The sequence below is a fragment of the Flavobacterium phragmitis genome, assembly GCF_900112575.1.
Classification (GTDB): Bacteria; Bacteroidota; Bacteroidia; order Flavobacteriales; family Flavobacteriaceae; genus Flavobacterium; species Flavobacterium phragmitis.
The window spans coordinates 307714-365384 of the sequence record NZ_FOMH01000007.1; the positions used below are offsets into that span (position 1 = coordinate 307714).

General features: G+C 33.2%; 55 protein-coding genes (2 of these 55 only partly in view). 37 read left to right on the forward strand and 18 right to left on the reverse strand.

Features of this window, described 5'->3' with window-relative positions; all coding sequences use genetic code 11:
* The 3 genes in view from BM289_RS14570 to BM289_RS14580 are tightly spaced (each overlapping or abutting the next) and all read right to left on the reverse strand, a layout consistent with a single transcriptional unit that may run on beyond the window.
* A protein-coding gene (locus BM289_RS14570) for a sporulation-delaying protein SdpB family protein (protein ID WP_091494770.1) crosses the window boundary here: on the reverse strand, nucleotides 1-21 show its start. The gene continues 885 nt to the left of window position 1, outside the view; 21 of the gene's 906 nt are visible here — the first part of the coding sequence; the start codon lies at nucleotides 19-21; the stop codon falls past the left edge of the window.
* Nucleotides 2-583: an SdpA family antimicrobial peptide system protein gene (locus tag BM289_RS14575; RefSeq protein WP_167365433.1), complete on the reverse strand. Its 582-nt coding sequence runs from the start codon at nucleotides 581-583 to the stop codon at nucleotides 2-4. Before BM289_RS14575 ends, BM289_RS14570 begins: the two co-directional genes overlap by 20 nt.
* Nucleotides 570-1445, reverse strand: a complete 876-nt coding sequence (locus tag BM289_RS14580) for a sporulation delaying protein family toxin (protein WP_091494774.1) — start codon at nucleotides 1443-1445, stop codon at nucleotides 570-572. Before BM289_RS14580 ends, BM289_RS14575 begins: the two co-directional genes overlap by 14 nt.
* Before the next feature lie 426 nt (nucleotides 1446-1871).
* Here BM289_RS14580 and BM289_RS14585 point away from each other — a divergent pair, with 426 nt between their 5' ends.
* Together BM289_RS14585 and BM289_RS14590 are read left to right on the forward strand one after the other, a co-directional pair.
* A complete protein-coding gene (locus tag BM289_RS14585; RefSeq protein ID WP_091494776.1) occupies nucleotides 1872-2204 on the forward strand; it encodes a helix-turn-helix domain-containing protein in 333 nt (110 codons plus the stop codon).
* A 257-nt stretch (nucleotides 2205-2461) separates the two neighbouring features.
* Nucleotides 2462-2821, forward strand: a complete 360-nt coding sequence (locus BM289_RS14590; RefSeq protein WP_091494778.1) for a helix-turn-helix transcriptional regulator — start codon at nucleotides 2462-2464, stop codon at nucleotides 2819-2821.
* 73 nt (nucleotides 2822-2894) lie between these two features.
* On the opposite strand, the gene BM289_RS14595 is transcribed toward BM289_RS14590, so the two are convergent.
* Both BM289_RS14595 and BM289_RS14600 read right to left on the reverse strand, forming a co-directional pair.
* Nucleotides 2895-4154: an aspartate kinase gene (locus BM289_RS14595; RefSeq protein ID WP_091494780.1), complete on the reverse strand. Its 1260-nt coding sequence runs from the start codon at nucleotides 4152-4154 to the stop codon at nucleotides 2895-2897.
* A gap of 181 nt (nucleotides 4155-4335) precedes the next feature.
* Nucleotides 4336-4824: a GNAT family N-acetyltransferase gene (locus BM289_RS14600; protein WP_091494782.1), complete on the reverse strand. Its 489-nt coding sequence runs from the start codon at nucleotides 4822-4824 to the stop codon at nucleotides 4336-4338.
* A gap of 262 nt (nucleotides 4825-5086) precedes the next feature.
* Here BM289_RS14600 and fbp point away from each other — a divergent pair, with 262 nt between their 5' ends.
* The gene (fbp, locus tag BM289_RS14605) at nucleotides 5087-6091 is read left to right on the forward strand and encodes a class 1 fructose-bisphosphatase (protein WP_091494784.1); all 1005 of its coding nucleotides are present in this window, start codon (nucleotides 5087-5089) and stop codon (nucleotides 6089-6091) included.
* Between the two features lie 205 nt (nucleotides 6092-6296).
* Here fbp and BM289_RS14610 read toward each other — a convergent pair whose 3' ends face one another.
* Nucleotides 6297-6728, reverse strand: coding sequence for a tellurite resistance TerB family protein (locus tag BM289_RS14610; protein WP_091494786.1), 432 nt, complete (start codon nucleotides 6726-6728; stop codon nucleotides 6297-6299).
* 171 nt (nucleotides 6729-6899) lie between these two features.
* Between BM289_RS14610 and BM289_RS14615 the strand changes: the two genes are divergently transcribed.
* The 5 genes from BM289_RS14615 to BM289_RS14635 all read left to right on the forward strand — a co-directional run bounded on the left by BM289_RS14615 (nucleotide 6900) and on the right by BM289_RS14635 (nucleotide 10296).
* Complete coding sequence (locus tag BM289_RS14615; RefSeq protein WP_091494788.1) at nucleotides 6900-7493, forward strand: HupE/UreJ family protein; 594 nt, start codon at nucleotides 6900-6902, stop codon at nucleotides 7491-7493.
* Nucleotides 7494-7498: 5 nt separating this feature from the next.
* Nucleotides 7499-7930 carry a deoxycytidylate deaminase gene (locus BM289_RS14620; protein ID WP_091494790.1) on the forward strand — a complete coding sequence of 144 codons (432 nt, stop codon included), beginning with the start codon at nucleotides 7499-7501 and terminating at the stop codon, nucleotides 7928-7930.
* Nucleotides 7930-9507: a S41 family peptidase gene (locus tag BM289_RS14625; RefSeq protein ID WP_091494792.1), complete on the forward strand. Its 1578-nt coding sequence runs from the start codon at nucleotides 7930-7932 to the stop codon at nucleotides 9505-9507. The genes BM289_RS14620 and BM289_RS14625 overlap by 1 nt, the downstream gene beginning before the upstream one ends.
* 16 nt (nucleotides 9508-9523) lie before the next feature.
* Entirely contained in the window at nucleotides 9524-9889 is a 366-nt protein-coding gene (locus BM289_RS14630) for a nuclear transport factor 2 family protein (protein WP_091494794.1), read from the forward strand.
* An 89-nt stretch (nucleotides 9890-9978) separates the two neighbouring features.
* On the forward strand, nucleotides 9979-10296 hold the full coding sequence (locus tag BM289_RS14635) for a hypothetical protein (protein WP_091494796.1): 318 nt from the start codon (nucleotides 9979-9981) through the stop codon (nucleotides 10294-10296).
* Nucleotides 10297-10397: 101 nt separating this feature from the next.
* Here the strand turns inward: BM289_RS14635 and BM289_RS14640 are convergent, their stop codons facing one another.
* From BM289_RS14640 to BM289_RS14650, 3 genes are all read right to left on the reverse strand, one after another.
* Entirely contained in the window at nucleotides 10398-11003 is a 606-nt protein-coding gene (locus tag BM289_RS14640) for an FAD-dependent oxidoreductase (protein WP_091494798.1), read from the reverse strand.
* A gap of 3 nt (nucleotides 11004-11006) precedes the next feature.
* A complete protein-coding gene (locus tag BM289_RS14645; protein ID WP_008465053.1) occupies nucleotides 11007-11210 on the reverse strand; it encodes a hypothetical protein in 204 nt (67 codons plus the stop codon).
* Between the two features lie 107 nt (nucleotides 11211-11317).
* The gene (locus tag BM289_RS14650; protein WP_091494800.1) at nucleotides 11318-11896 is read right to left on the reverse strand and encodes a MarC family protein; all 579 of its coding nucleotides are present in this window, start codon (nucleotides 11894-11896) and stop codon (nucleotides 11318-11320) included.
* Between the two features lie 316 nt (nucleotides 11897-12212).
* On the opposite strand from BM289_RS14650, the gene BM289_RS14655 reads away from it, so the two are divergent.
* The 23 genes from BM289_RS14655 to BM289_RS14765 all read left to right on the forward strand — a co-directional run bounded on the left by BM289_RS14655 (nucleotide 12213) and on the right by BM289_RS14765 (nucleotide 38948).
* Nucleotides 12213-12782, forward strand: a complete 570-nt coding sequence (locus BM289_RS14655; RefSeq protein ID WP_091494802.1) for a DUF3109 family protein — start codon at nucleotides 12213-12215, stop codon at nucleotides 12780-12782.
* Between the two features lie 336 nt (nucleotides 12783-13118).
* Nucleotides 13119-14096, forward strand: coding sequence for a ribonucleotide-diphosphate reductase subunit beta (locus tag BM289_RS14660; protein WP_091494805.1), 978 nt, complete (start codon nucleotides 13119-13121; stop codon nucleotides 14094-14096).
* 264 nt (nucleotides 14097-14360) lie between these two features.
* A complete protein-coding gene (locus tag BM289_RS14665) occupies nucleotides 14361-16751 on the forward strand; it encodes a ribonucleoside-diphosphate reductase subunit alpha (protein ID WP_091494807.1) in 2391 nt (796 codons plus the stop codon).
* 118 nt (nucleotides 16752-16869) lie between these two features.
* Nucleotides 16870-17244 carry a hypothetical protein gene (locus BM289_RS14670; RefSeq protein WP_091494809.1) on the forward strand — a complete coding sequence of 125 codons (375 nt, stop codon included), beginning with the start codon at nucleotides 16870-16872 and terminating at the stop codon, nucleotides 17242-17244.
* Nucleotides 17245-17251: 7 nt separating this feature from the next.
* Nucleotides 17252-17506, forward strand: a complete 255-nt coding sequence (locus tag BM289_RS14675) for a hypothetical protein (protein ID WP_091494811.1) — start codon at nucleotides 17252-17254, stop codon at nucleotides 17504-17506.
* 255 nt (nucleotides 17507-17761) lie between these two features.
* Complete coding sequence (locus BM289_RS14680) at nucleotides 17762-19159, forward strand: DUF1800 domain-containing protein (RefSeq protein WP_091494813.1); 1398 nt, start codon at nucleotides 17762-17764, stop codon at nucleotides 19157-19159.
* A gap of 12 nt (nucleotides 19160-19171) precedes the next feature.
* Entirely contained in the window at nucleotides 19172-20335 is a 1164-nt protein-coding gene (locus tag BM289_RS14685) for a DUF1501 domain-containing protein (RefSeq protein WP_091494815.1), read from the forward strand.
* A 57-nt stretch (nucleotides 20336-20392) separates the two neighbouring features.
* Nucleotides 20393-20599 (forward strand): addiction module protein, encoded by a 207-nt coding sequence (locus BM289_RS14690; protein ID WP_091494817.1) that lies wholly within the window; start codon nucleotides 20393-20395, stop codon nucleotides 20597-20599.
* Nucleotide 20600: 1 nt separating this feature from the next.
* A complete protein-coding gene (locus tag BM289_RS14695) occupies nucleotides 20601-20900 on the forward strand; it encodes a type II toxin-antitoxin system RelE/ParE family toxin (protein ID WP_091494819.1) in 300 nt (99 codons plus the stop codon).
* Nucleotides 20901-21385: 485 nt separating this feature from the next.
* Nucleotides 21386-22213: a prephenate dehydratase gene (locus tag BM289_RS14700; RefSeq protein WP_091494821.1), complete on the forward strand. Its 828-nt coding sequence runs from the start codon at nucleotides 21386-21388 to the stop codon at nucleotides 22211-22213.
* 171 nt (nucleotides 22214-22384) lie between these two features.
* Complete coding sequence (locus BM289_RS14705) at nucleotides 22385-23530, forward strand: pyridoxal phosphate-dependent aminotransferase (RefSeq protein ID WP_091494823.1); 1146 nt, start codon at nucleotides 22385-22387, stop codon at nucleotides 23528-23530.
* Between the two features lie 116 nt (nucleotides 23531-23646).
* Complete coding sequence (locus BM289_RS14710; RefSeq protein ID WP_091494825.1) at nucleotides 23647-24504, forward strand: prephenate dehydrogenase; 858 nt, start codon at nucleotides 23647-23649, stop codon at nucleotides 24502-24504.
* A gap of 13 nt (nucleotides 24505-24517) precedes the next feature.
* Nucleotides 24518-25600, forward strand: a complete 1083-nt coding sequence (locus BM289_RS14715) for a bifunctional 3-deoxy-7-phosphoheptulonate synthase/chorismate mutase type II (RefSeq protein WP_091494827.1) — start codon at nucleotides 24518-24520, stop codon at nucleotides 25598-25600.
* Between the two features lie 270 nt (nucleotides 25601-25870).
* The gene (rsgA, locus tag BM289_RS14720) at nucleotides 25871-26848 is read left to right on the forward strand and encodes a ribosome small subunit-dependent GTPase A (RefSeq protein WP_091494829.1); all 978 of its coding nucleotides are present in this window, start codon (nucleotides 25871-25873) and stop codon (nucleotides 26846-26848) included.
* A 158-nt stretch (nucleotides 26849-27006) separates the two neighbouring features.
* Nucleotides 27007-27459, forward strand: coding sequence for a D-aminoacyl-tRNA deacylase (dtd, locus tag BM289_RS14725; RefSeq protein WP_091494831.1), 453 nt, complete (start codon nucleotides 27007-27009; stop codon nucleotides 27457-27459).
* A gap of 64 nt (nucleotides 27460-27523) precedes the next feature.
* Complete coding sequence (locus BM289_RS14730) at nucleotides 27524-29431, forward strand: DUF3857 domain-containing protein (protein WP_091494833.1); 1908 nt, start codon at nucleotides 27524-27526, stop codon at nucleotides 29429-29431.
* Between the two features lie 25 nt (nucleotides 29432-29456).
* Nucleotides 29457-31466, forward strand: coding sequence for a DUF3857 domain-containing protein (locus BM289_RS14735; RefSeq protein WP_091494836.1), 2010 nt, complete (start codon nucleotides 29457-29459; stop codon nucleotides 31464-31466).
* 1 nt (nucleotide 31467) lies between these two features.
* A complete protein-coding gene (locus BM289_RS14740; protein WP_091494838.1) occupies nucleotides 31468-33459 on the forward strand; it encodes a DUF3857 domain-containing protein in 1992 nt (663 codons plus the stop codon).
* 2 nt (nucleotides 33460-33461) lie between these two features.
* Complete coding sequence (locus tag BM289_RS14745; RefSeq protein ID WP_012022600.1) at nucleotides 33462-33788, forward strand: nucleotide pyrophosphohydrolase; 327 nt, start codon at nucleotides 33462-33464, stop codon at nucleotides 33786-33788.
* 98 nt (nucleotides 33789-33886) lie between these two features.
* Complete coding sequence (aroA, locus tag BM289_RS14750) at nucleotides 33887-35116, forward strand: 3-phosphoshikimate 1-carboxyvinyltransferase (RefSeq protein ID WP_091494840.1); 1230 nt, start codon at nucleotides 33887-33889, stop codon at nucleotides 35114-35116.
* A 409-nt stretch (nucleotides 35117-35525) separates the two neighbouring features.
* Nucleotides 35526-36575 (forward strand): tRNA preQ1(34) S-adenosylmethionine ribosyltransferase-isomerase QueA, encoded by a 1050-nt coding sequence (gene queA, locus BM289_RS14755; protein WP_073415911.1) that lies wholly within the window; start codon nucleotides 35526-35528, stop codon nucleotides 36573-36575.
* A gap of 324 nt (nucleotides 36576-36899) precedes the next feature.
* On the forward strand, nucleotides 36900-38177 hold the full coding sequence (kynU, locus tag BM289_RS14760) for a kynureninase (RefSeq protein ID WP_091494842.1): 1278 nt from the start codon (nucleotides 36900-36902) through the stop codon (nucleotides 38175-38177).
* Between the two features lie 330 nt (nucleotides 38178-38507).
* A complete protein-coding gene (locus tag BM289_RS14765) occupies nucleotides 38508-38948 on the forward strand; it encodes a YMGG-like glycine zipper-containing protein (protein WP_091494844.1) in 441 nt (146 codons plus the stop codon).
* Between the two features lie 57 nt (nucleotides 38949-39005).
* On the opposite strand, the gene BM289_RS14770 is transcribed toward BM289_RS14765, so the two are convergent.
* Together BM289_RS14770 and BM289_RS14775 are read right to left on the reverse strand one after the other, a co-directional pair.
* A complete protein-coding gene (locus BM289_RS14770) occupies nucleotides 39006-40814 on the reverse strand; it encodes a hypothetical protein (protein ID WP_091494846.1) in 1809 nt (602 codons plus the stop codon).
* A gap of 335 nt (nucleotides 40815-41149) precedes the next feature.
* Nucleotides 41150-42706: a hypothetical protein gene (locus tag BM289_RS14775; RefSeq protein WP_091494848.1), complete on the reverse strand. Its 1557-nt coding sequence runs from the start codon at nucleotides 42704-42706 to the stop codon at nucleotides 41150-41152.
* 119 nt (nucleotides 42707-42825) lie between these two features.
* Between BM289_RS14775 and BM289_RS14780 the strand changes: the two genes are divergently transcribed.
* Nucleotides 42826-45216, forward strand: coding sequence for a penicillin acylase family protein (locus BM289_RS14780; protein WP_091494850.1), 2391 nt, complete (start codon nucleotides 42826-42828; stop codon nucleotides 45214-45216).
* A 127-nt stretch (nucleotides 45217-45343) separates the two neighbouring features.
* Here BM289_RS14780 and BM289_RS14785 read toward each other — a convergent pair whose 3' ends face one another.
* The 6 genes from BM289_RS14785 to BM289_RS14810 all read right to left on the reverse strand — a co-directional run bounded on the left by BM289_RS14785 (nucleotide 45344) and on the right by BM289_RS14810 (nucleotide 51365).
* Nucleotides 45344-45793: a hypothetical protein gene (locus BM289_RS14785; protein WP_091494852.1), complete on the reverse strand. Its 450-nt coding sequence runs from the start codon at nucleotides 45791-45793 to the stop codon at nucleotides 45344-45346.
* Between the two features lie 351 nt (nucleotides 45794-46144).
* Nucleotides 46145-47596 carry a serine hydrolase domain-containing protein gene (locus BM289_RS14790; protein WP_091494854.1) on the reverse strand — a complete coding sequence of 484 codons (1452 nt, stop codon included), beginning with the start codon at nucleotides 47594-47596 and terminating at the stop codon, nucleotides 46145-46147.
* A 206-nt stretch (nucleotides 47597-47802) separates the two neighbouring features.
* Nucleotides 47803-48279: a nuclear transport factor 2 family protein gene (locus tag BM289_RS14795; protein WP_244165380.1), complete on the reverse strand. Its 477-nt coding sequence runs from the start codon at nucleotides 48277-48279 to the stop codon at nucleotides 47803-47805.
* A 26-nt stretch (nucleotides 48280-48305) separates the two neighbouring features.
* Nucleotides 48306-49835, reverse strand: a complete 1530-nt coding sequence (locus BM289_RS14800) for a serine hydrolase domain-containing protein (protein ID WP_091494858.1) — start codon at nucleotides 49833-49835, stop codon at nucleotides 48306-48308.
* Between the two features lie 70 nt (nucleotides 49836-49905).
* Nucleotides 49906-50697, reverse strand: a complete 792-nt coding sequence (locus tag BM289_RS14805) for a helix-turn-helix domain-containing protein (protein ID WP_091494861.1) — start codon at nucleotides 50695-50697, stop codon at nucleotides 49906-49908.
* A 74-nt stretch (nucleotides 50698-50771) separates the two neighbouring features.
* Nucleotides 50772-51365, reverse strand: coding sequence for a GNAT family N-acetyltransferase (locus tag BM289_RS14810; protein ID WP_091494863.1), 594 nt, complete (start codon nucleotides 51363-51365; stop codon nucleotides 50772-50774).
* 300 nt (nucleotides 51366-51665) lie between these two features.
* On the opposite strand from BM289_RS14810, the gene BM289_RS14815 reads away from it, so the two are divergent.
* Nucleotides 51666-53009: an FAD-dependent oxidoreductase gene (locus BM289_RS14815; RefSeq protein WP_091494865.1), complete on the forward strand. Its 1344-nt coding sequence runs from the start codon at nucleotides 51666-51668 to the stop codon at nucleotides 53007-53009.
* A 162-nt stretch (nucleotides 53010-53171) separates the two neighbouring features.
* Here BM289_RS14815 and BM289_RS14820 read toward each other — a convergent pair whose 3' ends face one another.
* Nucleotides 53172-54689: a helicase HerA-like domain-containing protein gene (locus tag BM289_RS14820; protein ID WP_091494867.1), complete on the reverse strand. Its 1518-nt coding sequence runs from the start codon at nucleotides 54687-54689 to the stop codon at nucleotides 53172-53174.
* Between the two features lie 380 nt (nucleotides 54690-55069).
* On the opposite strand from BM289_RS14820, the gene BM289_RS14825 reads away from it, so the two are divergent.
* The 4 genes in view from BM289_RS14825 to BM289_RS14840 are tightly spaced (at most 44 nt apart) and all read left to right on the forward strand, a layout consistent with a single transcriptional unit that may run on beyond the window.
* Nucleotides 55070-55894 (forward strand): MotA/TolQ/ExbB proton channel family protein, encoded by an 825-nt coding sequence (locus BM289_RS14825; protein WP_008464979.1) that lies wholly within the window; start codon nucleotides 55070-55072, stop codon nucleotides 55892-55894.
* A 44-nt stretch (nucleotides 55895-55938) separates the two neighbouring features.
* Nucleotides 55939-56550 carry an ExbD/TolR family protein gene (locus tag BM289_RS14830; protein WP_091494869.1) on the forward strand — a complete coding sequence of 204 codons (612 nt, stop codon included), beginning with the start codon at nucleotides 55939-55941 and terminating at the stop codon, nucleotides 56548-56550.
* A gap of 17 nt (nucleotides 56551-56567) precedes the next feature.
* Nucleotides 56568-57131, forward strand: a complete 564-nt coding sequence (locus BM289_RS14835; RefSeq protein WP_091494871.1) for an ExbD/TolR family protein — start codon at nucleotides 56568-56570, stop codon at nucleotides 57129-57131.
* Between the two features lie 30 nt (nucleotides 57132-57161).
* Nucleotides 57162-57671: the 5' portion of an energy transducer TonB gene (locus BM289_RS14840; protein ID WP_091494873.1), read on the forward strand. 294 nt of this gene lie beyond the right edge of the window; only the first 510 of its 804 coding nucleotides appear in the window; it begins with the start codon at nucleotides 57162-57164; the stop codon falls past the right edge of the window.

Below are 57671 nucleotides of genomic sequence, written 5' to 3' on the forward strand. Positions count from 1 at the left end.
CTCATTTATTTTCTCTATCATTACATTTTATATTTAAACGGATTATTTTTGCAGGCATTTTTATTCTATCTAATGATCTGCTCCAAGCCCAAGGCACAGCCTTTTGATAAACTACTATATATTCACCACATAGTATAGGGTCTTTTATCTGATTTTGAACTGTAATTGATTTTAAAGACACTTTAGAGTATAATTCTCTTTGATAGCTCCACATCGTATTCTGATATAGGCTGTCATTTATTTTCCTTTTTACAAACTGTAGTTCGGACATTACTTTTGATGCTGTTCTTTTAAGTCCAAATATGTTATGATAGGATGAATGCCTTTGTGAAATTTCTTCAAATCTATTATCGCTTTTTTTTTGATAAATTACAATTTGAGCCTCTCTTGGGTTTCTTGTAAAAAAAGCCCAACCCTGAGGAACAAAAGTGAAAAGTTTATTTTCTAAATTAATATTTAATTTTATTGGATTCTCGCGCACAGTATACAGAAACACCCCTGAAATAAATGCGAACGTAAAAATGGAGCAGAAGGCAAAGGTTAAAAAATAACTTTTGCCCTGAAATAATTTATTTGTCCACATAATACTCAGCAATTTCATTAACTAATGTTTCCGTCCTTAAATTAGCTTCCTCAGGATCTATGAAAATTGGTCCAGGTGTTATATCGTCTGGCCCTATATAATCCATCCCAGTATAATCTAAACCATAATCTATTGTGCCATCATATGAAACCTGACTGGCATTATCAATGTAAGGGCCATAAAATGCAGCCTTAAAATAAATCAAGGCTGTAATTGCGATCGTATTATGTGCTGCTAATGCAAAATAAATTACGCAAGCCACTGCCCATGTACAAGGAACGATATACTCATCACCATCATCCGTAATCATGTTTTTTCTGAGTAAACTGTTATATTCTCCCTTTTCAAGTTCATTCTGAAATGTTTCCATGTAGGTTTTGAAATCGTCTTTTTGGCTTATTTTAAGTTTACCAGTATGAATATCCGATTTGACCTTTTGAAATACCTGCTTTAGATCAGGAAATATTACCTCAAAATTTTCTTTAATCATTGTAGAGCCAGCTTCAATCGCAATTTGCACTTTTCTCTGATCTCCACTTGTAATTAGTTCTTTAAATTCTGGTAAGAAACTTGGGTTTTTTGTATTGATTTCCTTTATAAGAATGTCCAGCTTATTTAGCATTTCTGTTCTTTGATCATTTTTAAGATTATCTATTAATTGCACATTAGTTTTTAGCTGGTCAATTTTGGATGCAAACTCTCCAATCCCAAAGAAAATAGATTTAAAAAGTTCTACATCGCTATATTTAACAACATTTTCTTTGCCAGATTCATTTATTTCATATTGGCTACAGCTTACAAACAAAAAATTAAGGGACAAAACGAAAGCTATTTTAGATAAGTTTTTTTTTATTAATTTCATGGTTAATTATGTTAAGTTATGTTATTGATTTTATAGACTTCAAGCTCTAATTTTGTATAGCAGACATTCATGAGTATAAAATTTACTCAACACTAAATTTTGTGGATTTTTTTCTTATTTAATTTTAACTTAAAGTGAAAGTATAAACAGACCGTTACTAAAATCCAAAAATTTACCTTCCTTACATTTTGTGGAAAGATGTTAAAAAAGATATCACAAAGAAGACTCATAGTGCTTGCCAATAAAAAGAGCCTGAATATTTTTTTCATAATGATTTAAATTTTATTGATTAATATTTTGAATTAATTTTACTTACAAACTTACAAGGGATTAAAAAAAAGTCTCAACCGAAAATCGGTTATTTAAAAAATAATTTCAAATTATTGCAAAATATTTCTTACGTTTATTGCGGTTAAAATTGCATACATGAATAGAATTGTAGGAAATAAACTAAGAATATTACGTAAGGCTAAAAATTTATCTCAGGAAGAAGTAGCAGATTATTTAAATGTTTCTCCATCAGCATATGCCAGAATGGAACGAGGTGAAAGTACTTCTTGGGCCAATCATTTTAATAAAATTTGTGAAGTTTTTGAAATAGCTCCGGAAGAATTAGTGAGGAAAGAAATAGGGGACTCTGCTTACGAAAACATAATCAATACAGAACAGGCAACATATAGCGATTACAGAAAAATAATTAAACACTATAAACTTAAAATTAAAGACTTAAAAATTATAATGAAAAGTCTTGGAAAATAAGTGAGAAAACTAAATAAAAACAGCTTTATCAATTAACAGAATCTTTTTTGATCATTTTAGTTTTGATTGTCTTTTAAAATTCCATGCCAAAACGAATAATTAAAAAAAATAAGAATTGAAATTGATGATACTAAATGTAATCACAATCTTCAAACAAATCAATTTAAATCCATTACCCTATAAAAGGGTAATAAAAACCTAAAATCGAATAATTATAAGATATTTCCTGTGTTTATATTTGTAAAAACATATAAAATATGAATAAAATAGTAGGAAATAATTTAAAAATGTTGCGTAAGTCTAAAAACATGTCACAGGAACAGGTTGCTGATCATTTAAATATTTCACAATCTGCTTACGCCAGAATGGAGCGTGGTGACAGTGCTTCCTGGGCCAATCATTTTAGGAATATTTGTGAACTATTTGACAGAGCTCCGGAGGAATTGGTAAAAAAAGAATTAGGTCTTAATTCAAACGAGAGTTTGTTTGATACGGAACGCCAGACCGAGCGTGCACTGATCAATGTTTACAGAAAAATAATAAAACAATATGAGTCACAAATAAAAGACTTGAAGAAGATTATTAAGTATCTGAATAAAGATAAAAAACAAAACTAAAAAGGCCTCACAAATTAAGTGAAGCCCTTTTGATAAATATATTTGAATTGAAATAATTACCTTTTTATAAATATTAATTAAGTTCTTTAGTCACAATCTGCATTGTTTCACGGCTAACTTGTTTCAATAAAACCTCTTTGTTAGCTTCAACAGTTTGTGCGGCTTCTTCTGTAAAGTGACGAATCGTGTATAATGTTACATTCTCACTGTATTCCACTTTGAATTTTTTAGAAAGAATAGCATTCAGTTCCGAGAAATTTCCAAATTTATCTTCCACACAAACAGAGAAACTAATGGCAGAGTTCTGAATCAAGTTTACTTTGATTTTAAACTCGTGGAATAAACCAAAAATCTCACTGATGTTTTCTTCCATAATGAAAGAGAAATCAATTGATGAAAGCGAGATCAAAAGCTGTTCCCTTTTTACAATAAAACATGGATATTGTGGTTCCAAATCAACTCCTTTAGAAACGCAGGTTCCTTTTAATAAAGGATTCACAAACGATTTTACGTACAAAGGAATTTCTTTTTTCTGTAAAGGCTGTAATGTTTTTGGGTGAATTACCGTTGCTCCGTAAAATGCTAATTCGATAGCTTCACGATACGAAATCTGGTTTAACAAACTTGCATTTTCAAAATAACGCGGATCTGCATTCATAACACCAGGAACATCTTTCCAGATCGTTACACTTTCGGCATTTAGGCAGTAAGCAAAAATTCCAGCTGTATAATCAGAACCTTCACGACCTAGAGTTGTAGTGAAATTATTGTCATCGGCACCTAAAAAACCTTGTGTAATGTTTAATTGTTTTCTTGGCACATTTTTGCTGATATTTTGTTGCGTTGTTTCCCAATCTACTTCTGCGTCTCTGTAATTTGCATTGGTTTTGATAAAATTACGAACATCAAGCCATTGTGTCTGAATTCCTCTGAAATTCATATAATGACTTAAAATATTGGTTGAAATCAATTCACCAAAACTCACAACCTGATCGTAAACGAAATTGTAGTTTGGAGATTTATTATGAGCTAAAAAGTACTCCAGTTCATCAAACTGTGCATTTACAGCTGCAAAAACGTCATGATTTTCATCTTCGAATAAATCCAATAAGATCTGATTGTGGTATTTTTTAATTTCTTGTACAGAAGAATTTAGCTCTGTTGATTTTTCGAAGTAATTCTTAATTACAACTTCAAGAGCATTTGTTGTTTTTCCCATAGCAGAAACAACCAATATTACATCTTCATACCCCACTTTTTGTAAAACGTCGTATACGTTTTTAATTCCATCTGCATCTTTCACCGACGCACCACCAAATTTAAATACTCTCATTTTTAATTTTAGATTTTTTAGATTTTAGATTTTAGATTTGAGGAAATCTAGTATTTTGTTTGTTGCCACAGATTATAAGAATTAAAATGATTTTATAATCTGTGTCGATTTGCCACCAATTTCACGAATTAGCACGAATATTAATTAGTGGAAATTGGTGGAATTAGTGGCAAAATAAATTTTATAATTTTTCTAAGAACGCATTAACTCCCGCTTCATCCATTTGAACGACCTGCCAATCGTCAAGGATTTTGGCACCAGAATTTTTGTAAAAATTAACGGCTGGCGTATTCCAAGCAAGAACGTTCCATTCTACTCTTCGAACTCCGTCTTTTTTGCCTTGTTTCATGATTTCAGCATAAAGTGCCGATCCTAAACCAGTACCGCGCATTTTTTCTTTTACAATCAGATCTTCAAGATGGATTGTTTTTCCTTTCCAAGTAGAATAACGGTAGTAGTATAAAGCAATTCCAACAATCTCTTTTTGTTTTTCTTCGTTTTCAACCTCCGCCACAAAAACCTGAAAAAGCGGTTTTTCTCCAAATCCGTCACGAACTAAATCTTCTTCTGTAATCACTACAGCTTCAGGTTCTTTTTCGAATATTGCCAGCTCCTGAATTAATCCTAAAACCGATTTCATGTCCTCAGGATTTCCTTTTCTAATATTCATAATTGGTAAACTTTATTTTTTTGTCCTTTATAGTATTGCTTTTTCCTAATGTAGAATTTGTTTTCACAAACATTTGAAAGAAGCAATTTTATGTATTCGTATTTTTATTTAATTATTATCAAATAAAAATCATTTTAAAAGTTGCTTTTCGCAAAATATTAGCAAATATACAATAAGGGCAAACTAACAAAATAATTTTTAAATCATTCTCACAAAATAAGCGATATTTGTGACTTAAAAATAAAACTATAACGATTTAGCAATGGAAGAACGCAATAAAACACTGGGAGAGTTTATTATTGAGAACCAAAAAGCATTTCAGTATTCGTCGGGAGAGCTCTCGCGAATTATCAACTCTATTAGATTGGCGGCCAAGGTGGTCAATCATAAAGTAAACCAAGCGGGTTTGGTGGATATTATTGGCGCCGCGGGCGAACAGAATATTCAGGGAGAAGACCAGCAAAAATTAGATGTCTATGCCAACGAAGTATTTATCCAGACGTTAATAAACCGTGAGATTGTCTGTGGTATTGCTTCAGAAGAAAACGACGATTATATTACAGTTCAGGGGAGCGACAACTGTCATAATAATAAGTACGTGATCTTAATGGATCCGCTTGACGGATCTTCAAATATTGATGTTAATGTTTCGGTAGGAACTATCTTTTCTGTTTTTAGAAGAGTAACGCCAATTGGAACTCCGGTAACTAGCGAGGATTTTTTACAACCGGGAATCAATCAAGTGGCAGCAGGCTATGTAATTTATGGAACTTCGACTATGTTGGTTTATACCACAGGACATGGCGTAAACGGATTTACACTAAATCCAGCAATTGGCACATTTTATCTTTCACACCCAAATATGAGATTTCCTGAAAATGGAAATATCTACTCGGTAAACGAAGGAAATTATGTTCACTTTCCGCAGGGAGTAAAAAATTACATCAAGTATTGTCAGCGTGAAGAAGGGGATAGACCTTATACCTCAAGATATATAGGAAGTTTGGTTGCAGATTTTCATCGTAATATGATTAAGGGAGGTGTTTATATTTATCCAACAAGTTCAAAAGCGCCAAAAGGGAAATTACGTTTATTATACGAATGTAATCCAATGGCATTTCTTGCAGAACAAGCAGGAGGAAAAGCAACAGACGGATTTAAAAGAATCATGGAAATACAGCCTACAGAACTGCACCAAAGAGTTCCATTTTTCTGCGGAAGCTATAATATGGTAGAAAAAGCGGAAGAATTTATGGCGGCTGAATAAGTTTTCAGTCTCGGTCTCAGTTTTCAGTCTTAGATAACCTAACAGATTTTTAAAATCTGTTAGGTTTTTTTTGTTTCAGATTTCTAGTTACTCTGGATTAACAACAACAAACCCGACAGGTTCAAACCTGTCGGGTTTATAATTGAGTTTAGCTTCAATTTTAGAATCAGTAAAAAACTGAATACTAAAAACTGATTACTGAATACTATTTATTCATATTCTCCATTTCAAACAAGAAAGTATCTAAATCTACTTTTTTGTCCACTAGAGATAATGCTTTTGAAACAATATAGTTTACGTTTCCTGGCGTAAAACCTAAAGCTAGTCCCATACGAACTAACATTACTTCTTGTTTGTCTCCTAAGTGATGGTCTACGTGGACCATTCTTGCTAAATCATACAAACGCTCTAAACGCTGTGTATATAAATAAGGAGGATTTATAGGATGTTTCCAAGGATCGGCAAGGATTTCTTTGTACTCGTCTTCTGAAATTTCTAATCTTGAAGCAAGCTTGTCCAAAAACTCTTGCTCTTCGGGAGTTATTTTCCCGTCAGCAAAAGCGACACGCACAATTGCAGAGAAATGACCTCTGTTTCTTTGTTTGAATTCGTTATCAAATAATTCTGAAAATGCCATAATTAGTTAAGGTTTTTATCGAGCAAATATAAATCTTATTTTAATTTGACAAATTTAAATTTCTCATAAAATTTAACTTATTTTTCTTGAAGGATTTGATAGCCTAAATCTTTAATTCTGAAAATTAATCGTAAGTTTACAGCCCCTAATTATTTAAATTATAGATTACCTATGTCACAATTTTGGATTTACTTTCAAATAGGATTAAAACACGTTTTAGATATTCATGCTTACGATCATGTTCTTTTTTTAATCGCCCTAACAGTTCCGTATTTGTTTAAAGATTGGAAAAGAATTTTTCTGTTGGTTTCATTATTTACTATTGGACATACATTGGCTTTAATTCTTTCGGTTTATGGGATAATCACAATAAAAGTAGATCTTGTAGAATTCCTGATACCGATTACGATTTTAATAACAGCTTTATATCATTTATTTACAGCAGGAAAGACTTCAAAAAATGATAGTGTAAATCTGGTATTTTTCATAACTTTATTCTTTGGTATTATTCACGGTTTAGGATTCTCCAATTATTTCAAAACCATATTAGGAGGATCTGCAACGTCAAAATTATTACCTTTGGGAGAGTTTGCTTTAGGTATAGAAGCGGCACAGTTAATAGTAGTTTTTGTGGTCTTGGTAATATCATATATAGTGCAGACAGTTTTCCGTTTTTCAAAACGCGACTGGGCACTGGTAATGTCGGCTTTTGTTATTGGAGTTGTAATTCCAATGATTATTGAAAGTCCGATTTGGCACAGATAAAATAAATGGAAGTAAAAAAATTGAATAAATACGATAAAGCGTATCTGCGAATTGCAAAAGAGTGGAGTCAGCTTTCATATTGTAAAAGAAAACAAGTTGGCGCTATTATCGTAAAAGACCGAATGATAATTTCTGACGGCTACAATGGTACGCCATCCGGATTTGAAAATTGCTGTGAAGACGAAGAAGGTTTAACGCGTTGGGATGTTTTACATGCCGAAGCAAACGCAATCTTGAAAGTTGCAAGATCAACACAGTCTTGCGAAGGTGCAACGTTATATATTACGCTTTCGCCTTGTAAGGAATGCAGTAAATTAATACATCAGTCTGGAATAAAAAGAGTGGTGTATAAAGATGGATATCGTGATGATTCCGGAATTCAATTTTTAATAAAAGCAGGTGTTGAAGTACAACATATTCCTGACTTAGAAGAGTAATGAAATTTAATTCGAAATATTTACCCATAATAATCGGAGCGACTTTTGCTCTGGGAACGGTTGTCGGAAGCCTTATGAACGCTCCCGCCGATGATCAGTTTTTGGCTAAAAATTACTCTAAAACCAAACTCAACAAACTGATTGATTTTATCAATAATGAATATGTTGATAGCATCAATACAGATTCTATCGTTAATCTTACAGTAGACAATATACTTTCCAAATTAGATCCGCATTCGGTTTATATTCCGCCAAGCGAACAAGCTGAGGTTGCTGAAAGTATGAAAGGGGATTTCGTTGGAATCGGAATCAATTTTTATATGTATAAAGATTCGGTTGCGATTATAAAACCAATCGAAAACGGTCCTTCAGCGAAAGCGGGACTAAAATCGGGTGATCGAATTTTATATGCCGGAAAAACTAAATTATACGGTCGAAAATTGCCTTCAGATAGTTTGTTTTCGAAATTAAAAGGATTGCAGGGCTCTGAAATTGAATTGACTGTTTTTAGAAAATCAGAACAGAAAAAATTAAAATTTAAAGTAAAAAGAGATGTTATTCCAATTAAGAGTGTTGATGCTTCTTTACTGATTGGAAATAATATCGGTTACATCAAAATAAATCGTTTTGCCGAAACTACTTTCAACGAATTTAAAACAGGTTTAACCAGACTGAAACAGAAAGGAATTCAATCTTTAGTAATTGATCTTCGTGATAATGGCGGAGGTTACATGGAAGAAGCAATCGCCATTGCGGATGAATTTTTGAAAGACAAACAATTAATCGTTTTTACAAAAAGCAAAAATGGTTCGATTGATAAAACATTTGCGACAAAAGCCGGAAGTTTTGAAACTGGAAAAGTATATGTTTTAATTAATGAAAACAGTGCGTCTGCAAGCGAAATTTTAGCTGGAGCGATTCAGGATAATGACCGCGGAACAATTGTTGGACGTCGTTCTTTCGGGAAAGGTTTGGTACAACGCGAAATGGATTTTAATGACGGATCTGCAGTAAGACTGACAGTAGCCCGTTATTATACGCCAACCGGAAGATCAATTCAAAAACCTTATAAAAAAGGAAACGAAGAATATTTTAAAGAATCTGAGTCTAGAATTGCAACAGGAGAATTGTATGCAAAAGACAGTATTAAAGTAGCAGATTCTTTAAAATTCAAAACGCCAAAAGGAAAAATCGTTTATGGCGGAGGAGGAATCGTTCCTGATGTTTTTGTTCCGATGGAAGCTGAGCACGGAAATGAAAACGTGGGTTATTTATTGCAGACCGGAATTGTAGGTCATTTTGTTTTTGAAGAATTAGACAAAGACAGAAATGCTTTTGCAGGAGATAATTTCAATACGTTTTTAGCAAAAATGAAGAATTCCGATGTGTACTTCAAGAAGTTTAAAAATTATATTTTGTTGACTGGTTTAGATTTAAAACTGGACAAAACCAAAGCTCTTGTAAATCGATATATTACAGCTGAATTTGCGCGACAACTGTTTGGAGAATTATACTATTATGACGTAATCTTAAAAGATGATGCCATGATTAAAACAATTCTCAATCCAAAGAAATAACTTCAATTTTTATATAATGAAAATAGAAACCGTAATTGATGCAGAAATAGAACTTCTGACTGCAATTAAAAATTCGGATGTTTTGGTTTTGGAGAAAATGCTTCATGATGATTTATTATTCAATTTACCGGATGGGCAAACCATAACTAAAGCGTTCGATTTAGAAACGTATCGGTCAGGTAAAATGAAAATCGATTTTTTAGAGGCTTCAGATCAAATTATTAATGTGATTGACGATTCTGCTGTGGTTGCTGTTACCATTTCGTTAAAAGGACTTTACGAAACAACTCCAATAAACGGCGTCTTCAAATATATTAGAGTCTGGAAACAATTTGAAAATAATCTAAAGGTTATTGCGGGAAGCTGTATTCAGCTGGCATGAATCTTGGAAAAGAAAATAATATAAACTTAAAATAAAACTTTGCGAACCTAGCGTAAACCCTTGCGAACTTCGCGGTTAAACTAAAATATATGAAAAATCTAAAAAGAATAACTTTACTAGCAGTTATAATGGCTTTCGTAATCTCTTGCACTACTATGAAAAATGATTCCAATGCTACAATTTCAGGAAAAGTAGAATCTATAGAAGGAGGAAAAGACGGTTACACAGCAAAAATTACAACAGATGCTAAAGAAGTATATTTCGCCACAATCAGTATTGTAAATGTTGGCGGGCCTCAAAACTATAAACAATTAAAAATTGGAGATGTAGTTGCTGTAAAAGGAGAAAAATGGAAAACCGATGACGAAAACCATATTAAAGTAACAGAAATTGTTTCGGTAAAATAGTCAAAGATTAAAAAATAAACCATATAAGTGATATAAGTTCATATATGCTTCGTGCATAGATTAAATGAACTTATATCACTTATATGGTTTTTAAATATAATTTATCGAATACTATCGTGTGCGTGAGTTTGTACACCATTGTTCCATAAAGTAAGAATATCTGTTGCGACTGCAGCGCCACTTCCGGCGGCAATTGCCAATTGACTTCTCCAGCCTGCTAAAGTGCCGATAACGTAAATTCCGTCAGCCACTTTATGATCTTCATTTTTAAGCTGAATACGCTGTTTTTCAGGAAGTGCTTTTTTATGAGGTTCAATATATTGCATTAAACCTTCAATGTCAAAAGTGTTGGCAGAACCAATTCCGATTACAACATTTTTTGTTTGGTAAGAGTTTTTGTTGGTAGTAACAGTAAATTCAGGATATGTTCCTTCTACTTTAATTACCTTTTCATTTGGAATCTGTTGAATATGAGGATAAGTCGAGGCTAGATCCTGAGTGCTTTCTGTAAGTAATTCAGAACCCAATTTACCTGGTGAAATTCCGTAAGCATTATAAAAAATTGCTTCTTGCAGAGAAGAAGTTTTTTGATGCGTAAAAATTCCGATTTTTTTATCGGTAACAAAAGCTTTGTTTTTTGCCGATCCTAAGACAAGAGCGCAGGAGATTCCTGATACGCCACCTCCGATAATTAAAACATCAAACATATATTATCTGTTGTCATTCATTTTTTCTTCAATTCTTTTTGATATCCTAAAAATCAAAAGAATTAAAACGGCGCAAAATGAAGCGGCGATTCCAATAAAAGCTACCATGCTGTCTCCTTGAAAAGGATTTTTAAAATCTAATAGCGTAATATTAAAAACAATTAAAGCTAATGCTAAAAGCACTAAGATTGAAGTAAAAATTTTCATAAGATTGGTTTGTTTGCCTAAAATAATAAAGTAGAACTTTAAAGTGCGAAATATGCCTTAAAGTTGTATTTTAGAAATTTTATGGGGTAAAAGTATAAAAATAAATTTTAGACGAACAAACCTTTAACATTAGCGGCGAATAATTTAACAGCAATTGCTAAAAGTATCACTCCAAATGTCTTGCGAACCACTCCAAGTCCATTTTCTCCCAGTAGGTTTTCGATTTTCTTAGAAGACTTCAAAACAATGTAAACCAATATGATATTGAGTAAAATGGCAATGATAATATTAATAGTATGAAACTGCGAGCGAAGGGACAATAAGGTAGTCATAGTTCCCGCTCCTGCAATTAATGGGAAAGCCAATGGTACAATAGAAGCAGAGCCTGGTTCTTCGTCTCTATATATTCGAATTCCTAAAATCATTTCCAAAGCCAGAAAAAACAATACAAAAGACCCCGCAACGGCAAATGAATGAACATCAATACCGATGAGGTTCAGTAAGCCTTCCCCAACAAAAAGAAAAACAATCATAATAGCTCCAGCAACAATAGAAGCTTTTTCAGATTCTATATGTCCCACTTTTGCTCTTAAGTTGACAATAATTGGAATAGAACCTACAATATCAATTACGGCAAAAAGTACCATGCTGACGGTAATGATTTCTTTGAAGTCGATTTCTAGCATATCGTTTTGATTTTAAGCGTTTAAAACTGCTGCAAAAGTAAATAATAAAATTAGGTGTTTTTTTGATAGAATGTATTTTTGTTATAAAAACATGTTTTAAGTGTTAAAAAAGTGATATTTGTAACAATTATGATTTTTGCCGCAGAGTTTCGCAAAGATTTTCCGCAAAGATTCGCGAAGTTTAAATTATAAAAGAGTAGAAATAGAATTATTCTCTGTGAATCTTTACGAGAAACCTTTGCGAATCTTTGTGGTACATTTTTTATCTGCTTTCTTTGACTATCTTTGCACTTTATAAATTACAGTATTTTATATCATGTTTCAGTTAGGTAAAACTATTATTTCAGAGGATATTCTGGAAAAAGAATTTGTGTGCAATTTGTCTGCTTGTAAAGGAGCTTGTTGTGTTGATGGAGATGCGGGTGCGCCTTTGAACGAGGCTGAAACTAAAATCTTAGAAGAAATCTACCCAAAAGTAAAACCTTTTTTAAGAAAAGAAGGAATCGAAGCGATCGAAGCACAGGGAACGTGGGTTAAAGGAACCGATGGAGATCTTGAAACACCACTTATCGATAATAAAGATTGCGCCTATGTAATTTTTGATGGAAAAACGGCACTTTGCGGTATTGAGCAGGCTTATAACCAAGGAATCGTAAGTTGGAAAAAGCCAGTTTCTTGTCATTTATACCCAATTCGTGTAAAGGACTTCACAGAATTTGCAGCGGTTAATTATGACAAATGGGATATTTGTGATGATGCCTGTTCTTTAGGAAAAGAATTGGAAGTTCCTGTTTATAAATTTGTCAAAGAAGCATTAATAAGACGTTTTGGTGAGGATTGGTATATGGAACTGGAAAAAGTAGCCGAGGAGCTTAAAAATTCATAAAAATACCTATCCGTTATATAGTCTTTTTGACTATCTATTTTTAACTCAAAAAAATAAAGTTTTGACTCAAAAAATCTTTTTTGAAAACTATTAAAAATTACTTGCATTTTATATTTAAAAGTCTATATTTTACGGCTGTTTTCGAGTGTTTGTTGTGTTTAAATATCTCATTTACAAATAATTGATTATTGTCTGAAAAATATCTCAATTTTTGGTCGTTGTTAAAAACTACGCCCGATTGTGAATAAGTTTGACTTTTATTTTTGGCGTTAATTGACAATCTTTGTACTGCTTGTTTAAGCGCAAAATTCAATACAAAAATTAACAAGATCTGTCATGTCTCAAATCGAACCAATATTACAAGAAAATAAAAACCGCTTCGTTATTTTTCCGATTAAACATCATGATATTTGGGAATGGTATAAGAAGATGGAAGCAAGTTTTTGGACTGCTGAGGAAATTGACTTACACCAAGATTTGACAGACTGGAATAATAAGCTGAATGACGATGAAAGATATTTCATTAAACATATTTTAGCTTTTTTTGCTGCTTCTGACGGAATCGTAAATGAAAATCTGGCTGAGAACTTTGTAAATGAAGTTCAATATGCTGAAGCGAAGTTTTTCTATGGATTTCAAATCATGATGGAGAATATTCACAGTGAGACGTATTCTTTATTGATTGATACTTACGTTAAAGATGAAGCTGAAAAAACAGAATTGTTTAATGCTTTGGAAGTTTTTCCTGCGATTGCTAAAAAAGGAGAATGGGCTTTAAAATGGATTGAATCAGATTCATTTGCTGAAAGACTTATTGCTTTTGCTGCAGTTGAAGGAATCTTTTTCTCAGGAGCTTTCTGTTCAATTTATTGGTTAAAAAAACGTGGTTTAATGCCAGGTTTGACTTTCTCAAATGAATTGATTTCTCGTGACGAAGGCGTACACTGTGATTTTGCTGTTCACTTGCACAATCACCATTTGGTAAACAAAGTGCCAAAAGAAAGAATTAAAGAAATTATTGTTGATGCATTGGATATCGAAAGACAGTTTGTCACGGAATCTCTTCCAGTAAGTTTAATTGGTATGAACGCGACTTTAATGACGCAGTACTTAGAGTTTGTTGCCGATAGACTTTTAGTAGAGTTAGGTTGTGAGCGTGTTTACGGATCTGCGAACCCATTCGATTTCATGGACATGATTTCTCTTCAAGGAAAAACTAATTTCTTTGAAAAACGTGTTGCAGAGTATCAAAAGTCAGGTGTGATGAACAACGACAGCGATGCTCAAAAAATTTCATTCGATGCAGATTTTTAGACAACAAAAATACTTTTAGTGTCTATCTTCTAGAGATACTAAAAAAAGATTACAGATTATTTTTTTAAGGTTGAGCCTCTTTCCCCAAGTCGCAGGTTCAATAGCAATTTTTGACGTATTTAAATTCGATTTTCGAATTTGAAACAAGTAACTATTGAGAATTTGGTAATTCTCTAAAATTAATTTAAAAACACGCAATGTTTAAGTGCTGGAATTCGTTTTCTAGTTACTTTAATTTTTTCAATAACCATAAAAGGTAAGCTTATGTATGTAGTAAAAAGAGATGGCCACAGAGAGCCCGTAATGTTTGATAAGATTACAGAAAGAATCAAAAAATTGTGTTACGGCTTAAACGAGCTTGTAGATCCAGTTAAGGTAGCCATGAGAGTTATCGAGGGATTGTATGATGGGGTTTCGACTTCTGAATTGGATAATCTTGCAGCAGAAACGGCGGCTTCTATGACAATTGCGCATCCTGATTATGCTCAATTAGCAGCTCGTGTAGCAATTTCTAACCTGCATTCAAATACCAAAAAATCTTTCTCAGAAACGATGAAAGATATGTATCACTACGTTAATCCAAGAAATGGTCAAGATGCGCCATTAATTGCTGATGATGTTTACAAAGTGATTCAAGAAAACGCTGCTTTTTTAGATTCTCACATCATTTATACAAGAGATTTTAATTACGATTATTTTGGTTTTAAAACCTTAGAGCGTTCTTATCTTCTTAAAATAAACGGAAAAATCGTTGAGCGTCCGCAGCATATGTTAATGCGTGTTTCTGTTGGGATTCACTTAGACGATTTAAAATCAGTTATTGAAACTTACGATTTAATGTCTAAAAAGTTCTTTACGCACGCAACGCCAACGTTGTTCAATGCGGGAACTCCAAAACCGCAAATGTCATCTTGTTTCCTTTTGGCAATGCAGGAAGACAGTATCGACGGTATTTATGATACATTAAAACAAACAGCTAAAATTTCGCAATCAGCGGGAGGAATCGGGCTTTCTATTCATAACGTTCGTGCAACTGGATCTTACATTCGCGGTACAAACGGAACTTCAAACGGAATTGTTCCGATGTTGAGAGTGTTCAACGATACAGCTCGTTATGTAGATCAAGGTGGTGGAAAGCGTAAAGGAAGTTTTGCGATTTATATTGAAACTTGGCATGCTGATATTTTTGAATTCTTGGATTTAAAGAAAAATACAGGAAAAGAAGAAATGCGTGCAAGAGATTTATTCTTCGCAATGTGGACTTCAGATTTATTCATGAAACGTGTTCAAGAAGATTCAACTTGGACTTTAATGTGTCCAAACGAATGTCCAGGTTTATATGATGTTTACGGAGAAGAATTCGAAGCTTTGTATACGGATTATGAATTTAGAGGAAAAGGAAGAAAAACAATCCGTGCTCGTGAATTATGGGAGAAAATCCTTGAGTCACAAATTGAGACCGGAACGCCATATATGTTGTACAAAGATGCAGCAAACCGTAAATCGAACCACAAGAATTTAGGAACAATCCGTTCTTCTAACTTGTGTACAGAGATTATGGAGTTTACTTCTAAAGATGAAATCGCAGTTTGTAATTTGGCATCAATCTCATTGCCAATGTTTATTGAAAATGGAGAATTCAACCACGAATCACTTTACAATGTTACAAAACGTGTAACTCGTAACTTGAACAAAGTAATCGACAGAAATTACTATCCAGTACAAGAAGCTGAAAACTCAAACATGCGCCACCGTCCAGTTGGATTGGGAGTGCAAGGTTTGGCAGATGCTTTTATTATGTTACGTATGCCGTTTACAAGTGATGAGGCTAAAAAATTAAACCAAGAAATTTTCGAAACTTTATACTTCGCTGCTGTAACCGCTTCTATGGAAATGGCAAAAGAAGAAGGGCCGTATTCAACTTTCGAAGGATCGCCAATGTCTCAAGGAGAATTCCAATACAACATGTGGGGATTAAAAGATGAAGAATTATCTGGTCGTTGGGACTGGGCTTCATTAAGAAAAGAAGTTGTAAAATATGGAGTTCGTAACTCATTATTAGTTGCACCAATGCCAACTGCATCGACTTCTCAAATCTTAGGAAACAACGAAGCTTTCGAACCTTATACTTCAAACATTTATACACGTCGTGTATTGTCTGGAGAGTTTATCGTAGTAAACAAACATTTACTTGAAGATTTAGTAAAATTAGGTTTATGGAACGAAGATTTGAAACAAGAGATTATGCGTCATAACGGATCTGTTCAAAACATCGATAAGATTCCGCAAGACTTGAAAGATCTTTATAAAACAGTTTGGGAAATGTCGATGAAAGATATTATCGATATGTCTCGTCAAAGAGGATATTTCATTGACCAGTCTCAGTCGTTAAACTTGTTCATGCAGGATGCCAACTATTCTAAATTGACTTCAATGCACTTCTATGCTTGGCAGTCTGGTTTAAAAACAGGAATGTATTACCTAAGAACAAAAGCGGCTGTAGATGCAATTAAATTCACATTAAACAATGATAAAAAAGAAGAAACTCCATCTTTAGTTCAAGAAACGGAAGCAATCAGCGTTGAGGATTACAAAGCGATGCTTTTAAAAGCACAAGCGGCAGATCCTGAGGATTGTGAAATGTGTGGGTCTTAAATGATTTTAGAATTTAGATCTGAGATTTTAGATTTTTAATTTGATATATGAAAAGCAGTTGTCGTTTTGATAGCTGCTTTTTTTGTTTATTTGTTGTTAAACGTATTAGGTAATTGGTATGAATAAAATTTTTGTCTTAGTTTTCTTTTTGGTTAACTCTGTCTTTGCTCAAAAGAGAGATATTATTTATAGAATTGCTTACGATTCTTATCCTGCAAATGGGTATTTTTATGGAGTTAGTGTATTGTATCTGAAGGATGATTATAGTTATAGACTGTCAGACCAAAAGTATAATTCCAGAAAGATGGCTAGAAAAAATGCTATAAAAAGTGTAAAAGAGGAACATGGGAAATGGAAAATGCTTGGTGATACTTTATTGCTTTACGATAATAGACAACTAATGAGGTTTATCAAAGTCAATGATAAAAAAATAGCTTTTTTAATTGACGATATTGAAAAATTTGATCATTGCTGGAAAAAAGTGAAATATTAATATTCGAATGGATTTAAATATTGTTCAATATAAAAACGAATATTATGGGTTGGCTCAAGAATATTTGAAGAAAATTGATTTTGTAGAATCGGATATTGTCGAAATTATTCCAAAATCCATTTCGATTTTAATCGACCATGATTTTATTCCAACTCCATGTATTGAAATCAAATTAGAGCTTCATAAGAATCAGAAAAAGAAAGCTAATTATTTTCTATATCTAAATGAAAATAAAGAATTCGTTGATGAATTTTTATATTAAAAAGGTTGACTTTTTTTTGTAAAACATAGCCCGTGGTTTCAACCACGGGAACACAACGCGTTACCCCAATTCGTTTCCCGTGGTTGAAACCACGGGCTATGCCGATTATCATTGCGCAATGTTAAACAGACAATATCCCAAAAAATTCCCCGTTCTAATTAATACCAAAGACTTTTTCAAAACTTAGCACCTCAGAATCTTTTAAAATTAAACCTTTAAAAGAAAGTTGAGTCTTATTGTAATAATTTCTGAACCATGAAAAAAAGCAATCTTTGGTCCTTACGATTAGGTTTTTCAGGAAAACAAACTTCAAAAATTGAAAAACTCGGCTTAGAAAAATTTCTAAAGCAATCTTATAATTCGAAATTTGATACAACACTTCCAGACTTTCTGCAAGATCAACCTAAAACCACTTTAGAGTTGAAACAAGTTCGGGAAATAATCAAAACTTCAGATCCCGAAACCAAAAAGGAAATTCAGAAAAAAGAAAATCAAGTAACTGCCGAATTCAAAAAATGGTGGATTGCTAAAATGCGTAATGATGAATTTCCATTGCACGAAAACATGGTTTGTTTTTGGCACAATCATTTCGTTTCGACTTCTCAAAAAGTGAAAATCAATTACTGGATTTATCAGCACAATATGATTTTGCGTGAAAATGCTTTTGGCAATTTTAAAGAATTAACCAAACAGATTCTGAAATCAAATGCTATGGTTCGGTATCTGGATAATGGCGATAATAAAAAGGGGAAAGTCAACGAAAATTTAAGCCGTGAATTGCTTGAATTGTTCACAATCGGAATTGGGAATTATACCGAAGACGATATTAAAAACGGTGCAAAAGCTTTGGCCGGATTGAATATTGGCGATGAAGGTGCTGTTTACAGAAAAAATATTGAAGATAACAGCGATAAAATTTACTTCGGTAAAACAGGAAACTGGAAAGCCGACGATTTGGTCGATATTATTTTCGAACAGAAAAACATTCCGTATCTCATTACCCGAAAAATTCTGAAATGGTTTATTTATGATAATCCGTCTGAAGAGTTGGTAGTTTATTATGGAGATTATTTTAGAAAAGAAAAATTCGAAATTCAGCCTTTGTTGACCAAAATCTTTACGGAAGAATTTAAAAAAGAGAATTCGGGAAATAAAATCAAAAATCCCCTAGTTTATATTTTACAGCTTTGTGATGAATTGCAGATGGAGAATGTAAATGATGCCGCAATTATGGCATTTATAAAACAGCAGGGAATGGATTTGTACAATCAGGTGAATGTAAAAGGCTGGGATGGTGGAAATTCCTGGCTGACTTCGCAGATTTATCTTCAAAGAAACAATACAGCCGATTTATTATGCAGTGGAAAAAGTCTCAATCGAAGAGTTTTGAAAACGATGATGAACGGAGTTGAAAAAGAAAAATCAGAATATGAAAAAGTTGCCGTAAAAGTAGCTTTTGATTCGGATGGAAACAACAAAACCATCATTTCTGAATTATCAGACCGATTATTATTTAATGTCAGCGATTCGGCTCAAAAAGATATGGAAAATCTTCTGAAATACGATTTTGATCCTAAAGATCCGCACGCCGATTTTGCTGTGGTCAGACTTTTTAATTACATCGCAAAACTTCCTGAATATCAATTAATCTAAAAAGCAGTAATCATGAACAGAAGAAATTTTCTAACATTGACAGGAACTTTTACAGGCGGATTGCTTGTGCTTCCCGATTTTTTACACGCTTTTGGTTCTCAGAACAATTTGATTGTGGGAGAACAATGTGTCGTTTTTGTACAGCTGAATGGCGGAAATGACGGTTTAAATACCTTTATTCCATATGATGATCCGTTGTATTATGATTTACGAACGAAAATTGCTTTAAATAAAGATTTGGTGATCAGTAAAAATAAAGGAATGGCATTTCATCCTTCCTTAAAAGATTTTGCCCAAATGCAACAAAACGGAGATTTGACTGTAATTCATAATGTGGGTTATCCAGAACCAATTCGTTCCCATTTCAGAAGCCAGGAAATTTGGCAAACAGCAACCGATTCTAATAAATATATAAACGAAGGCTGGCTCGGAAGATTTCTCGATTTGCAATGCAACGGACATCAAGCGACAGCCGGAATAAATTTAGATTCGATCGATAATTTGGCTTTAAAAGGTGTTGAACCGAATTTTATAACTGTAAAAGATCCAGATCGATTTAAGGTAAAACCAAAAGAAGAAAATGTGACTTTGTCTAGAAATCCGCATTTAGATTTTGTTCGGAAAATTGCTAATTCCGTTACCGAAGGTTCTGATGAAATTCAGAAAGCTTTGGCAAAATCTAAAACTGAAATCAGTTATCCAAAAACCGAATTATCTAAAAACTTAGAATGGATTGCAAGACTTATAAAAGGAAATCTAAATTCAAAAGTATATTACACATCGCTTGGCGGATTTGATACACACGATAATCAACTCGCGATTCACGAAAAAAAATTAACGGATTTAAACGATTCATTATATAGTTTTTATTCCGATTTAAAACAGTCACAATTATTGCAGAATGTCACAATAGTAGTTTTCTCAGAATTTGGACGAAGAGTAAAAGACAACGGCAACGGAACGGATCATGGAACTGCAGCGCCCATGTTTATCATTGGAGGGAATAACAAAGGAACAATTTTAGGAAACAATCCAAATTTAGCGGATTTGGATAATGGCGATTTAAAATACCAGATTGATTTCAGAAGTGTATATGCTTCTTTATTAAAAGAAAAAATGAATTTTGATTATAATAAAATTGGGATTTCGAATAATCCTGTTTCTGGACTGTTTTGAATTAAATAATTAGTGACTAAATTTGCTTAAATTTGTATTCAACTTAATAATAAAAATATGCAAATCAAAAATTTATCTAAATATAGCAATGCTGAAAAAATTGTTTTAGCAGAGCAGTTATGGGACAGTGTTTCTAAAAATGATTTAGAAATTTCTGATGAAGTAAAAAAAGAATTAGATATTCGCATACAGAATTTGGAAGAAGGAAAAACTGAATTATATACGTGGGAAGAAGTTAAAGCTCATTTGAAATCTCTAAGATAAAGTGTATAAACTTCGTTTTGTAAAAGAAGCATTATTTGATATTGAAGATATTGTTCTGTGGTATGAAGAACAACGGATTGGTCTTTCATATGATTTTGAACTTTGTTTAGAGGCTGGAATAGATGCAATATCGCGAAATCCAAATGCTTTTCAAAAGAAATATAAGAATGTCAAAATTCTATTCATTTCAAGATTTCCTTATGGGATCCATTATAGATTTGAAAAAGAGGAAATAATAGTTCTTGGGATTTTTCACACTTCTCGTTCTCCTAAAAATTGGACTAAGAGATTAGGTTTATAATTAAGGTTTAAAGTAATTATGAATTTAGAGATAATCAATTCACAAATTGCTTGAGTGTATGATTTTTTGTGTAATTCGAATTAAATAACCATAAAGATTTACATTAATTCGTGAATTCTTAGCAAAAAAAACTTAGCATCTTAGGAGCTTAGTATCTCAGCATCTCTGAAAAAGCCATTGTAAATATCTCATTTTAAGCCGATATTTTTATATTATCATACAAAACGGGCTAAATTTGTTAAGAAATCCTTTTTTGTTTCATAAAATGCAATCTTTTTTTTGGTGCACTAAAAATAATTTATACATTCGCAGAGAATTTACAAAATAACACAAACAAAATGGCAACTAACCGTTTTTATTTTAGCAACAACTTTTATTTCTTCTTTAGTAGAAGTGAGGATTGTGCTATGGTTATTTGAAAAATATAAAAGACAAATAAAACTAATATACAATCCTGATGCAAATCAGGATTTTTTTTTGACTATATGACAACGAAAATTGCAATACAAGGTATTAAAGGATCATTTCATCATCAGGTTGTGAAAGAGTATTTCTCTGAAAATGTGGATATTGATGAATGTTTGTCTTTTGAAGAATTGATCGACAGCCTTATTGCCGGAAAATCTGATCAGGCCGTTATGGCGATTGAAAACTCGATTGCAGGGCCGATTATTCCAAATTATGCTTTGATCGACAAGAATAATTTACACATAATTGGAGAGCATTATTTAAATATTCAGCAGAATTTAATGGCTTTAAAAGGTCAGAAAATTGATGACATAAAAGAAGTTCATTCGCACCCAATGGCACTTTTGCAGTGTATGGATTTCCTGAAACAATATCCAAACATCAAATTGATTGAGGATAAAGATACAGCCGAAACAGCAAGAAGAATTCAGGAAAAACAGTTAACCGGAATTGCAGCAATTGCTAGTGTAACAGCTTCTGAAATGTACGATCTGGATATTATTGCATCATCGATTCAAACGATCAAAAACAATATGACTCGTTTCGTAATCATCAAAAAGCAAAATTCATTTTTGCCGGAAAACGAAATTAACAGAGCGTCAATCAAATTTGAATTAGATCACAAAAGAGGAAGCTTGGCGGCAGTTTTAAATGTAATGAGCGACTGCAAACTGAATTTGACAAAAATCCAGTCGCTTCCAAAAATCGAAACACCTTGGAAATATTCATTTTTCGTAGATGTAACATTTGAGAAATACGAAGATTTTGCAAAAGCCAAAACGTTATTAAACATTATGGCTGAGTATTTTAAAGTGTTGGGAGAATATAAGAATACTAGACCTTAAGAAGGTTAAAAGTTATAGGTTAGAAGTTAAAAGTTTTGTCAGGCTGAGCGAAGTCGAAGCTCGCGTTCCAATTGGAAAGCCCTTCGACTTCGCTCAGGGTGACAAGTCAAGAAGAGAAAAAGCATATAGCTTACGGCATAAAGCCTAAAGCATTTTTTAATAAAAATAGAAATGATTACAACAGCAAAACGATTAGACACAGTTGAAGAATACTACTTCTCATCAAAACTAAGAGAAGTTCGTCAGTTGATGTCTGAAGGAAAACCGATCATCAACATGGGAATTGGAAGCCCTGATTTGAGTCCGTCAAAAGCAGTAATTGAAGCAGTCGCTGCAGCAATTCAAGATGAAAACGGACATGGCTATCAAAGCTATCAGGGATTACCAGAAATGAGGCAGGCGATGGCGGATTTCTATCGTGATCAGTTTGGTGTTGAAGTGAATCCGAATAATGAGATTTTGCCTCTTATGGGTTCAAAAGAAGGAATAATGCACATTTCGTTAGCATTTTTAAATGAAGGCGATCACGTTTTGATTCCGAATCCAGGTTATCCAACTTATACTTCAGTAACCAATTTAGTTCAGGCAGTTCCGGTTTATTATGATTTGAAAGAAGAAAATGGATGGGAACCGGATTTTGAAGCTTTAGATAAATTAGATCTTTCGAAAGTAAAAATTATGTGGTTGGGTTATCCGCACATGCCGACAGGAGCTAGAGGAAGTTTTGCGTTATTTGAAAAATTGGTTGCTTTTGCTAAAAAACATAACATATTATTGATCAACGACAATCCCTATAGTTTTGTTTTGAATGATAATCCGATGAGTTTATTGCAGGTTGAAGGCGCGAAGGATGTGGCTTTAGAATTGAATTCCCTAAGTAAAACATTCAACATGGCAGGCTGGAGAGTCGGAATGGTTTTAGGAAATCCTGAAATTATCGATGCGGTTCTAAAAGTAAAAAGCAACATGGACAGCGGAATGTATTACGGAATTCAAAAAGGAGCTATCGCAGCGTTAAAATGTGATAAATCTTGGTTCGAAGATCAAAACAAAATTTACAGACGCCGTAGAGAATTGACGGAAAAATTAGCTGAAAAGTTAAACTGTAAAGTATATAAAGAAGGAGTTGGGCTTTTTGTCTGGGCAAAACTTCCAGAAGGAATTCAGTCATCAGAAAAGTTCATTGACGAAATATTATACGAGAAACACATTTTCATTACACCGGGAACGATTTTCGGAAGCAACGGCGAAGGATATATTAGATTCTCTCTTTGTGTAAAAGAAGAAAAAGTACAAGAAGCGATAGATCGATTTTAGAGTATTAAGATTTTAGAAGCAAGAATCAAGACTTTTATCCAGATTGTCAGGCTGAGCGAAGTCGAAGCCATTTAATTGGAATTTGGAATTTTAAGACTTGGAATTTTTAAAAAGATATGAAAGTATACGTAATAGGAATAGGATTAATAGGCGGTTCGATGGTGCTGGACATCAAAGAAAAACATCCTGATTCGAAGATTTTTGGAATCGACAGCAACGAAAAACATTTGCAGGAAGCAATTGATCTTGGAGTTATTGATGAAGCTGGAAGTTTTGAGGATCTGCAAAAAGCCGATTTTGTAATTGTTTCGGTTCCGGTAGATGTGGCCCTGACGGTTTTGCCAAAAGTTCTGGATTCGGTTGGAGATAAAACGATTGTTTTTGAAGTAGGTTCGACTAAAAAACCAATATGTGATGCAGTAGCCAATCACCCAAAAAGAAGAAATTTTATCGCTACACATCCAATTGCAGGAACAGAGTTTTCGGGACCATCGGCAGCAATAAGAGGTTTGTTTCAAGGAAAAACAAATATTATCTGCGAAGTCGAAAAGACTGCTTTTAAATTACAAGAAAAAGCATTGAATCTTTTTACTTCAATCGGAATGAGAATTCGATATATGGATCCTGTTTCGCACGACAAACACATTGCTTACGTTTCGCATTTATCGCACATTAGTTCGTTTATGCTTGGGAAAACAGTAATGAATAAAGAAAAAGACGAACAGGATATTTTTGATATGGCGGGTAGTGGATTTGAAAGTACCGTTCGTTTAGCCAAAAGTTCACCAGCGATGTGGACACCGATTTTTAAGCAGAATAAAGAACATGTTCTGGAAACTTTAGAAGCTTATATTTCAAATCTCAGTCGGTTTAGGGATTTGCTGAAAGAAGAAGATTATAACGCCATTTTTGAAGAAATGGAAAGCACAAATAAAATAAAAGAGATATTAAACGGATTAACAATTAAAAAGTAAAAACTATAATAAAATGGAAAATAAGAAAGAAATGAGAAAGTGGTTAGAAGATTTCAATTTAAATCACCCACTTGTGATAGCTGGACCTTGTAGTGCAGAAACTGAAGATCAGGTTTTGAAAATCGCTCACGAATTAAAAGATTCTAAAGTAAGTGTTTTCAGAGCTGGAATCTGGAAACCAAGAACTCGTCCAGGAGGATTTGAGGGTATTGGAGAAATTGGATTAAAATGGTTACAAAAAGCAAAAGCTGAAACTGGTTTATTAATGGGAACTGAAGTTGCGACTGCAGCTCACTGTAAATTAGCTTTAGAATACGATATCGACGTTTTATGGGTTGGAGCACGTACAACTGCAAACCCTTTCGCAGTTCAAGAAATTGCAGATACTTTAAAAGGAACAGATAAAATTGTTTTGGTTAAAAACCCAGTAAACCCAGATTTAGCTTTATGGTTAGGTGGTGTTGAGCGTTTACACATGGCTGGAATCGAGAAATTAGGAGTTATCCACAGAGGTTTCTCTACTTACGAAAAAACAAAATACAGAAACATTCCAGAGTGGCAGATTGCTATCGAATTACAAAATAAATTCCCTGATTTGCCATTAATCATCGATCCATCTCACATTACTGGAGATCGCAAAATGATTTTCGAAGTAACTCAAGAGGCTTTAGACTTGAACTACGATGGTATGATCATCGAAACGCACATCGATCCAGACAACGCTTGGTCTGATGCGGCGCAGCAAGTAACTCCAGATGCTTTGAAACAAATCATAAAAGATTTGACGATCAGAAAAACGGATGATACTACAGATGAGTACAGCCAAAAAATGAAAAAATTAAGAGCTAACATCGACGTATTGGATGCTAACTTATTAGAATTGTTAGGGAAACGTATGAAAGTAGCTGATGAAATTGGTCAGGTGAAAAAAGATGCAAACGTTGCGATTCTTCAAAACAACCGTTGGAACGAAATCTTAGGAAAAATGATTTTAGAAGGGGAGAAAAAAGGTCTTACTGAAGAATTCGTTTTAAGAATGTTCAAAGCAATTCACCAAGAAAGTATTGGGCACCAAGAGAAAATTTTCAACGCATAATTTTCTTTAAACCAGATAAGTGATATAAGATAAATTAAGTTTCATTTGAAATTTGTTATTGAGTTTAATTATATCACACATTTGAAATTAGATTGTTTTTTAAAAAATCCCTATTACTTTGAAAGAAGTGATGGGGATTTTTGCTTATAAAAAGCAACTATTTATATTCGCTTATATAACTTATATGGTTTAAATTATTCATTTATCTTTGCAAAGAATTTAGGTTTAAGAGCAATCTAAAATCTAAAATCATAAATCTAAAGTACAAGAATGACAGGAACCGTTTATAAATCTACAGGAAGCTGGTATACCGTAAAATCTGAAAATGGGGATTTTGTGGAATGCCGTATGAAAGGGAAATTCAGAATAAAAGGAATTAAAAGTACCAATCCTATTGCTGTAGGCGATATTGTGGATTATGAATTGGAGGAAACATCTGATGCTGTTACCGGAATGATTCATACTATTCACGAAAGAAAAAATTATATTGTTCGTAAATCGGTTAACTTGTCTAAGCAGATTCATATTATTGCTTCTAATATTGATCAAGTTTTTTTATTGGTTACAATCGATAATCCGCCGACAACTACAAGTTTTATTGATCGTTTTTTGGTTACTGCAGAAGCATACGGAATTGAAGCTATTCTTATTTTTAATAAAATTGATACACTAAACGATCAAACTTTAGACGATCAGTTGTATTTACAGCATATTTATTCGGAAATCGGATATAAATGTCTTCGCATTTCATCCACAGAAAACAAAGGTGTCGACAAGCTGAAAGAAATGATGATTGGAAAAGTAAGCATGTTTTCTGGGCATTCGGGAGTTGGAAAATCGACTTTAGTAAATGCTATGGAACCAAGTCTTCATTTGAAAACTTCTGTCATTTCAGAACAAAGCAAGCAAGGACAACACACCACAACTTTTGCAGAAATGTATGATTTGTCTTTTGATGCCAGAATTATTGATACGCCAGGAATCAAAGGTTTTGGAATTGTGGATATGGAACCATCAGAAATCAGCGGTTATTTTCCAGAGTTTTTCAGATTAAAAGATCAATGCAAGTTTAACAATTGTTTGCATAAAGAAGAACCGCATTGTGCGATTAAGGCTGCTTTAGAAAAAGATGAAATCGCTTGGTCGCGCTATAATAGTTATCTTAAAATTCTCGAAGGTGATGAAGAGCATTATCGAACGGATACTTATGGTGAAGATCGTGCCGCGAGTGATGAAACAAGAAAGTAATCTTTTAAAATTCCAATTCAAAAAAAATCCAAATTCCAATTTAAAGAATTGACGACAATATTTTTTGTAGAGATGCACCGCAGTGCATCTAACGTAAAGAATTTAAATATGTTTAATATGCGGCTGATTAATTATGCTGCATTTAGATCAAAATAAAAATGAAAGTAGTTATCCAAAGAGTTTCAGAAGCATCAGTAACAGTTGAAGGCCAAAAAACAGCCGATATTAAAAAAGGTTTGTTGGTTTTAGTTGGAATAGAAGAAGCCGATACTCAAGAAGATATTGATTGGCTTAGTGGAAAAATCATTAAGATGAGAATCTTTGGAGACGAAAATGATGTCATGAACTGTTCGGTTCAGGATATTGACGGAGAAATTATTGTTGTTAGTCAATTTACACTTCATGCTTCAACAAAAAAAGGAAACCGGCCATCTTATATAAAAGCGGCAAAACCAGAATTCGCAATTCCAATGTATGAGAACTTTGTTAAAACATTGGAAAAAGAATTTGGTAAAAAAATTCAAACCGGAATTTTTGGTGCTGATATGAAAGTAAACCTCCTAAATGATGGTCCTGTCACGATTTTAATAGACAGTAAAAACAAGGAGTAAAATATTATTAAACATTTGTTAAGGATTTCTGAAAAAAATATATATTTGACGAAAATCCCTACTAATGAAAAACCTTTGTTGCGCATTATTTTTTTTAATTTTCACCTCTTATTCTTTTGCCCAAAAGAATGATTATTCTATTCTTAAAATTTCAGACAGTCTTAAAGACAATGCAAATGCTGTAGTAAGATTTGATTTAACTGATATCTCCATTTTATCACAAAGGAATATGGTTATTAAAACAGATCGTGCAGTAACAGTTCTAAACGAAAAAGGCGCACGTGCTGTAAATGCTGTCGAAAGTTATAATAAAAGAACTTCCGTTAAAAATATAGAAGCAATAATATATGATGCTTTTGGAAACGAAATCAAAAAAATCAAAAAAAAAGATTTTAAAGATGTAAGTGCTGCAGATGGTGCTACGCTTGCTTCTGACGGCAGATATATTTATCTAGAATATACTCCGATATCATATCCTTATACAATAGTTTATAGTAGCGAAATAGAGACCTCAAATACTGCATTTATTCCTCGTTGGCTTCCTTTGGATAATTATTTTGTAAGTGTGGAGAAAAGCATTATAAATGTCAAGTATCCTAATACACTTGGATTTAGAAAAAAAGAATCTCAGTTTTCGGTTTTTGATATAAAAAAGACTGATGAAACAGATACAAAGCTTTCTTATTCTGCTAAAAATATTTTAGCTCACAAACCTGAAGATTATAGTCCAGCTTTTTCAGAATTATATCCAAAACTAACAATGAGCTTGGAATATTTTAATCTCGAAGGAATTGATGGAAATGCAAAAAATTGGAAAGAATATGGGAAATGGTTTTCAGAAAAAATATTAACAGAAACTATAGTATTGCCCGAAGAAACTAAAAGTAAAATAAAAGCACTTGTAGGAAATGAATCCGATCCTCTAAAAAAGGCAAAAATTATCTATCATTATGTACAAGAAAAATCCAGATATGTAAGTATTCAATTAGGTATTGGCGGATTTAAACCTATGCTGGCTGCAGATGTTGATCGTTTAGGGTATGGTGATTGTAAAGCATTATCAAATTATACAAGAGCACTTCTAGATGTTGTAGGAGTTCCATCATATTATACAGAATTATATGGTGATAGTGATTTAAGAGATATTGATGAAGATTTCTTTACAATAGAAGGAAATCATGTAGTTTTATGTATACCAGATAAAGAAAATTATGTTTTTTTAGAATGTACGAGTCAAAATGATCCTTTTGGATATCAAGCTAATTTTACAGATAATAGAAAAGTCATCGTAATTAAACCTGAAGGAGGAGAAATAATTAGAACAAAAATATATGAGCCAAAGAGTAATGCTCAGATTAGTAAAGGAAATTATTCTTTAGACGAAAATGGAGTTTTTTCTGGTGTAATAAATATTACTTCTGAAGGATCTCAATATGGAAGAAAGGGGCAAATAGAAAGATTTCAGCCTCACGAAAAGGAAAAACATTACAAAGATTATTGGAGTAACATAAACAATTTAAAACTTGGTAGAATAGCTTTTACAAATGACAAGGAGAATATCCGTTTTACAGAAGATGTTCAATTAACAGCATCCAATTATGGAGTAATTTCTGGGAATAAAATGATTTTTACTGTTGATGCTTTTAACCAAAATTCAGAAAACGTAAAACGAATAAGAAACCGTAAAAATCCATTCCAAATTCAGCGTGGCTATTTAGATACGGATGAAATCGAAATCAATCTTCCTGCAGGTTTCAGCATTGAATTTCTACCACAAAATTATGAACTGAAAGGAAAATTTGGCGAGTATAAAACCGAAATCATCAAAAACGATTCTAACAAACTAACCTATAAAAGATCGATGTTTTTAAACAAAGGAAAATATTCAAATAAAGAATATGATGAATATCGATTGTTTATGGAGCAAGTTTCCCGAAATGATAACGCCAAAATAATATTAACCAAGAATTAACCCAAAAACATAAATTACCCAACCAATGAAATTACCCAAACTAATCAATGCAATATTTCTGCTGTTTGTCGTTTCGACTGTTACAGCGCAAGAGTTTAAATTAGGAAAAGTATCTGTTGCAGAGCTTCAACAAAAAGTGCATCCAAAAGATTCGGCTGCTGTTGCCGCTATTTTGTATAAAAAAGGAACTTCTAGATTTATTTATGATAAAGACCAAGGTTTTGTAATTGTTACTGATGTAGAAAATAGAATTAAAATTTATAAAAAAGAAGGTTACGATTGGGCTAACCAGGATGTTTTCTATTATATCTCGGGAGGAGTTGAGGAATCTGTAGTTTTTTCAGATGCAGTAACATACAATTTGGTCGATGGAAAAATAGAAAAAACTAAATTGAAAACAGAAGGTACTTTTAAGGAAAACCGAAGTAAATATAGCGGGCACAAAAAAATTACACTGCCTAATGTCAAAGAAGGTTCTGTTATCGAATACAGATATACAATCAAAAGCCGTCATTTAAGTTTTATGCGCGATTGGGATTTTCAAGAAGAAATTCCAGTTAACTATTCAGAGTATGTAACTTATATTCCAGAATACTTTGTTTATAATGTGAGACAAAAAGGATATATTTTGCCAAAAGTTAAATCTGAATTTATTCAAGGATCTTTTACTGTTTATGAAAAAGAAAGAGATTTAGTTTCCGGTAAACCATCCTATTCTACTTTTAAAAAAGAATACCAAGAAGCAAAAACTACTTATGTTGCAGAAAATTTTCCAGCCATGAAAGATGAAGTTTTTGTGAATAATGTAAATAATTATATGTCAAGCCTACAGTTTGAACTGGCAATGACTAAATTCCCGAATGAATCAATAAAACCATATTCAACAGATTGGAATTCAGTTGTAAAAACAATCTACGAATATGATGACTTTGGACCAGAGTTAAATAAAACGGGATATTTCGAAGAAGACCTAAAATCATTACTTGCAACTGCAAAAAGCAATGAAGAAAGAATCTTGCTGATTTTAAATTTTGTAAAATCAAATGTTGGCTGGAACGGTATCAATGGATATTCTTGTGACAACGGAGTGCGTAAAGCATACAAAGAAAAAACAGGAAATATTGCCGATATCAATTTAATGCTGACAGCTATGCTTCGTCATGCAGGATTAAAAGCAAATCCAGTATTGGTGAGTACACGTTCTAACGGAATTGCTTTTTTTGCAAATAGAACGGCCTTTAATTATGTAATTGCCGCTGTAGAAACCGATCAAGGAAATATATTATTAGATGCTTCTTCTAAATATTCATCACCAAATATTTTACCCTTAAGAGCATTGAACTGGCAGGGACGTTTAATTCGTAAAGATGGGACTTCTGAAGCGGTTGATTTAATGCCGAATACAATCTCTAATGACAATGTTTTTGTAAACTATACAATTGATCCAACTGGTAAAATTGATGGAAAAGTTAGAAGGCAATGTACAGAATACAATGCGATGGTTTTTAGAAATAATTTTGAAAGCGTAAAACAAGATGCTTATCTTGAAAAACTTGAAAATGAAAGTGGAAAGATTGAAATTAGTGATTACAGCAGAACAAATGAAAAAGAACTTTTACTTCCTACCATTGAATCTTTTTCATTTACAGGCTCCAATTTATGCGATCTAATTGGAGATAAGATTTACATTAATCCAATGTTGTTTTTTGCTAAAACAAGTAATCCTTTCAAACAAGAAGTACGAGAGTATCCAGTTGATTTCGGATACCCATTTATGGATAAATTTAATATAACGATTAAAATTCCAGATGGTTTTACGGTTGAGTCATTACCACAATCAGGAGCTTTAACTATGGAGGATAATTTAGGGGCATTTAAATATCACATTGTACAAAATGAGAGTGTATTGCAATTATCCATTTCTCATCAAATAAATGAAGCAATTGTATCTAATGAGCAATATGATATGTTGAAAGAGTACTACAAAGGAATGGTTGCTAAGGAAACAGAAAAAATAGTTTTAAAACGTATCTAAGATGCGAGCTCGTTTTCTTTTAATTTGTTTTGTGTTCTTTTGGAACAATGTTGAGGTCCAAGCCCAAAAATATGAGCTTGGAAAAGTTACTGTTGCAGAACTTCAGGAAAAAGTACATCCAATAGATTCTTCGGCACCAGCAGCAATTTTATTCAAAAAAGGAAAAACTATTTTTACATACAATTATAAAACTGGCTTTTCAGCAATCCATACATATGAATTTAAAATCAAAATATACAAAAAAGAAGGCTTAAAATGGGCCGACCAAAAAGTACAGTATTATGTTGGATACCAAAACTTAAATGAAGAATTGCTGTCTTTTTCGAATGCGGTGACGTACAATTTGGAAAATGGTAAAATTGAAAAAACTAAACTGGAAAATCAGGGAACATTTAAAAGAAAAATCAATGAATATTGGAACGAAAAAGGAATAACATTTCCAAATGTCAAAGTAGGATCTGTTTTGGAATATAAATATGTTTTAAAGTCAGAAAACATTGTTCAGTTTCCGGATTTTGATTTTCAATTTAGTATTCCGGTAAATTATTTTGAATACAAAACGGAGTTTCCAGAATTTTATATATACAAAGCTCTTTTAGTAGGTACCAGCACCATAGAAAACAGTTCTAAAATTGTATCAGGAAGTCAGAGTTATGAAAATGAGTATGGCCAGAGCAGGAATTTTTTATACCAGCAGATAGACTCTTTTTATTCAGGAAAAGATATTCCAGCCTTAAAAGAAGAACCGTATGTCAATAATATCGAAAATTACAGAGGCTCTATCAAACATGAGCTGGAACGGGTCCGAATGCCAGAACAACCTGTAAAGGATTATACGATTACATGGGAAGGTGTGGCTTCAACAATTTTTAAAGATGACCATTTTGGCAAAGAAATTAATAAAAATAGTTTTTTACTCGAAGATGTAAAAAAGATACTTGCGAATGTTCAATCTCCCAAAGAGAGGATGAATGTTATTTTTCAATTCGTCCAGAATAAAATGAACTGGAATGAAAAAAATAGTTATTATACTGATAAAGGTGTTGAAAAAGCCTATACAGATCAAACTGGAAATATAGCAGAAATCAATTTTATCTTGCTTAATATGTTGAAATGGGCAGGGATAGAAGCAAATCCAGTTTTAGTAAGTACGGTCGAAAATGGAGTTCCCGTCTATCCAACAAGAACAGGATTTAATTATGTGATTGTTGCAGCAGAAATAGATGAAAAGCAAGTTTTGTTAGATGCATCTCGAAAATTTACTTCGCCTGATATACTTCCTTTGAATGTTTTAAATTGGAAAGGAAGAATGATAAAGAGCGATGGGACTTCTAAGGAAATTGATTTAGTTCCAATAAAACCATCTAGAGAAAATGCCAGCATCACGATTAAATTAAATGAAGATGGAAAGATTAACGGTAAAGTAAGAATTCAGAGAACAGATTATGAAGCTTATAAATTTAGGGTTCAAAATGGAAACAGAAATCAAGACAGCTATTTAGAAAAACTAGAGCAACAATTAGGTGATTTGAAGATTTCAGATTATTCAATAACAAATAAAATTTCGAATATATCTGATCCAATTGTGGAGACTTTTAGTTTTGAAACCAATAATTTTGTGGAGAGTATTGGCGGTAAACTTTACATAAGTCCTATGTTGTTTTACACACCTTCAAAAAATCCGTTTGTGCAGGAAAATAGACAGATGGGAATTTATTTTGGATATCCTAAGCAAGAAAAGCTTTTTGTAAATGTAGATATTCCAGAAGGCTATGTAGTAGAAACACTTCCAGCACCTGCCAGATTTTCTTTGGAAGAAAATGCGATACATTTATCACTAAATGTTTCAAGTGAAGGAAACAAAATTCAATTTAACTTTTCAAAAGACATCAACAATAGTATTTTTGCAGCTGAACACTACAATGCATTAAAAACACTGTTTCAAAAAATGCTTGCTAGTCAAAATGAAAAAATCGTCCTTAAAAAAATATAGCAATGGATTTGAAAAATGCGCAACTAGATGTTGATACTTGGATAAAAGAACATGGAGTTCGTTACTTTAACGAATTAACCAATATGGCACAGCTTACAGAAGAAGTGGGAGAAGTGGCCAGAATTATTGCCCGTCGCTACGGAGAACAATCTGAAAAAGAAAGCGATAAAAATAAAGATTTAGGAGAAGAATTAGCCGATGTTGTTTTCGTCGTTTTGTGTTTGGCGAATCAAACAGGAATCGATTTACAAGCTGCTTTTGATAAAAAAATGGACTTAAAATCGGTTAGAGATAAAGATCGTCACAAAAACAATGATAAATTGAAATAATTGTGAAATTTCAGCGTGAATTTTGATTTACGGGCGAGGAGTGGTAAATTGCGCGCTTGGATTATGTTACTCATAATTCGCAACTCATAACTAATATCATGAATTTAAAATTAACGACGAATTCACCATTCACCATTGATGATTCGCAACTCAATATCACAGGTTCTAAAAGCGAAACAAACCGTTTGTTATTACTAAAAGCGTTATTTCCAAACATCACTTTAGCCAATACTTCAAACTCTGACGACAGTGAAGTAATGCAGAAAGCTTTGGCAGGAAATGATGAAATTGTAGATATTCACCACGCCGGAACAGCAATGCGTTTTCTTACAGCTTATTTTTCGGTTAACGAGGGAAGAGAAGTAGTTTTGACAGGATCAAGCAGAATGCAGGAACGCCCAATCAAAATTTTGGTCGATGCTTTAAGACAATTGGGAGTTGAAATCTCTTATGAAAAAGAAGAAGGTTATCCGCCAATCCGAATTAAAGGAAAAAAAGTAACGGCTTCAAAAGTAAACTTGGCAGCAAATGTAAGTAGTCAGTATATTTCAGCACTTTTATTAGTAGCTTCAAAATTGGATAACGGTTTAGAACTGACTTTAGAAGGAGAAATCACTTCAATTCCATATATCAAAATGACTTTGGCTTTGCTGAATGATTTAGATATCAAAACCAGTTTTGAAGGAAACGTAATCAAAGTTTTCCCTAAAGAATCGGTTGAATCAAAAGAAATGGTTGTAGAATCGGATTGGAGTTCGGCTTCTTATTTCTTTAGTTTGGTAGCTTTATCTGAATCTGCAAAAATTACTTTGAGCAGTTACAAAGAAAACAGCCTTCAAGGAGATTCAGAATTAGTTTCTCTTTATGAAAAAATGGGCGTAAAAACTACTTTCCAAGGAAATAAAATGACTTTGGAAAAAGTAGCTGGTTTCAATTATCAAGATGTAAATTTTGAATTGAATAATACTCCGGATATTGCTCAGACAATTGTAGTGACATGTTTAGGTTTAGGTATTGGATGTCACTTGACAGGCCTTCATACTTTAAAAATTAAAGAAACAGACAGACTCGAAGCTTTAAGAATCGAGTTGACAAAACTAGGAGCAAATATTTCGGTGACTAATGACAGTTTGACTTTAGTGAAGTCTGAAAATATAAATCAAGATGTAAAAATCGGAACCTATAATGATCACCGTATGGCAATGGCGTTTGCTCCATTAGCAATAAAAGTTCCAATTATTATTGATGATGCAGAAGTAGTTTCTAAATCATATCCAGATTTTTGGAATGATTTAAAAGCGTTAAACTTTCAAGTCTCAGAATTGTAAATTTTTTTGAACCATATAAGTTATAAAAGTTCATTTAAAATAAAGCTTAATCATATAACCTCTGGTTTCAACCGGAGGTTTTTTTATCCGTCATTTTGGATATTATCGCAAAGTATGTCATTTCGACGAAGGAGAAATCACACTAGAAGTTCGACAAAGATTGGCGATTTACTTTGCGGAATCCCGCGTGCGATTTCTCCTTCGTCGAAATGACAAAAAATGTTGAATTAGTTTTTTTGTAGAAAAAAACATTTTTAATGGTTCTCGAAACATCATTAAATCAAGGACTTTTGAAAATAAACGCCAAAACACTTGACAACGCCTATCTCACAATCGTATATTTGCATCCGATTTAAAATTTTGGATAAATAAGTCTAAAATAGATATTTAAAAAATCTACACTTCAAATATGAAATTATCACACTTCAATTTCAATTTACCGAAAGAACTTTTGGCTGAATTCCCAGCAGAAAACAGAGATGAATCTCGTTTAATGGTAATTGACCGTAAAAAAAACACTATCGAACATAAAATGTTTAAAGACGTGATCAACTATTTTGATGACGGAGACGTTTTAATTCTTAATAATACAAAAGTTTTTCCTGCACGTTTGTACGGAAACAAAGAAAAAACCGGAGCTAGAATTGAAGTTTTCTTATTAAGAGAATTAAATTCAGAGCAACGCCTTTGGGATGTTTTAGTAGATCCTGCTAGAAAAATCCGTATTGGTAACAAACTTTATTTTGGTGACGACGATTCGTTAGTTGCTGAGGTAATTGACAATACAACTTCTCGTGGTAGAACTTTACGTTTCTTATACGATGGTTCTTATGAAGAATTCAGAAATAAATTGACAGAACTTGGAGAAACTCCAATTCCTAAATATATCAACAGAGATGTTACTCCAGAAGATGCTGAAAGATACCAAACAATCTATGCAAAAGAAGAAGGAGCTGTAGCAGCGCCAACTGCTGGTTTACACTTCTCTAAACACCTTTTGAAAAAATTAGAAATCAAAGGTGTGAATTTTGCTGAGGTAACTTTGCACGTAGGTTTAGGAACTTTCAACCCAGTTGAGGTTGAAGATTTATCGAAACACAAAATGGATTCTGAGGAATTAATTATCACTCAAGCAGCTTGTGATATCGTAAACGAAGGAAAAGCAAAGAAAAAACGTATTTGTGCTGTAGGAACAACTTCTATGCGTGCAATTGAAAGTTCTGTTTCTTCTGCGAATACTTTGAATCCTTACGAAGGATGGACAAATAAATTCATTTTCCCTCCTCACGATTTTAGTATTGCAAACTGTATGATTACAAATTTCCACACACCAAAATCAACATTATTGATGATGATTTCTGCATTCTGTGGTCACGATTTAATGAAAAAAGCATACGAAGAAGCAATTAAAGAAGGATACAAATTCTATTCTTACGGAGACGCGATGTTAATATTATAATCTGAAATTTTTTCAGATCCAAACCCGACAGGTTTTTAAACCTGTCGGGTTTTCTGTTTTTAATGGTTTCAAGTTTTAGGTTTCAGGTTTGGCACTCGTGGAGAAATTTGACCGCAAAGTTCGCGAGTTTTTTGCTCAGTTTGTGTTTGGCTGATGCAAAAAAACGCAAAGCTTTGCGCACTTAGCGTTTTGTAAATGTTAAGCTTGATAAAAAAACTTTGCGAACTTTTCGGTTAAAAAACACAAAGCATTTAAACTTGAAACTTTAAACCTGAAACAAAACAAACAATTTTTGTTATTTTAGCAGGCAAAACAAAAAACACAATGACTTTTCAAAATACACGCGAATTCGCGAAACAACTTGATGCACAAGATGCACTGAATCATTATCAGGAACAATTTATATTTCCGAAAGTAAACGATAAACGAGTTATCTATTTTACAGGAAACTCATTAGGATTACAGCCAAAACGTACCAAAGCTTATATAGACGAAGTAATGAATGACTGGGCAGAATTGGCTGTCGAAGGTCATTTTTATGCCGAGAAACCTTGGTGGGATTATCAGGAAAGATTTTCTGAACCGTTGAGTAAAATTGTGGGAGCGCTTCCGTCAGAAGTTACAGTGATGAATACTTTAACAGTAAATCTTCACTTGCTGATGGTTTCTTTTTATCAGCCAAAAGGAAAACGTTATAAGATTATCTGCGAAGAAAAAGCCTTTCCGTCAGATCAATATATGTTCCAAAGCCAGGTTCATTTTCACGGTTACAAACCAGAGGATGCAATTGTGGAAATCAAACGTCGCGAAGGCGAGCACAATATTCGTCTGGAAGATGTTTTAGCCAAAATTGAAGAAGTTGGTGATGAGCTTGCTTTAGTTCTAATTGGCGGAGTAAACTATTATACCGGACAAGTTTTTGATATTAAAACCATAACCGCAGCAGGACAAAAAGCAGGAGCAAAAGTAGGCTGGGATTTAGCACACGCTGCAGGAAATATCAAATTAGAACTTCACGATTGGAATGTAGATTTTGCTGCTTGGTGCAGTTATAAATATATGAACTCAGGTCCAGGAAATGCTTCCGGATGTTTTGTTCACGAAAAACATCACAACAATCCAGATTTGCCTCGTTTTGCTGGCTGGTGGGGACATAATAAAGAACGTCGTTTTAAAATGGAACCTAATTTTGATCCTGTTCACGGAGCAGACGGATGGCAGATTAGTAATCTTCCAGTTCTTTCGTTAGCACCTTATTTGGCTTCTGTAGAAATGTTCGCTGAGGTTGGAATGGATGCTTTAATTAAAAAGCGTGATCATATTACGTCGTATTTAGAATTCATTCTTCACGAAATTGATAAGGAAGTAGAAAGCACTTTTGAAATTATTACACCAATAAACCCAGAAGAAAGAGCTTCGCAATTATCTGTTTTTCTTCACGGAGAAGGAAGAGCTTTATTTGACTATTTAATGAAAAATGGAGTTATCACAGATTGGCGTGAACCAAACGTAATTCGTCTGGCACCAGTTCCTTTGTATTGTTCTTATGAAGATATGTATGACTTTGGACAAATTCTGAAAAAAGGAATTTTAGGGAAGTAAATTATTTCACGCAGATTTTGCAGATTCTAGCAGATTTAAAATGATTTCTATAAATAATCTGCGAACATCTGCTTAAATCTTTTTAAATCTGCGTGAAAAAAACTTTAACCACAAAATTTGTGATTTCTCGTTTCTCGAAATGACAAAAATGAGGGAAAACTTTGCAACTCTTTGATTTTGCGAGATTAAAAGCTTTAACTACTTACTAAAAAATCTCTGCGACAACACCTTAAAACCTTCTAATCCTATAAATTTTCAAAAGAATTCTGTAATAACCATTATAACTGATATTCCGTATTTTGTAGTGTATAATTTTAAATCACTACAATCATGAAAGGCTTATATATATTATTAGTAGCAATAATTTTTACTTCTTGTCAAAATCAGGGGCAAAGTAAAGAGGATATAAACAAAGCCAAACAAGCCAGTATTGATTCCATGAAAGTTGAAATTAACAAACAACGTGTTATCGATTCAATGAAGACTGAAATGGCGAAGATAAAAGAAGAGCAGAAAGTTGAATCTGAAAAAGTGGTTGTTGTGCAGCAACCTGCAAATGGGCAAGCAACAACTACGACAACAACTACTAAAAAGAAAGGCTGGAGTGCAACTGCTAAAGGTGCTGTAATTGGTGCCGGGGTCGGAGCTGCAACCGGAGCAATTGTGAGTAAGAAAAAAGGCGAAGGTGCCATTATTGGTGGTTTAGCCGGTGCTGCTTTAGGAACGGGAACAGGTGCTGTTATTGACAGCAAAAACAAAAAGAAAGAATAGATTAAATTTCTATAAAAATAAAACCGCCGATTTAGATTTCTAAATCGGCGGTTTGGCTTATACTAATTCCAGAGTGGGAATTTGAATGGCATTTAATTCTGTTTTATAAAAATCGAATTGGTCTTTAATTTTCTTTTCTTCTGTTTTAAAATAAAAAGTAGAAGAGAAAAGATTGTGATAATATTCAATTCCCTCCAAAATATTTGCTTTAAATGAATTCCATTTTTTAATTTGAATGGCGGTTACTTCTCCAGAAATATTTTCGATTTCATTTCTAAAATAATCCACATACATTTTTAATTCCTTCACAAACAAATTAGGTCGGTCTCTTCTTAAAACCGATTTTCCTTGATAAATATGCTGTACCATTTCTTTTAAAGAAACTTCCTGATCAAAATAAGCTAAGTTTGGTCCTGGGCAAATTACAACACCTTGTGCCTGGCCTTTTATTTTGATATCATTTTCAAGATAAGAAGCATTGGCTAAACCGACACACAAACAAGATTTCTCTGTTATTTTGATTTTGCTTTTCTTAAAATCTTCTGCAGATAAAGTGTCTTTTTTGCTTTCAAGTTCTTCCAGTTTTATATCCTGATATTTTTTAGAAGCGGTGCAGATTCCGTGTGGATCGTATTCTTTGCTTAACGCTAAAAATTTCTTCGGGCACGAACTTCCGGCTTTATTTTCGTGAATTCTTTTTTGTTTTAAGAATTCATTTGTCGTTCCTTTCAAAGTATTAAACGGAACTCCCAAAGGTGAAATATTACTTAAGTAAAAGTCATCTTCTTTGGCATTCATCAATAAATTACGGGTTTCTTGATCTACAGAAGTGGCTTCAGGAACCAATAAAAATGGAGATCCCCAGCCAACAGCATCTACTTTATATTCGTCCAATAAAAACTCATGTTCTTCTGAAGTTCCAACACCGCCTTGAACCGTGATTTTTAATTCTAAAGGCTTTTCTGGAAAAGCTTGGTTTTTTGCCTGTAAAGCTTTAATCATTAAATCATGAGCAGATTGTACCAGTTGTTCTTTTTTCTGCCTGAATTCTTCTAAAATAGTACCTAAAAGAAGTCCGTCGGTAGCAAAGGCGTGACCACCGCAGTTCAATCCTGATTCAATTCGGTATTCTGAAACCCAAAGGCCTTTTTTAGCCAAGAAATTTCCCTGTATCATTGCCGATCTAAAATCGCTTACTTTTAGAATAATTTTCTTTTTGAGCTCATTCTTCTCATTCGGAAAAAAGTCTCTGAAATTTTCAAAGTAACCAAACAATCTCGGATTCATTCCGGCTGAAAGTACAACAGAAGATTCTAAGTTACTATTTGCAAAACCTCTCAATGCTGCATGTGCATCGTTGAACTCAACTGGAAGTTGTTCGTTTTTTACGAAGTTGTCTTTGTCCAGTTTCGTCATAATGTTCACATCAATTTCGCCAGGAAAAAGATGTGATTCAATATAATACTGCAGGTTTTCTTTAAAAGCGATTCCATCATCGAGTAAATTCTGAAAACCTTTTTTGATGTCAGAAGTGTTTGGCAACATCGACATGAAATTTTCAAGAGCAGTTTTGCTTTCTGCTAGTTCAGTTTTGAAATTTTCGAATTTTTCTTTGACGATTTTGTCAACCAAATTGAGATAAGAAGTAATTCTTTCGGCACGGTAATCGTGAAATTTTTGTGTAATTTCTTCGTACGGGATATTGAATTTAGTGCTATAAAAATTACGCATCTTTTCAATCAAGTCGTCATCAGCAAGTGCAATAACAGACGAAATCCCGTATTGCGCCACACGAATCGGACTGTCAATCGTGTACGCAAGCCCCATTACTGGAATATGAAAAGTGTGTAAAGGTGTTTTTGTCATTTGTCTTCCAATTAAAATAGAGACAAATATTGAAAAAAGCATTTTCCTAAAAGCTGATAATTGTCAGCTTTGTGGATTACATATCATTTATTCCCACAATCTTGTCATTCCGAGGAACGAGGAATCACACTAGAAACTCCGTACAGAATGCCCCAATCTTTGTCGATTCTCGAGTGTGATTCCTCGTTCCTCGGAATGACAAAACTCTTCGGAATACCACGAATTATAAATAAATATAGCCCGTGGTTTCAACCACGGGAAAGCGTTCCTGCGGTTGAAACCGCAGGCTATGTTTGATAATCATTCTAAAAAAATAATTCGTGGCAAAAAAAAAATTATATCAAAATCTTCTTCAAAGACTCTGCAATACTTCGCCATAAAAAGTTGTAGAACGATTTTTCCTGAATTCTTTCGATTTCGACATCGGCGGTTTTGGCTTTGTCTTTAGAATCATTTTTAACCAATAAATTAGCAATAGCCGATTTCAATTTAGCTTCTTTCTCCGGATCTTTCTTTTTGTATAATTTCACTTTTAAATCGTCATAATCTAGAGAAGCATTTCCTTTTGAGATATTATCATTTCCGTAGAAATTAAAACGGTATTTGTGGAAAGCTCCAGTAAAAGTGGCATTCATATAAGGTTTGCTGAATTGTCCCATCGCTCTGACATCAAAATTGGAGATCACGCCCTGAATGTGAAAACCATCGTTTTTGTCCAGAACATTAAAACTCCAATCGACATCAAGCGGAGAGTTTTTCATAAAAATGGTTTTTACTTTGATCTTTACATCAGCTGTTTTTTTCAGTCCAAAACCACTTCGTAGATTGGTCGCCTGTAAGTTGAATTTGTCAAAAGTTAAAACTCCCGGGCCTTTGGAAAAATCTATTTCTTCTTCATAAACCAATTTTGATTTTAGGACCTGAAGTGTATCAATTTGCAATGGAAATTTGATATTTCGAAGTAAATGATTGTACAGATATTTTTTACTCAAATCGTCTTTTGGCATTTTCCCTCGGTAAATATTTGCATCAAAATGATTCATGACAATAGAATTGGCTTTAAAGAAAAAACGATCATCTTTAAATCCCCAATCCATTTTATGAATGCTGGCTGAATCTACTTTTAGCGTATAAATATCTTTTTCTGTTTTTAGTCTTTTCACAAATTCCGGACGAGAAAACTGCGGAATATTAGCAAAATTAGTAATAGCTAAAAAGTTCTTTTCGGTATTGATTTTGCCAATTGTAATGTGATAAAATTCGCTCGGACGATAAAATAAACTATCGCAGACCAAAGCATAACTTTTATATTGAAGCGGAATTTTTTCTTTTAAAGTGGCATCGGTAATTAAAATGCCTTCCAGTTTTAGAAGAATTTTTTTAATGCTGAAAATTGGTTTTTGAGTATCCAAAGAAACCACATCGACAGTTCCGTCATTCAGATAAATATTTGAAACGCCAATGATTTTTCGGAATGGTTCGACGATTTCGTTTTTAATGCTTTTGCTGTTATTTAAAAGTTTTTCGCCTTTTTTATATAAAATTACTCGGGGTTTGTTAATGATAATACTTTCGGCCTGAATAATATCACGAAAAGCCAAATCCCAAATATTGAAATGTTTGATTGTGATGGATTCTATTTTTGTAAAAAGTCCATTTTTACTGTCTTTTGGTTCGTTTTTAGGATGGACCAATAAAGTTTGTGCGTAGATATTTCGGGAAAAAAGCGAGACTTCAATTTTCTCGTAATTGATATTGTAAGCCGTTTTGTTTTTCTCGTGAATAATAATCGGAAGCTGTTTCTTAATCCAGTAATTCAGTCCAAAATTGGCCAGAAGTACAATAATAAACAAAGAAATTATTCCGACCGCTATTTTTTTATAGATTGACATTTACAGTATTAATTTTAAATACATAAATTTAGAGTTTTAAAAAGAAGGATATTTACATTATTCTTCAATTTCTTTACATCATTTTTTAGAATTCATTTATTTATATTTTTTTGCGCGATATGAAAATACTTAAAAAGATTCTGTTGGTTTTATTGGTACTTATTGTACTTCTTGGGATTGGTTTGTGTGGTTATATTTTTCATTTAAAACCCAAATACGAAGGAGAATTGCAATTGAAAAATCTGGATAAACCCACAACAGTATATTTTGATGAATTTGGAGTACCACATATTTATGCCAATTCAGAAAAAGATGCTATGACCACTCTTGGTTATGTACATGCGCAGGAAAGATTATGGCAAATGGAATTGCTTCGAAGAATTGCTCCAGGAAGATTGGCTGAAATTTTTGGTGGAGTTGCACTTAAAAATGATCAGTTTTTTACCGGAATTGGTATCGAAGAAGCTTCCGCGAAAGCGATTGCCAAATTAGACAAAAACAGCGAAAGCTATAAATTGACGCAAGCTTATCTGGACGGAATTAATCAATATCTGGAAGAAGGTGTAACGCCAATTGAATTTACTTTAGTTGGTGTAAAAAAGCAAAAGTTTACCATAAAAGACGTTTACAATATTTTCGGTTATATGTCTTTCAGTTTTGCGATGGCTCAGAAAACAGATCCGTTATTAACAGATATTAAAAATAAATATGGTGCTTCTTACCTAAAAGATTTAGGAATCGAAGGTGAGTTTAATACAACGAGAATTAAAATCTCAAAAGAGAGAACAGAAGAATATAGCGAGATTTCAAAATCGATTACAGCAATGTTGGATCAGTCTCCAATTCCACCATTTATTGGTAGTAATAGCTGGGTTGTTGGTCCGAAGAAATCAAAAAGCGGAAAGGTGATTTTTGCTAATGATCCGCATATCGGTTTTTCACAGCCTGCCACTTGGTATGAAGCGCATTTGGTAACGCCACAGCATGAGTTGTACGGTTGTTATTTGGCTGGAACTCCATTTCCTTTATTGGCACACAATCGTGATTATGCCTACGGATTGACGATGTTTGAAAACGATGATATCGATTTTTATCAGGAAAAAAACAAAGACGGAGATGCTACGGAATATCAAACACCAACTGGTTTTGCAAAATATGAAATCAGAAAAAAAACAATTAAAGTAAAAGATTCTTCAGATGTGGTTCTGACCATTAAATCGAGCCGTCATGGACCAATCATGAATGATTTTATGGAACGTTTGGAAAAGAAAAATCCAATTGCAATGTTGTGGACTTATACGCATCAGCCAATTCAGATTCTGGATGCAGCATACGGACTTTCGCATGCTAAAAATAAAGAGGAATTTAAAAAAGCGGCCAGTTTGATTGCAGCGCCAGGATTGAACGTAATGTATGGAGATGCTAAAGGAAATGTTGGATGGTGGGCAACAGGAAAATTATACAGACATAATGAAGGTGTAAACACCCATTTAATTCTAGACGGCGCAAGTGGAAAAGATGATATTGTAAAATATTTAGATTTCGAACAAAATCCGTCGGCAGAAAATCCAGAATGGGGTTATGTTTATTCTGCCAATAACCAGCCGGAAGCTATTGATAATGGTTATTTGTATCCGGGTTACTATCTTCCGGAAGATCGTGCAAAAAGGATATCAGGAATTCTCGATGCAAAATCAGATTGGGATAAAGAAGCTATTAGTAAAATGATTTATGATAATACTTCGGATGTTGCCGTTGAGGTTGTGAAAAATTTAATTTCAAATACTGATTTGACTTCTGTTTCGGCAGAAGAAAAACAAGTTTTAGAAGTTTTAAAATCGTGGAAAGGAACAACCAATCTGGAAGATGTTGCGCCAACGATTTACAACAAATGGATTTATCTGTATCTGAAAAATACGTTTGAAGATGAAATGGGTAAAGAAAACTTCAATTTATTTCTCGGAATTTCGGTTGGAAAACAAGTTATCGCCAATCAGATTAAAAATGAAAATTCGGTTTGGTGGGACAATATTAAAACCAAAAATGTAAAAGAAACCAGAAAGCAAATTGTTTCAAAATCTTTTCATGAAACGGTTGCAACACTTCAAAAACAGTTAGGAAATACAATTTCAGATTGGAAATGGGGACAAGTTCATACAGTAGAACACGAACATCCGTTAGGAAAAGTAAAAGCACTTCGCGGACTATTTAATGTTGGACCATTTAATTCTCCAGGTTCAAACGAAGTCATCAATAATTTATTTTTCGGATTTAATGAGGAAGGAAAATATTATACGAAAGGAGGTCCTTCAACCAGAAGAATTGTAGATTTCTCTGATATCGAAAACAGCTGGAGTATTTTACCAACAGGTCAGTCTGGAAATCCATTCAGCAAGCATTATGACGATCAAGCAGAAATGTACAATGCAGGAAAATTTAGAAAAATGAAATTGAATAAAGAAGAGATAGTGAAAACGTCAACTAAATTGGTTCTGAGACCGAAGAATTAGTTTCAAGTTTCAAGTTTCAAGTTTCAAGTTTCAAGTTTCAAGTTTTTTGAATTAAAATCTAAAAATATAGGTTCAAAGGTTTTTGTTTTAAAACCTTTGAACCTTTGTCGCTTTGTCTCTTTGAACCTTATTTGGAGAGATACTTCCCCAAAACAATATCATTGGCAAAAATGTTCAGATTATTGATAAGGATTTTATTATTGGTCATTACATTTTTGGTCTGATAGGAGGTATCTTTTTCGTATGCTTTCAATAAAGTCTCCAGTTCCACTTCATCAAAAACAACAAAACTGTTGTAGATGGCATCTCTGAAATTTTTATAATTAATACTTTGGGTAATTTCCATAGCTTTTTGTTCGTTCCAGCCTTCTTTTGCAGAAGTTTCATTTATTTTGGACAGACAAAAATCGACTACATAATTTTTATAATGAGTAGCTTCTACAATTTTATCAATGATGATTTTGTTTTGCTGAGAAGGCATTCTGGCCGAAGTGTAATTGGTTTGAGAGATGCTTTTAAAAGAAATAAACAAGCAGAAACAAACAGTCAGAAAACTGTGCTTTTTGAAATTTTTCATAGGTTAATTTATTGTTTTAGGGTAGGGCTAAAATAGTATTTTCAACAATAAATCTCCAAGCAGAATTGTGAAGTTGTTACAAAAAATAACACTTACAAAATCAATTTTAAGAAGATTCCGTAAGTGTTATTGATAATGTGTTATTTGTTGTTTTGCTAAACGGACTAATAATTTACTAAAGCATATTAGTGACACGGATAAAACAGATTTACTTCGTAAAAACGCGGATAAAAACGGATTTTATAAAGATTTATAAAAAAATCCGTCCTAATCCGCGTCTTCGTGTTAGCGAATCAGTGTCATCCGTGTACAATTTTCAAAATTAGCACAAGTAATAGATGATAGTCAGATTTATTTTTTTAGAAGTTCCGCTAAAGCTTTTTTTCCGCCTTCATTAGAAGGATCCAATTCAACCGATTTGGTGTAGTTTGCAATAGCCAGTTTTTTATCGCCATCGGCTAAGTAAGCTTCGCCTAAACTATCATAAACATTTCCAGATTTAGGGAAAGTTGCAACATTAATTTTAAAGATTTCGATTGCTTCTTTCTTTTTTCCGTCTTGTAATAATTGATATCCAACACGATTCATGTCGTTTTCTTTAATATTATAAGTTGGATCATTTTTTAATTTGTTATAAGAGTCTACTCCAGCTTTTGTTCCTTTATTGGCGAATGTTTCAAATAATTCGAAAGCTAATGATCTCTTTGGCTGTTCAAACTTTTGGTTATAAAGAATTGCACGAATCGATTCGTTCATTTCGCCTAAAACCGTTCCGCCAGTATTATTCAATAAAACAATTAAATTTTTATCTGAAGGATAACGTGAGATAATAGTATTAAAACCATTAATTCCGCCTCCGTGACCAATAGTTTTTAATTTTCCTTTATCTCCATTGTCTACTTCGTCAATAAACCAGCCATAGCCATAAGCAGGTCTTCCCAAGCTGATGTAAGGCTTAAATAACGATTCCATTGATTTTGCTGAAAGAAGTTTAGTCGTATATAATGCCTGATCCCATAAATATAAATCTTCAACAGTAGAATACAAAGATCCGGCAGCATATGGAATACTCATGTCAACATAAGCGGCATTGGTAATTATTTTTCCTTTTCTTTCGTATCCGGCAGCTCTGTTTTTTAAAATTACATCGCTGTGATCGTAACCAGAATTAACCATTTTTAAAGGAGTAAAAATAACTTCCTGCAAATATTGCTCGTACGTTTTACCAGTTACTTTTTCGATGATATACCCTAACAAAAAGTATCCAGAATTACTATAACTGAATTTTTCGCCTGGTGTAAATTCTAGAGGAAGACTTGAAAATGTTTTTACAAAAGCTTCAGGAGTATAATAATTTCGAGCTTTGTCTTTAAAGAAATTTGGCGAATCGGTATAATTTGGAATTCCTGAAGTATGCGTTAATAAGTGATGAGTGGTAATTTTATCTCCGTTTTCTTTTGGGTAATCTGGAAGATAAGTAGTAATGGGAACATCCAGTTTTAGTTTTCCCTCTTCGGCTAGTTTTACAATTAAAAGAGCTGTAAATTGTTTACTTATAGAACCTAATCTAAATTTTGTATCAGGCTGGTTTGGAATATTCCATTCCATATTCGCTTGACCAAAACCTTGTTGAAATATAACTTTTCCATGCTCTGCTACGAGTGCAGAGCCATTAAATTGTCCGTATTCGTTGTATTTGCTAAGAAGTTCTTCTATTTGTTTTGCTTTACTTTGTGCAAGAATGGCAAAAGAAAAGAGTTGAAGACCAACACAAAGTACAATTAGTTTGATTGATTTTTTCATAATGATTGATAATTATGGATTTTGGATTAATAAATGATTCGTTTTTGATTGATGATTGAAACTTTGTAACAAAAAGATATTCAGTAGATTAAAACTAAAGTACGATTTTTTTTACTTGCAATAAATTAATGCTCTCAAAAGTTTAGACGATTATTTTTTGATTTGGTTTCATAAATCAATCAGTTTTTTCACTTTTATTTTAAAATTTAATCCAAATTATCCTGAAAGGCTTTGTGTTCATAACTGATAACCCTTTTTAGTTTCCAATTTTTACCTTTTCGTTCCCAAATATGAATGAATTTTCCAGTTAGATGCGGAATATCGTTAGACAAAAAGGTGTGTTCGCCAATTTGTAAAGCGCCAAAATCACCTAGTTTTTCAACCGTGCAGAAATTTAACTTTCTTGTCACTTTTTGAAAACGAGTTTGTCTTCCAATTAAATCTTTTACATTTTCACCTCTAGAGATGTTTAAGCCATATTGGTCATCGTAGAATTCGATATCATCGGCAATTATTTTTCTAAAAAGAGCAGCATCACATTGGTTAAAAGCATAATCAAAAAGCTGATGATCCATTTCGATAATTTCGTTATGTAAAAGGTTTTTTCGGATATGTTCATTTTTCGTATAGGCAAGTGCCTGCCTGCTTAAAAACAGCATAAAAAGTACTAATGTATTGATCATCGGTATCATATTTTATGGTTTAACATTTACTTTGTTTCTATGGAAATTATTCGGTTTCCAATTTCTCCTAGATAATGTTGAATTGTCTTTTCATAAACTTTATAACCATCATCAACATTGGTAAAGATGATTAAACCTTGTTTGGTTTTTGGAAGCATAAAAACAATCGTTTGAACACCTTTGTCTGCACCGCCATGCGATAAAGCATAATTTTGATTCCCGAGATCGTAGATTTCAAAACCCAATCCAAAATATTTATCTTTTTTAGTTGCAATCTGATGCGAAATCATTTCCTCAAAAACTTTTGGACTTAAACCATCGCTGTTCATTACGCTGCAAAGGAAGTTACCGTAATCTTCAATGGTAGTCAATAAATCATCGGCAGCATTTGCAGTTTTATTTTTTGTGGGTTCGTAAGCATTTCCTTGATTATCATAATTTATGGCATATCTGGAAAGATCGATTTTATCATTCCAAATTAGCTGTGAATCATTCATTTTTAATGGAGTAAAAATTAATTCTGATGCCAATTGATCTAAAGTTTTATGAAATTTCTTTTCCAGAGCTTTTCTTAGATATTCAAAACCTTCTCCTGAATATTGATATTGGGTTCCTGGTTTAAATTTGAAATCCAATTTTTTAGATTCATTTAAATATCTCCAATTCGGAAAACCAGTTTGATGACTCAAGACAAATCTCGTTGTCAGCAGTTTTAAATAAGGATCTTTTGCAATATCTGGATCTGTCCAATACTTCGAAAGTGGTTCGTCTAAATCCCATTTTCCCTGACTGATTAATTTTAAGGTTACAATTGCTGTAACAGGTTTAGTTAGCGAAGCAACATTCCAGATTGTATTATAAGGAGCAGAAACATTTCTTTTAAGATTGCCAAAAACCTTTACCTGTTTTAGTTTTCCATCAGAAATAATTCCGATTCCTAAAGTCGGGATATTGTTTTCTTTCAGCCATTTTTCAGTTTCTTGTTCGTCATCAAAAAGATTTGTCTTTTCTTCCTCTGAATTTACTTCTTGGTGATTGTAGCTTAGAGAACGTTTCAATTTCCATGCGTTGTTTTCTAAAATCCAAAGATGTGTAAATTGAGCGTTACCCACTAATTTTTCATTTTCCTTCAAAAAAGGTTTTCCTTTTTTTGTTGTATTTTCATAAAATTGATGAGTTCCATTTTGAATGGCGCCGTATAAAATACCCTTTTTATACAATGGATAAATTTTTGTGCTTCCTGAAACTAATTCTCTTCTGGATCTATACGTTTCTGTTGAACCGCACAACCCGCTTTTGAAGACTTTTAAAAAATCAGCTTTGTTCGAAACTCCATCTTTATCATGATAAAACTCAAGTTCATTGCTGAATAGATTTTCAAATGGATTTATGTTGCAGGTATTAAAACCAATATCAAATAAAAGACTGTCTTTTGACATAATGGTTTTGTACAATTCAGAATTTTTAGCTTCTTGTGAGTGTCCAAATTGAATTTGAAAGAGTAGCATTCCAGCTAAAATAGTTTTTAACGGAAAAAAAACGTGATTGATTTTCATTGTGTGATGGATTGATGATTTTGCAAAAGTAATTCAATCAAAAATCACAAAATTGTACAAAAGCGAAATCTTATCTTTTTTGAGAAAGAAAATACGAATCGGGATCAAACATTTTCGGCGTTGTTTTGGTCACATCTTTGAATTTTTTAATAAAATGTGACTGATCAAAATACTTATTGTAAAGAGCGATTTCGGTTAGACTCATCTTTTCTAAATCGGCATTCACCATTTGGTCAACCGATTTTCTAAACTTTAAAATCTGAATGTATTTTTTAATGGTTAATCCTGTCGCAGCTTTAAATTTAATTTGCAATAAACGCTGTGAACTCTTCAACGTCAAACTAATTTCAGAAACCGAAATATCTTCATTTGATTTAATAAAATCGGCTATTTTTTCAATACTGTTTTTGTTCGGATTTGCATTGGATAATTCTTCAAAATAAAGATTAATGGTTTCTAATAAAGTTTCAATATCAATATTAATCTCAATTTTAAAAGGTAATTCTGAAGCGTCAATTTTTAGAATCGAATCTGTAAAATTACCTAAATCATATTTTGGAAACATCGAAAGTGTCCACGCATGAAGTTGCATAATGGTGACTTTAGTTTTGGGCTGTATATTAACCAGAACTTTATTGGTCATTTGAGAACAAAAGTAGATTCCTTCGTTCATTTCGTATTTGTTTTTACTGGTATGAACTTCGATTCCGTTTCCAGTTACAATGGCGAGATTAAAACAGCCATTTGGTAAAACGAGTTTGTTTTCAATCAGGCTTTCGCCGATGCTGTTATCCAGACACCAAATTTTATTGATGAACCTTTCTGTTTTTTGAGATACGTAATGTTCTGAGTATAACTGCATTTTTTAGTGGTCTACTATAAGATTCAATGAGTTGAAATTTATAGACCAAAATACAGTTTTTCTAAATCATTCTTCTAAATAAATTCCCCAAAATAATCTCGTTTAGTATTTTTCCATTCTTCCAAAATAATACTATAATAAACATCATCTCTGCTTTTTCCTTCAGAATCGATATAATTGTTTCGGAACAAACCTTCTTTTAATGCACCCAGATTTTCAATAGCTCTTTGTGATCTTTCGTTTTCAAGATCGGCACTGAATTGGATTCTTCTAAACTGAATTTGTTCAAAACCAAAATGCAGCAACTCATATTTGCAGGCTTTGTTTAATCCCGTTCCCTGAAAATCTTTACCGTACCAGGTCCAGCCAATTTCGCATTTTTCACTTCCATGATTGATATAACCGTAACGAGTACTTCCCGCAACTCTGTCAGTTGCTTTATCAATTGTCAGAAAAGGATAGCAAATTCCATCTGCTTTTTGTTTTAATGTAGTTTGAATATAGTTTTCGAAATCCTGATCATTTCGAACATACATTCCCATGTATTTCCAGATTTCATCATTAAAAATAATTTCTTTGAGTTCAATGTTTCTTTCATTCTCAAAAGGGATTAATAGTACTCTTTCGTTTTCCAGAATAATTTCAGATTGTAAAAGTTCGCTGTTCATCATTTTTAATTTAATTGTGAGATAGATCGTTGTGGTTGAAGCTAATTTAGTTCTTTTGAAAATCTAAATAAATTGAATAAATCAGGATTTTGTTATGAAAACGGATGCGCATGAGGGATAGAGGCGGTATCCTTTTATGAAGTGAAACGGAATAAAAGATATAGCCGAAAGCCCGACCCCGCTTTTTTTGCGGGGACATGCCCAGCTAAATATTAGACTTTATAGGCAAATATTTCCTTTATTTTAAAGCTCATGTGTAATTATTAGTTATTTTTACGACCCAATATTAGATTATCCCTGATGCAAACTTCACTAAAAATTGCAGTTGTAGGTTCTGGACTTGTAGGATCACTGCTGGCAATTTATCTTAAAAAAGCCGGTCACATCGTTCATGTATATGATCGTAGTCCCGACATTCGTCAGATTAACTTTTCTGGCCGTTCTATTAATCTAGCAATGTCTAATCGTGGCTGGAAAGCTCTCGATGCTGTAGGTGTTGGAGATTCAGTGCGTGAGATTGCGATTCCTATGGACAAACGGGCGATTCATTTAGTAGATAAACTGAATTTTCAAAACTATGGACAGGAAGGAGAATCTATTTATTCAATTTCAAGAGGGAAATTAAATCGCAAAATGATTGATCTTGCCGAAGCTGCCGGAGCCGAATTTCATTTTGAACAAAAAGTTTGGGACGTAACTTTAAATGATGCAACGCTTCATATTGGCGAAAGTGAAAGAGGCGAGTGGGAGGAAAGAAAATTTGATATGGTTTTTGGTGCCGATGGAGCATTTTCTAGAATCCGCCACAGAATGCAGCGTCAGAGCATGTTTAATTATTCTCAGGAATTTTTAAACATGGGATACAAAGAATTAAATATTCCAGCCAATCCAGACGGAACACATAAACTGGATAAAAACTCTTTTCATATTTGGCCAAGAGGAGAATATATGCTAATTGCACTGCCAAATCTGGACGGAAGTTTTACCTGTACTTTATTTATGCCTTTTGAAGGAGAAAACTCTTTTGAATCGCTTACAGATCGTAAAAAGGTAGAAGATTTCTTTGAGAAAAACTTCCCAGACTCGATAGAGGTAATTCCGGAATTGGCAAATGATTTCTTCAAAAATCCAACCAGTACTTTGGTAACCATGAAATGTTTTCCGTGGACATTTGAAGATAAAATTGCTCTAATTGGAGACGCTTGTCATGCTATTGTTCCGTTCTATGGACAAGGAATGAATGCCGGCTTTGAAGATATCACGGTTTTAAACGAAATGATTGAAAAGTATGGGGACGATTGGAAAAAAATCTTCACTGAATATCAAATTTCGCGTAAACCAAATGCTGATGCAATCGCAGAGCTTTCGTATCGAAATTTCTTAGAAATGAGTACTAAAACAGCAGACGAAAAATTCTTGCTACAAAAGAAAATAGAAAAAGTCTTTTCAGATAAACATCCAGACAAATGGATTCCGCTTTACAGTCGTGTAACTTTCAGTGATCGTCCGTATGCCGAAGCTTTGGCAATTGGCGATTATCAAAACGGAATTATGGAAGAAGTTTTAAGAATGGATAATATTGAAAACATTTGGAATACTCCAGAAGTTGAAAACAAAATTTTAGAATTACTTCAAAAGAAATAAAATTATTTGAACCATATAAGTTATATAAGTTCATTTAGTATACTTAGTGTAAGTTATAAACCCGACAGGTTTTTAAAACCTGTCGGGTTTAATTTTTTCAAGACATATTTAAAGTGCAACCAAATAATTAAATGAACTAATATGACTTATATGGTTGAAAGTTTATTTTTTAAATATTTTGTTCAATACGCCAAAAACACCTCGTATAAAAGTAGCGCTGGTTACGACTTTTAAAACCGATTTTCCAACAACTGTAGCCGTACTTGGTTCAGATTTTGAAGATCTAGTTGGGGCTTGTTCTTCCTGTTGTGCTGCAACTTCAGCGGCTTCGGTTAGTTTTTTGGTTAGGATTTCAAATGCACTTTCGCGATCAATCTCTTCGGCATATTTTTTTACGAGTTTTGATTTACCGTTTATTTCGTCAATTTCAGAAGCAGATAAAATATCCATTCGGCTTTGAGGAGCGCGCATCATGGTCGCAACAAGCGGAGTTGGAACCCCTTTTTCGTTAAGTGCTGTAACCAATGCTTCTCCAATTCCTAAACTCGTTAATAATTCATCCGTTTTATAGAATTCAGAAGTTGGATAATTGTCAGCGGTTTTTTTAATGGCCTGACGATCGTTAGCCGTAAAAGCTCTCAAAGCATGCTGAATCTTTAACCCCAATTGAGCCAAAACACCACTAGGAACGTCCATCGGATTCTGAGTTACAAAATACACGCCGACACCTTTAGAACGAATTAATTTTACAATAGTTTCAATTTGTTCTAACAATGCTTTGCTTGCCTCATTAAAGATTAAATGCGCTTCGTCTATAAAGATTACTAGTTCTGGCTGATCAGCATCTCCTTTTTCCGGCATCTTTTGATAAATTTCTGCTAAAAGGCTTAGCATAAAAGTAGAAAACAGTTTAGGTTTATCCTGAATATCCGTCAAGCGGATGATATTTACGTAACCTTTACCGTTTTCATCAATTCGCATTAAATCATCGGTTTCAAAAGACAATTCACCAAAGAATAAATCACCGCCTTGTTGTTCTAGTTCAATAATTTTTCGAAGAATGGTTCCAGTAGTTGCAGTTGAGATTTTACCGTAATTTGCTGTAATTTCATCTTTGCCTTCCTCAGTAATATAATTAATTACTTTTTTAATGTCCTTTAAATCCAATAAAGGCATTTGATTATCATCACAATATTTAAAGATAACCGCTACAACTCCTGCTTGAGTATCATTAAGATCTAAGATTCTGGAAAACAGAACAGGACCAAATTCAGAAACTGTAGCGCGAAGTCGGACTCCGTTTTGTTTTGACAAAGACATCAATTCAACAGGAAATGCAGATACACTATAAGGGAGGTTTATCTTAGCATGTCTTTCTGTAATAAAACCTTCTTCTTTTCCTTCTTTTGCAATACCACTAAAATCCCCTTTTATATCCATCATTAAAACAGGAATTCCGGCATTTGAAAGTTGTTCTGAAAAGACCTGAATTGTCTTGGTTTTTCCTGTTCCAGTTGCTCCTGCAATTAATCCGTGACGATTTAAAGTTTTTAATGGAATCTTAACATGAGCTTCCGCAAGTGGCTCACCGTCAAGGATTGCGCCCCCAAGAATAATGCTGTCCCCCTTAGAAGAATATCCTTTATTTATAGCTTCAATAAAATTATCTTTTTTATTCATGTTTTTATTTGTAATTTAGAGTGTTATATAAGTATAGCTCTGTTTTCGGGCGTTTTTTATGTGTTTTTTTTAGTAAGAAAAAGCTTTTTTTGATTGAAAAATTAATAAAAAAAAAATTCGCAGCTTTTTAAGAAGATATCAATGGAATCTTTGAATATTTACTAAAACGTTGTAATTTTTCTAATTATCGTCCCTTTTTTTGTTTTATCTAAAAAATGATGTCGGCAATTTAATGAGATATTTTTTAAATTGAAGTTAAATTTCGGTCAATAAAATTAAAAAAAGTTTTTTTATTTAAACTAAACGTATAAATTTGCTCCTCTACAAGTTAAATATAACTAAAAAATAAAAATTATTTAAAACTATTAAAATTAAAAAAAATGGCAAACGTTAAAGTTAAAAAAGAAAGCACTTCAAATGGCGGAGGAATGATCACAGGAATCATTATTGTAGCGTGTATCTTAGTGGGGGTGTTTATTTGGAAAGTAATCATGGGGGATTCTGCGAACTTCGAAGGAGGTAATCCAGAAACAGGACATCCAATCAATACATTAGGACAAGTATATAAAGGAGGTTTCATCGTACCAGTATTATTAGGTATGTTTTTAATGGTTGTTGTTTTTTCTATTGAAAGATTTATTGTTATCGGTAAAGCTGCTGGAAAAACTAACCTTGACAAATTCATGAAAAGTGTTCAAGGAAGTATTAAAGAAGGAAACATCGAAGCTGCTATCGCTTCATGTGACAAACAACAAGGTTCAGTTGCAAATGCAATTAAATCTGCTTTGGTAAAATACCAAGATGTTAAAAAAGAAGGATTCAACAGCGAAGAAGCTTCAGAAGTAATCCACAAAGAAATTGAAGAGGCAACTTCATTAGAAATGCCAATGTTAGAGAAAAACATGACTATTATCTCTACTTTAGTATCTTTAGGTACATTAGGAGGATTATTAGGAACTGTATCTGGTATGATTAAAGCGTTTGGTGCGTTAGCTTCTGCTGGTACTCCTGACCAAGCTGCTCTTGCAACAGGTATCTCTGAGGCACTTATCAACACTGCAACAGGTATCTCTACTTCTATCTTAGCAATTGTTTCTTACAACTTCTTTACTGCTAAAATTGACGATTTAACTTACTCTATCGATGAGGCTGGTACTACTATCGTTAATACTTACAGAAAATTCAGAGGAAGTTTAAGACAATAATTAATTTTTGATATTTACTATCAAAAAAAATAAAATAAAAGATAATGGCTAAAATAAAAATGAAAAAAAAGTCGACATCGACAGATATGACTGCGATGTGTGATGTTGCATTCCTTTTGCTAACGTTCTTTATTTTGACCGCTACTGCTAAAGTGCCAGAAGCACTTCCTGTAGATACACCTGCATCTACTGTACAAACTAAATTACCGGATACTGATTTGGCAATTATTACAGTAGGAAAAGGAAAAGTATTTTTTGACATCAAAGGAAGAGAGATTCGTAAAAGAACTCTTGAAGGAATTGGTGCAAAATATGGTATAGAGTTTTCAGAAGATGATAAAACCAAATTTGCATTAATGGACGACTTTGGTGTTCCTGTTACAGGTTTGAAGCAGATCATTGACATGAAAGCAGCGGACAGAACCAAAGCAAATCAACCTGGAATTCCTTTGGATTCATTAGACAATCAATTAAAAGAATGGCTTCTTATTTCTAGAAGAGCTACAATTGATTTAGATGATAAAGAATTGCAGATTGCTATTAAAGGAGACGCGAAGGAAGAATATCCAAAAATTAAAAAAATTATGGATATTTTACAAGATCAGAAAATCAATTCCTTTAACTTGGTTACAGGAACTAGAGGTAAAGACTTTTAATTAAAAAAATACACTAAATGGCTGAATTAAATACCGGCGACGGCGGTGGTGGTAAAGGTGGTAAAGTAAGAAGCAAAAAGCAGAATTCGAAAGTCGATTTAACGGCGATGGTGGATTTGGCATTCTTATTGATTACATTCTTTATGTTAACTACTTCGTTGTCAAAACCTCAATCGATGGATTTGTCATTGCCAGATAAAGATGATAAGAATCCGGAAGACACGAAAACCAAAGTGGATGAAAATCGTACTATGACGGTAATGTTAGGTGGAGACAATAAAATGGTTTACTATATGGGATTGTTGGCTACTCCAAAGGTGGCTCCTAAAGACATTACCTATGGTAAAGATGGGATTCGTAGAGAATTGTTAAAACAAAAGAAAAATGTTTTAGCATATTCTGCAGCTTTAGGAAAACCTAAAAATGGTATTATTGTGATTATTAAACCAACTAAAAAATCAAATTACCGTAATTTGGTTGATATTTTGGATGAGATGGCAATTACAGGAGTAGATACTTATGCGATTGTGCCTGAGTTTTCACCAGAGGAAACGAAATTAATAGATAAAAAAGCAGAATAAGCTGTTTTATCAAATTAAAAATCAAGAGATATGAAATTAGATATTATAAAAAATCAGTGGCTTGATATCGTATTCGAAGGACGTAATAAGATATATGGAGCATACGAGCTGAGAAAATCGAACGGAAAAACAACTGTGAAAGCACTTGTTATTGGTTCACTTATTTTCAGTTTTGCTGTTGCTGCACCTCTTATTGCTAGTTTTTTACCAGATTCTCAAGAAGAAGAAGTAAACAACGATATTAAGATTGCAACGGTAAAATTACCTCCAAAGAAAAAAGAGGAAATTAAACCAAATCAACCGCCACCACCGCCACCACCACCAAAAGTGGATCAGGTAAAATTCGTAAAACCTGTGGTTGCTAAGGCTGAAGAAGTAACTGAAGATCCACCAAAAATTGTGGATTTGAAAGACAAAAAAGTTGGTGCAGAAACTATCAAAGGAGATCCAGATGCAGTTTTAACTGTTGATGAGCCAGTTGGTAAAGGACCAGTTCAAGAGGTTATTCAAGAAGATAACACTGTATATAACACAGCTGGT

Bases quoted from the DNA above. Each gene is read 5' to 3' on its own strand.
- BM289_RS14820 (WP_091494867.1), bottom strand. From the start codon at position 54,689: ATGAATAAAAAAGATAATTTTATTGAAGCTATAAATAAAGGATATTCT.
- BM289_RS14715 (WP_091494827.1), top strand. From the start codon at position 24,518: ATGGAAAATAAGAAAGAAATGAGAAAGTGGTTAGAAGATTTCAATTTA.
- BM289_RS14745 (WP_012022600.1), top strand. From the start codon at position 33,462: ATGGATTTGAAAAATGCGCAACTAGATGTTGATACTTGGATAAAAGAA.
- BM289_RS14645 (WP_008465053.1), bottom strand. From the start codon at position 11,210: ATGAAAATTTTTACTTCAATCTTAGTGCTTTTAGCATTAGCTTTAATT.
- BM289_RS14735 (WP_091494836.1), top strand. From the start codon at position 29,457: ATGAAATTACCCAAACTAATCAATGCAATATTTCTGCTGTTTGTCGTT.
- BM289_RS14640 (WP_091494798.1), bottom strand. From the start codon at position 11,003: ATGTTTGATGTTTTAATTATCGGAGGTGGCGTATCAGGAATCTCCTGC.
- BM289_RS14655 (WP_091494802.1), top strand. From the start codon at position 12,213: ATGTTTCAGTTAGGTAAAACTATTATTTCAGAGGATATTCTGGAAAAA.
- BM289_RS14580 (WP_091494774.1), bottom strand. From the start codon at position 1,445: ATGAAATTAATAAAAAAAAACTTATCTAAAATAGCTTTCGTTTTGTCC.
- BM289_RS14680 (WP_091494813.1), top strand. From the start codon at position 17,762: ATGAAAAAAAGCAATCTTTGGTCCTTACGATTAGGTTTTTCAGGAAAA.
- BM289_RS14800 (WP_091494858.1), bottom strand. From the start codon at position 49,835: ATGAAAATCAATCACGTTTTTTTTCCGTTAAAAACTATTTTAGCTGGA.
- BM289_RS14630 (WP_091494794.1), top strand. From the start codon at position 9,524: ATGAAAATAGAAACCGTAATTGATGCAGAAATAGAACTTCTGACTGCA.
- kynU (WP_091494842.1), top strand. From the start codon at position 36,900: ATGACTTTTCAAAATACACGCGAATTCGCGAAACAACTTGATGCACAA.
- rsgA (WP_091494829.1), top strand. From the start codon at position 25,871: ATGACAGGAACCGTTTATAAATCTACAGGAAGCTGGTATACCGTAAAA.
- BM289_RS14730 (WP_091494833.1), top strand. From the start codon at position 27,524: ATGAAAAACCTTTGTTGCGCATTATTTTTTTTAATTTTCACCTCTTAT.
- BM289_RS14785 (WP_091494852.1), bottom strand. From the start codon at position 45,793: ATGAAAAATTTCAAAAAGCACAGTTTTCTGACTGTTTGTTTCTGCTTG.
- BM289_RS14835 (WP_091494871.1), top strand. From the start codon at position 56,568: ATGGCTGAATTAAATACCGGCGACGGCGGTGGTGGTAAAGGTGGTAAA.
- BM289_RS14590 (WP_091494778.1), top strand. From the start codon at position 2,462: ATGAATAAAATAGTAGGAAATAATTTAAAAATGTTGCGTAAGTCTAAA.
- BM289_RS14790 (WP_091494854.1), bottom strand. From the start codon at position 47,596: ATGAAAAAATCAATCAAACTAATTGTACTTTGTGTTGGTCTTCAACTC.
- dtd (WP_091494831.1), top strand. From the start codon at position 27,007: ATGAAAGTAGTTATCCAAAGAGTTTCAGAAGCATCAGTAACAGTTGAA.
- BM289_RS14795 (WP_244165380.1), bottom strand. From the start codon at position 48,279: ATGATCAATACATTAGTACTTTTTATGCTGTTTTTAAGCAGGCAGGCA.
- BM289_RS14595 (WP_091494780.1), bottom strand. From the start codon at position 4,154: ATGAGAGTATTTAAATTTGGTGGTGCGTCGGTGAAAGATGCAGATGGA.
- BM289_RS14585 (WP_091494776.1), top strand. From the start codon at position 1,872: ATGAATAGAATTGTAGGAAATAAACTAAGAATATTACGTAAGGCTAAA.
- BM289_RS14690 (WP_091494817.1), top strand. From the start codon at position 20,393: ATGCAAATCAAAAATTTATCTAAATATAGCAATGCTGAAAAAATTGTT.
- BM289_RS14740 (WP_091494838.1), top strand. From the start codon at position 31,468: ATGCGAGCTCGTTTTCTTTTAATTTGTTTTGTGTTCTTTTGGAACAAT.
- BM289_RS14685 (WP_091494815.1), top strand. From the start codon at position 19,172: ATGAACAGAAGAAATTTTCTAACATTGACAGGAACTTTTACAGGCGGA.
- fbp (WP_091494784.1), top strand. From the start codon at position 5,087: ATGGAAGAACGCAATAAAACACTGGGAGAGTTTATTATTGAGAACCAA.
- BM289_RS14780 (WP_091494850.1), top strand. From the start codon at position 42,826: ATGAAAATACTTAAAAAGATTCTGTTGGTTTTATTGGTACTTATTGTA.
- BM289_RS14610 (WP_091494786.1), bottom strand. From the start codon at position 6,728: ATGGCATTTTCAGAATTATTTGATAACGAATTCAAACAAAGAAACAGA.
- BM289_RS14805 (WP_091494861.1), bottom strand. From the start codon at position 50,697: ATGCAGTTATACTCAGAACATTACGTATCTCAAAAAACAGAAAGGTTC.
- BM289_RS14770 (WP_091494846.1), bottom strand. From the start codon at position 40,814: ATGACAAAAACACCTTTACACACTTTTCATATTCCAGTAATGGGGCTT.
- queA (WP_073415911.1), top strand. From the start codon at position 35,526: ATGAAATTATCACACTTCAATTTCAATTTACCGAAAGAACTTTTGGCT.
- BM289_RS14765 (WP_091494844.1), top strand. From the start codon at position 38,508: ATGAAAGGCTTATATATATTATTAGTAGCAATAATTTTTACTTCTTGT.
- aroA (WP_091494840.1), top strand. From the start codon at position 33,887: ATGAATTTAAAATTAACGACGAATTCACCATTCACCATTGATGATTCG.
- BM289_RS14810 (WP_091494863.1), bottom strand. From the start codon at position 51,365: ATGAACAGCGAACTTTTACAATCTGAAATTATTCTGGAAAACGAAAGA.
- BM289_RS14600 (WP_091494782.1), bottom strand. From the start codon at position 4,824: ATGAATATTAGAAAAGGAAATCCTGAGGACATGAAATCGGTTTTAGGA.
- BM289_RS14650 (WP_091494800.1), bottom strand. From the start codon at position 11,896: ATGCTAGAAATCGACTTCAAAGAAATCATTACCGTCAGCATGGTACTT.
- BM289_RS14625 (WP_091494792.1), top strand. From the start codon at position 7,930: ATGAAATTTAATTCGAAATATTTACCCATAATAATCGGAGCGACTTTT.
- BM289_RS14575 (WP_167365433.1), bottom strand. From the start codon at position 583: ATGTGGACAAATAAATTATTTCAGGGCAAAAGTTATTTTTTAACCTTT.
- BM289_RS14665 (WP_091494807.1), top strand. From the start codon at position 14,361: ATGTATGTAGTAAAAAGAGATGGCCACAGAGAGCCCGTAATGTTTGAT.
- BM289_RS14660 (WP_091494805.1), top strand. From the start codon at position 13,119: ATGTCTCAAATCGAACCAATATTACAAGAAAATAAAAACCGCTTCGTT.
- BM289_RS14830 (WP_091494869.1), top strand. From the start codon at position 55,939: ATGGCTAAAATAAAAATGAAAAAAAAGTCGACATCGACAGATATGACT.
- BM289_RS14635 (WP_091494796.1), top strand. From the start codon at position 9,979: ATGAAAAATCTAAAAAGAATAACTTTACTAGCAGTTATAATGGCTTTC.
- BM289_RS14620 (WP_091494790.1), top strand. From the start codon at position 7,499: ATGGAAGTAAAAAAATTGAATAAATACGATAAAGCGTATCTGCGAATT.
- BM289_RS14615 (WP_091494788.1), top strand. From the start codon at position 6,900: ATGTCACAATTTTGGATTTACTTTCAAATAGGATTAAAACACGTTTTA.
- BM289_RS14700 (WP_091494821.1), top strand. From the start codon at position 21,386: ATGACAACGAAAATTGCAATACAAGGTATTAAAGGATCATTTCATCAT.
- BM289_RS14815 (WP_091494865.1), top strand. From the start codon at position 51,666: ATGCAAACTTCACTAAAAATTGCAGTTGTAGGTTCTGGACTTGTAGGA.
- BM289_RS14675 (WP_091494811.1), top strand. From the start codon at position 17,252: ATGGATTTAAATATTGTTCAATATAAAAACGAATATTATGGGTTGGCT.
- BM289_RS14670 (WP_091494809.1), top strand. From the start codon at position 16,870: ATGAATAAAATTTTTGTCTTAGTTTTCTTTTTGGTTAACTCTGTCTTT.
- BM289_RS14705 (WP_091494823.1), top strand. From the start codon at position 22,385: ATGATTACAACAGCAAAACGATTAGACACAGTTGAAGAATACTACTTC.
- BM289_RS14825 (WP_008464979.1), top strand. From the start codon at position 55,070: ATGGCAAACGTTAAAGTTAAAAAAGAAAGCACTTCAAATGGCGGAGGA.
- BM289_RS14710 (WP_091494825.1), top strand. From the start codon at position 23,647: ATGAAAGTATACGTAATAGGAATAGGATTAATAGGCGGTTCGATGGTG.
- BM289_RS14775 (WP_091494848.1), bottom strand. From the start codon at position 42,706: ATGTCAATCTATAAAAAAATAGCGGTCGGAATAATTTCTTTGTTTATT.